Source organism: Actinopolyspora alba, assembly GCF_900112765.1.
Taxonomy (GTDB): Bacteria; Actinomycetota; Actinomycetes; order Mycobacteriales; family Pseudonocardiaceae; genus Actinopolyspora; species Actinopolyspora alba.
Window position 1 is genome coordinate 57672 of record NZ_FOMZ01000001.1, and the last position, 57671, is coordinate 115342.

The 57671-nt window shown below is 68.4% G+C and carries 52 protein-coding genes (1 of these 52 only partly in view); 15 read left to right on the forward strand and 37 right to left on the reverse strand.

Annotated elements, in window-relative coordinates; all coding sequences use genetic code 11:
• The 3 genes from BM150_RS00240 to BM150_RS00250 all read right to left on the reverse strand — a co-directional run.
• A protein-coding gene (locus tag BM150_RS00240; protein WP_092922029.1) for a M16 family metallopeptidase crosses the window boundary here: on the reverse strand, positions 1-439 show its beginning. Its footprint begins 929 nt before the window's first position; only the first 439 of its 1368 coding nucleotides appear in the window; its start codon is at positions 437-439; its stop codon lies off the left edge, out of view.
• On the reverse strand, positions 436-1758 hold the full coding sequence (locus tag BM150_RS00245; protein WP_092922032.1) for a M16 family metallopeptidase: 1323 nt from the start codon (positions 1756-1758) through the stop codon (positions 436-438). Before BM150_RS00245 ends, BM150_RS00240 begins: the two co-directional genes overlap by 4 nt.
• Before the next feature lie 241 nt (positions 1759-1999).
• A complete protein-coding gene (locus BM150_RS00250; protein ID WP_139219406.1) occupies positions 2000-2452 on the reverse strand; it encodes a hypothetical protein in 453 nt (150 codons plus the stop codon).
• A gap of 271 nt (positions 2453-2723) precedes the next feature.
• Between BM150_RS00250 and BM150_RS00255 the strand changes: the two genes are divergently transcribed.
• Entirely contained in the window at positions 2724-3836 is a 1113-nt protein-coding gene (locus tag BM150_RS00255) for a neutral zinc metallopeptidase (RefSeq protein WP_217641275.1), read from the forward strand.
• A 14-nt stretch (positions 3837-3850) separates the two neighbouring features.
• Here BM150_RS00255 and BM150_RS00260 read toward each other — a convergent pair whose 3' ends face one another.
• The 3 genes from BM150_RS00260 to BM150_RS00270 all read right to left on the reverse strand — a co-directional run bounded on the left by BM150_RS00260 (position 3851) and on the right by BM150_RS00270 (position 5584).
• Entirely contained in the window at positions 3851-4084 is a 234-nt protein-coding gene (locus BM150_RS00260) for a hypothetical protein (protein WP_092922039.1), read from the reverse strand.
• Positions 4085-4089: 5 nt separating this feature from the next.
• On the reverse strand, positions 4090-4344 hold the full coding sequence (locus BM150_RS00265) for a hypothetical protein (RefSeq protein ID WP_092923116.1): 255 nt from the start codon (positions 4342-4344) through the stop codon (positions 4090-4092).
• A 253-nt stretch (positions 4345-4597) separates the two neighbouring features.
• Positions 4598-5584, reverse strand: a complete 987-nt coding sequence (locus BM150_RS00270) for a potassium channel family protein (RefSeq protein ID WP_342752516.1) — start codon at positions 5582-5584, stop codon at positions 4598-4600.
• 458 nt (positions 5585-6042) lie between these two features.
• Here BM150_RS00270 and BM150_RS00275 point away from each other — a divergent pair, with 458 nt between their 5' ends.
• The 3 genes from BM150_RS00275 (at position 6043) to BM150_RS00285 (ending at position 8417) form a co-directional block, all read left to right on the forward strand.
• Positions 6043-7206, forward strand: a complete 1164-nt coding sequence (locus BM150_RS00275) for a glycoside hydrolase family 43 protein (protein WP_245755169.1) — start codon at positions 6043-6045, stop codon at positions 7204-7206.
• A gap of 208 nt (positions 7207-7414) precedes the next feature.
• Complete coding sequence (locus tag BM150_RS00280) at positions 7415-7786, forward strand: DoxX family protein (protein WP_092922042.1); 372 nt, start codon at positions 7415-7417, stop codon at positions 7784-7786.
• Between the two features lie 64 nt (positions 7787-7850).
• Positions 7851-8417: a hypothetical protein gene (locus tag BM150_RS00285; RefSeq protein WP_092922045.1), complete on the forward strand. Its 567-nt coding sequence runs from the start codon at positions 7851-7853 to the stop codon at positions 8415-8417.
• A 16-nt stretch (positions 8418-8433) separates the two neighbouring features.
• Here BM150_RS00285 and BM150_RS00290 read toward each other — a convergent pair whose 3' ends face one another.
• The 3 genes from BM150_RS00290 to BM150_RS00300 all read right to left on the reverse strand — a co-directional run bounded on the left by BM150_RS00290 (position 8434) and on the right by BM150_RS00300 (position 15929).
• Entirely contained in the window at positions 8434-9048 is a 615-nt protein-coding gene (locus BM150_RS00290; protein WP_092922048.1) for a hypothetical protein, read from the reverse strand.
• Between the two features lie 150 nt (positions 9049-9198).
• On the reverse strand, positions 9199-12708 hold the full coding sequence (locus BM150_RS00295; RefSeq protein ID WP_092923125.1) for an ATP-dependent helicase: 3510 nt from the start codon (positions 12706-12708) through the stop codon (positions 9199-9201).
• Positions 12705-15929 (reverse strand): ATP-dependent helicase, encoded by a 3225-nt coding sequence (locus BM150_RS00300; protein ID WP_092922051.1) that lies wholly within the window; start codon positions 15927-15929, stop codon positions 12705-12707. Before BM150_RS00300 ends, BM150_RS00295 begins: the two co-directional genes overlap by 4 nt.
• Before the next feature lie 91 nt (positions 15930-16020).
• On the opposite strand from BM150_RS00300, the gene BM150_RS00305 reads away from it, so the two are divergent.
• Positions 16021-16320 (forward strand): MGMT family protein, encoded by a 300-nt coding sequence (locus BM150_RS00305; RefSeq protein ID WP_092922054.1) that lies wholly within the window; start codon positions 16021-16023, stop codon positions 16318-16320.
• Between the two features lie 59 nt (positions 16321-16379).
• On the opposite strand, the gene BM150_RS00310 is transcribed toward BM150_RS00305, so the two are convergent.
• From BM150_RS00310 to BM150_RS00325, 4 genes are all read right to left on the reverse strand, one after another.
• Positions 16380-17207 carry a uroporphyrinogen-III synthase gene (locus BM150_RS00310; RefSeq protein ID WP_092923128.1) on the reverse strand — a complete coding sequence of 276 codons (828 nt, stop codon included), beginning with the start codon at positions 17205-17207 and terminating at the stop codon, positions 16380-16382.
• A 44-nt stretch (positions 17208-17251) separates the two neighbouring features.
• Complete coding sequence (locus BM150_RS00315; RefSeq protein ID WP_092922057.1) at positions 17252-18058, reverse strand: TIGR02569 family protein; 807 nt, start codon at positions 18056-18058, stop codon at positions 17252-17254.
• 460 nt (positions 18059-18518) lie between these two features.
• The gene (moeZ, locus tag BM150_RS00320; protein ID WP_092922060.1) at positions 18519-19721 is read right to left on the reverse strand and encodes an adenylyltransferase/sulfurtransferase MoeZ; all 1203 of its coding nucleotides are present in this window, start codon (positions 19719-19721) and stop codon (positions 18519-18521) included.
• A 301-nt stretch (positions 19722-20022) separates the two neighbouring features.
• Positions 20023-21003 carry a DUF3152 domain-containing protein gene (locus BM150_RS00325; RefSeq protein WP_092922063.1) on the reverse strand — a complete coding sequence of 327 codons (981 nt, stop codon included), beginning with the start codon at positions 21001-21003 and terminating at the stop codon, positions 20023-20025.
• Positions 21004-21455: 452 nt separating this feature from the next.
• Here BM150_RS00325 and BM150_RS00330 point away from each other — a divergent pair, with 452 nt between their 5' ends.
• Positions 21456-22091: a TetR/AcrR family transcriptional regulator gene (locus BM150_RS00330; RefSeq protein ID WP_092922066.1), complete on the forward strand. Its 636-nt coding sequence runs from the start codon at positions 21456-21458 to the stop codon at positions 22089-22091.
• A gap of 84 nt (positions 22092-22175) precedes the next feature.
• On the opposite strand, the gene BM150_RS00335 is transcribed toward BM150_RS00330, so the two are convergent.
• From BM150_RS00335 to BM150_RS00345, 3 genes are all read right to left on the reverse strand, one after another.
• Entirely contained in the window at positions 22176-22535 is a 360-nt protein-coding gene (locus tag BM150_RS00335; protein ID WP_092922069.1) for a hypothetical protein, read from the reverse strand.
• A 216-nt stretch (positions 22536-22751) separates the two neighbouring features.
• Positions 22752-23663, reverse strand: coding sequence for an alpha/beta fold hydrolase (locus BM150_RS00340; protein ID WP_092922072.1), 912 nt, complete (start codon positions 23661-23663; stop codon positions 22752-22754).
• Positions 23660-24559: an AurF N-oxygenase family protein gene (locus BM150_RS00345; protein ID WP_092922075.1), complete on the reverse strand. Its 900-nt coding sequence runs from the start codon at positions 24557-24559 to the stop codon at positions 23660-23662. The genes BM150_RS00340 and BM150_RS00345 overlap by 4 nt, the downstream gene beginning before the upstream one ends.
• A gap of 76 nt (positions 24560-24635) precedes the next feature.
• On the opposite strand from BM150_RS00345, the gene BM150_RS00350 reads away from it, so the two are divergent.
• Entirely contained in the window at positions 24636-25367 is a 732-nt protein-coding gene (locus tag BM150_RS00350) for a TetR/AcrR family transcriptional regulator (protein ID WP_092922078.1), read from the forward strand.
• Positions 25368-25577: 210 nt separating this feature from the next.
• Entirely contained in the window at positions 25578-25931 is a 354-nt protein-coding gene (locus BM150_RS00355) for a DUF4873 domain-containing protein (protein WP_092922081.1), read from the forward strand.
• Between the two features lie 148 nt (positions 25932-26079).
• On the opposite strand, the gene BM150_RS00360 is transcribed toward BM150_RS00355, so the two are convergent.
• A complete protein-coding gene (locus BM150_RS00360) occupies positions 26080-26304 on the reverse strand; it encodes a DUF3107 domain-containing protein (RefSeq protein ID WP_092922084.1) in 225 nt (74 codons plus the stop codon).
• A gap of 229 nt (positions 26305-26533) precedes the next feature.
• Complete coding sequence (locus tag BM150_RS00365; protein WP_092922087.1) at positions 26534-27253, reverse strand: ferritin-like fold-containing protein; 720 nt, start codon at positions 27251-27253, stop codon at positions 26534-26536.
• A gap of 745 nt (positions 27254-27998) precedes the next feature.
• On the opposite strand from BM150_RS00365, the gene BM150_RS00370 reads away from it, so the two are divergent.
• Together BM150_RS00370 and BM150_RS00375 are read left to right on the forward strand one after the other, a co-directional pair.
• Positions 27999-29624, forward strand: a complete 1626-nt coding sequence (locus tag BM150_RS00370; RefSeq protein WP_245755170.1) for a DEAD/DEAH box helicase — start codon at positions 27999-28001, stop codon at positions 29622-29624.
• 182 nt (positions 29625-29806) lie between these two features.
• Complete coding sequence (locus tag BM150_RS00375) at positions 29807-31015, forward strand: Rv3212 family protein (protein ID WP_092922090.1); 1209 nt, start codon at positions 29807-29809, stop codon at positions 31013-31015.
• Between the two features lie 532 nt (positions 31016-31547).
• Here BM150_RS00375 and BM150_RS00380 read toward each other — a convergent pair.
• From BM150_RS00380 to BM150_RS23965, 5 genes are all read right to left on the reverse strand, one after another.
• Positions 31548-31985, reverse strand: coding sequence for a hypothetical protein (locus BM150_RS00380; protein ID WP_245755171.1), 438 nt, complete (start codon positions 31983-31985; stop codon positions 31548-31550).
• Positions 31986-31988: 3 nt separating this feature from the next.
• Complete coding sequence (locus BM150_RS00385) at positions 31989-32822, reverse strand: RecB family exonuclease (RefSeq protein WP_092923137.1); 834 nt, start codon at positions 32820-32822, stop codon at positions 31989-31991.
• A gap of 83 nt (positions 32823-32905) precedes the next feature.
• Complete coding sequence (locus tag BM150_RS00390; protein WP_092922093.1) at positions 32906-33784, reverse strand: PHP domain-containing protein; 879 nt, start codon at positions 33782-33784, stop codon at positions 32906-32908.
• Between the two features lie 129 nt (positions 33785-33913).
• Positions 33914-34486 carry a PH domain-containing protein gene (locus BM150_RS00395; RefSeq protein ID WP_092922096.1) on the reverse strand — a complete coding sequence of 191 codons (573 nt, stop codon included), beginning with the start codon at positions 34484-34486 and terminating at the stop codon, positions 33914-33916.
• Between the two features lie 156 nt (positions 34487-34642).
• Positions 34643-34810 carry a hypothetical protein gene (locus BM150_RS23965; protein WP_165400567.1) on the reverse strand — a complete coding sequence of 56 codons (168 nt, stop codon included), beginning with the start codon at positions 34808-34810 and terminating at the stop codon, positions 34643-34645.
• Positions 34811-34949: 139 nt separating this feature from the next.
• Here BM150_RS23965 and BM150_RS00400 point away from each other — a divergent pair, with 139 nt between their 5' ends.
• The 3 genes from BM150_RS00400 to BM150_RS24615 all read left to right on the forward strand — a co-directional run bounded on the left by BM150_RS00400 (position 34950) and on the right by BM150_RS24615 (position 38823).
• The gene (locus tag BM150_RS00400; RefSeq protein ID WP_175496608.1) at positions 34950-35378 is read left to right on the forward strand and encodes an NUDIX domain-containing protein; all 429 of its coding nucleotides are present in this window, start codon (positions 34950-34952) and stop codon (positions 35376-35378) included.
• Positions 35379-35948: 570 nt separating this feature from the next.
• Complete coding sequence (gene corA, locus BM150_RS00405) at positions 35949-37034, forward strand: magnesium/cobalt transporter CorA (RefSeq protein WP_092923143.1); 1086 nt, start codon at positions 35949-35951, stop codon at positions 37032-37034.
• Between the two features lie 952 nt (positions 37035-37986).
• The gene (locus BM150_RS24615; RefSeq protein ID WP_245755173.1) at positions 37987-38823 is read left to right on the forward strand and encodes a CAP domain-containing protein; all 837 of its coding nucleotides are present in this window, start codon (positions 37987-37989) and stop codon (positions 38821-38823) included.
• 325 nt (positions 38824-39148) lie between these two features.
• Here the strand turns inward: BM150_RS24615 and BM150_RS00420 are convergent, their stop codons facing one another.
• The 3 genes from BM150_RS00420 to BM150_RS00430 all read right to left on the reverse strand — a co-directional run bounded on the left by BM150_RS00420 (position 39149) and on the right by BM150_RS00430 (position 44677).
• Positions 39149-39673 carry a YflT domain-containing protein gene (locus BM150_RS00420; RefSeq protein ID WP_092922102.1) on the reverse strand — a complete coding sequence of 175 codons (525 nt, stop codon included), beginning with the start codon at positions 39671-39673 and terminating at the stop codon, positions 39149-39151.
• 324 nt (positions 39674-39997) lie between these two features.
• The gene (locus BM150_RS00425) at positions 39998-41038 is read right to left on the reverse strand and encodes a CPBP family intramembrane glutamic endopeptidase (RefSeq protein ID WP_245755174.1); all 1041 of its coding nucleotides are present in this window, start codon (positions 41036-41038) and stop codon (positions 39998-40000) included.
• A 78-nt stretch (positions 41039-41116) separates the two neighbouring features.
• Entirely contained in the window at positions 41117-44677 is a 3561-nt protein-coding gene (locus tag BM150_RS00430) for a patatin-like protein (protein ID WP_092922109.1), read from the reverse strand.
• Positions 44678-44935: 258 nt separating this feature from the next.
• On the opposite strand from BM150_RS00430, the gene BM150_RS00435 reads away from it, so the two are divergent.
• The gene (locus BM150_RS00435; protein ID WP_092922112.1) at positions 44936-45598 is read left to right on the forward strand and encodes a pentapeptide repeat-containing protein; all 663 of its coding nucleotides are present in this window, start codon (positions 44936-44938) and stop codon (positions 45596-45598) included.
• 210 nt (positions 45599-45808) lie between these two features.
• On the opposite strand, the gene BM150_RS00440 is transcribed toward BM150_RS00435, so the two are convergent.
• From BM150_RS00440 to BM150_RS00465, 6 genes are all read right to left on the reverse strand, one after another.
• On the reverse strand, positions 45809-46021 hold the full coding sequence (locus BM150_RS00440) for a ferredoxin (protein WP_092922115.1): 213 nt from the start codon (positions 46019-46021) through the stop codon (positions 45809-45811).
• Positions 46022-46199: 178 nt separating this feature from the next.
• Complete coding sequence (locus BM150_RS00445) at positions 46200-47441, reverse strand: cytochrome P450 (RefSeq protein WP_092923149.1); 1242 nt, start codon at positions 47439-47441, stop codon at positions 46200-46202.
• Between the two features lie 96 nt (positions 47442-47537).
• A complete protein-coding gene (locus BM150_RS00450) occupies positions 47538-48725 on the reverse strand; it encodes an NAD(P)/FAD-dependent oxidoreductase (RefSeq protein WP_092922118.1) in 1188 nt (395 codons plus the stop codon).
• A complete protein-coding gene (locus tag BM150_RS00455; protein ID WP_092922121.1) occupies positions 48722-48922 on the reverse strand; it encodes a ferredoxin in 201 nt (66 codons plus the stop codon). The genes BM150_RS00450 and BM150_RS00455 overlap by 4 nt, the downstream gene beginning before the upstream one ends.
• Positions 48923-48985: 63 nt before the next feature.
• Positions 48986-49633, reverse strand: coding sequence for a TetR/AcrR family transcriptional regulator (locus BM150_RS00460; protein WP_092922124.1), 648 nt, complete (start codon positions 49631-49633; stop codon positions 48986-48988).
• 5 nt (positions 49634-49638) lie between these two features.
• Positions 49639-50859, reverse strand: a complete 1221-nt coding sequence (locus BM150_RS00465) for a cytochrome P450 (protein ID WP_092922127.1) — start codon at positions 50857-50859, stop codon at positions 49639-49641.
• 125 nt (positions 50860-50984) lie between these two features.
• On the opposite strand from BM150_RS00465, the gene BM150_RS00470 reads away from it, so the two are divergent.
• Complete coding sequence (locus tag BM150_RS00470) at positions 50985-52460, forward strand: MFS transporter (RefSeq protein ID WP_245755175.1); 1476 nt, start codon at positions 50985-50987, stop codon at positions 52458-52460.
• A gap of 112 nt (positions 52461-52572) precedes the next feature.
• Here the strand turns inward: BM150_RS00470 and pstB are convergent, their stop codons facing one another.
• From pstB to BM150_RS00495, 5 genes are all read right to left on the reverse strand, one after another.
• On the reverse strand, positions 52573-53352 hold the full coding sequence (gene pstB, locus BM150_RS00475) for a phosphate ABC transporter ATP-binding protein PstB (protein WP_092922130.1): 780 nt from the start codon (positions 53350-53352) through the stop codon (positions 52573-52575).
• 90 nt (positions 53353-53442) lie between these two features.
• Complete coding sequence (pstA, locus tag BM150_RS00480) at positions 53443-54531, reverse strand: phosphate ABC transporter permease PstA (protein WP_092922133.1); 1089 nt, start codon at positions 54529-54531, stop codon at positions 53443-53445.
• Entirely contained in the window at positions 54531-55478 is a 948-nt protein-coding gene (pstC, locus tag BM150_RS00485) for a phosphate ABC transporter permease subunit PstC (RefSeq protein WP_092922136.1), read from the reverse strand. The genes pstA and pstC overlap by 1 nt, the downstream gene beginning before the upstream one ends.
• Before the next feature lie 115 nt (positions 55479-55593).
• Positions 55594-56688, reverse strand: coding sequence for a phosphate ABC transporter substrate-binding protein PstS (locus BM150_RS00490; RefSeq protein WP_092922139.1), 1095 nt, complete (start codon positions 56686-56688; stop codon positions 55594-55596).
• 425 nt (positions 56689-57113) lie between these two features.
• Positions 57114-57593 (reverse strand): HAD family hydrolase, encoded by a 480-nt coding sequence (locus BM150_RS00495; RefSeq protein WP_092922141.1) that lies wholly within the window; start codon positions 57591-57593, stop codon positions 57114-57116.
• Positions 57594-57671: the final 78 nt, after the last annotated feature.

Here is a 57671-nt window from a genome sequence, read left to right on the forward strand (position 1 = left end):
CGTGCTCCGGGTAGGAAGCCTCGGTCAGCGCGTCGGTGAGCACGTCGAGCAGGGTTTCCATCCCGCTGGCGAGCGCGTCCCCGGTGATGCTGAGCCGCTCGGGATCGACCACGGCCTGCAACGTGCCGCCGACCGCGGCGAGGTCGGTGTCCATGCGCACCCGGTCCCGACGTTCGGTCCCGGTGAGCAGGGTCTCGGCGAGCACTTCGGCCCTGGCCGGGTGAGCGGCGTCCTCACCGGCGAAGGGAATCCGCAGCCGCAGCTCGACCATCGGCACCGCGCCGTGGCGCGCCGCGATGACCCGCAGCCCGTTCTCGAGCACGGTGTCCACCGTCTCGGGCTGCCTGCCCGCACGCGGCTCGGCCAGCGGCGGCAGCGGCCGCGGTCCCTGCTCGGTGTGTCCGATCCGCTCGGCACTGCGATGGGTCGCGCTGGTCATGCGGCACCTCCGTCGGCGTCGCCGGTGGGTTCGATTTCCAGGACGGCGCGGGCTTCCGGCCGGAGCGCCTTGGCCGCGGCGGCCACTTCCTCGGCGGTGACGGCGCCGACCCTGGTGGGAAGTTCCCCGACGAGTTCGGCGCGCCCGTGCAGCAGTTCGGTGCTGCCGAGGTCCAGGGTGCGCGAAACCAGCCGGTCGTGATCACGGTGCAGCCCGGCTGACCACCGCGCGGTCACTCTGGAGAGTTCCTCGGCCGTGGGGCCTTCGGTGGCCAACCGCTCCAGCTCGGAGTCGACGGCGTCGACGACGCGGTCGGTGGTCACCTCCGGGCTGTGGATGGCTGTGATGGTGAAGGTGTCCGGGTCGCGTGCGTCGAGGGGAGCTCCCATCAACCCCGCGCCCGCGTGCACGTCCACCACCAGCGAGTCGCGGTAGACGAGCCGCTGCTGCAGCCGGGAGGCGTCACCGTCGCTGAGCACGGCGGCGAGCACGACGTTGGCGAGGTACTCGTCCAGCTCGCCGACCGGATCGGGCAGGCGGTAGCCCAGCGCCACCGCGGGGAGCGGGGCGTGCGGGTCCTGGTGCCGGTCCCGCAGCTCGCCCGAGGGGGCGGGTTCCGCGAAGGAGGGGCGTTCCGGCACCGAACGGGCGGGCACGTCCCCGAAGTGCTTGTGCACCAGGTCGGTGGCGTGGTCGACGTCGATGTCGCCGGTGATGGTCAGTACCGCGTTCCCGGGGGCGTAGTAGGTGTCGAAGAACGCGGCGCAGTCGTCGACGGTGGCTCGTTCGAGATCGGTGAAGTCGCCGTATCCGTTGTGGGCGTTGGCGAACGTGGAGTAGAGCACGGGCGGCAGCAGGATCCACGGGAACCCGCCGTAGGGACGGTTGAGGACGTTGAGCCGGATCTCCTCCTTGACCACGTCCACCTGGTTGCGGAGGTTCTCCTCGGTGAGCCGGGGAGCACGCATCCGGTCGGCTTCCAGGAACAGCGCGCGCTCCAGCGCGTTGGAGGGCAGCACCTGGAAGTAGTCCGTGTAGTCCTGATGCGTCGAACCGTTGAAGATTCCGCCGGACCCCTGCACGTGACGGAAGTGGGCGAGTTTCTCGAGACTCTCGCTGCCCTGGAACATCAGGTGTTCGAACAGGTGAGCGAAGCCGGTTCGGCCTTCCGGCTCGGAACGGAAGCCCACGTCGTAGTGCACGCTGACTCCGACCACCGGAGGCCCGCCGGGTGCGGTGGAGCCCGGTTCGGCATCCGGTGCGAGCACCACGCGCAGCCCGTTGGGCAGGGTGACGCGATGCGGTTGCGGTTCGACCATGCCCTCAGCCTACGTGCGCGGGAAGCCCTAGCGGTGAGCACCCTGGTGAACACTCGGCGTGTCCGAGATCGGACGAATCGTCCACCCGGACGCGCGATCGACGGGCGGAATTCCGTGGGGATTCCACCGAAGGGTGGACGGTGGAATACGGCGTCGGGAGCAACACGGCCGGAGCAGTGGTGCCCTGTGAGCGCGGTGAGCCGTGTCGGGCAACGGAGGGGCGAGAACGGTCGAGTGACCCCTAACCCGGCTCCCCGGGGCGGGCGGAACGCAGCAGCAGTACGTACCCGGCACCGGAGAGGGCCGCGAGCACCAGCAGTACCCAACCGAGCCGCCCGCTCAGTCCGGTGCCGCCGGTTCCGTGCTCGGCGTCGACCGGACGCGCGAGCGCGTCGTCCCCCAGCGGTTCGGGCACCCGGACCCGTAATCGCGTCCCCTCGGAATGACCGCAGCCGTCGAACGGGACGCGGGTCGCGTCTCCGTCCGCCGTGAGCTCCACGAGGTCGTGCGCGTCGCGTTCCGCGCAGGAGGCGGACTGGACCACCGTCGCGGTGGTGCGGCGCGTCCGCACCGTGGTGTCACCGCCGAACGCGTCGGTCAGCGGCCACCACGCGATCACCACCGCGCCGATCCCGGTCGATAACAGCACCACCAGGATCAGCAACACCGATGCGGAACCACTCCCTCGCGCCACGACGCGATCCTCGCAGAGGAACCGCGCTCCCCGACTCGCAACTCGGTCGCGACGGCGCGCGGCGCGGGACGTGTTCTCTCGGGACGGCCCTGTGCCGCGTCGGAGGTCCAACGATCCCGGTCACTGCTGATTCGGCGGCAGGACACCGAACGACACCGATCGGGAGTTAGGCTCGTCGGAAGCACAGCAGCGGACCGGAACACGAACGACGAATCAGTCCACAGCTCAATCCACAGCGGACAGTGCCGGAGCAGGCCGACAACACGCTTCCATGACTCCACCACAGCGCCCACAGTCGCCGCACGACCCCGATGTTCCGGTGAACGACTCCGGAACCGACTCGCACTGCTCGGGGGCGTATCACACTTCTCGGGCGAGTGACGGAATCGGCGCCGTCGCCGTCATCGTGGCGGTCCTGAGTGGCGTGATTCTGCTGTTCCTCTCGTCGGCGGGGCTGCTTCCGCACTTCGGAGCGGGGGCGAGCGAGCACAGCTACGAGCGGCACGGCGACGACGGGATCGCGATCTCCCCGGTCGATCCCTCACCACTTCCCACCACGGACCCGACGACCGACAGTCATCCGGCCCCCGAGCACGCGCTGGAGGAGGACCAGCAGCAACGCGGTCCGGCGATGACCGGACGGTCCGAACGCACTCCCACCGGGATGCGTCCCCGTCCGGTTACCTCACTCGGTGCGCACCCGTTCAACATCCCGGGGAACGGAGCGGTCGACACCGAGTGCGACCTTCCCGCCTTCGACACGGACACGGCCGCACAACGGGCTTTCCTACGGTCGCTGGCACCGTGCCTGATGGAAATGTGGACCCCGGCACTGCGGGAGGCGAATCTTCCGGTGCGGACTCCGGACGTGGTCGTGACGAACGGAGACGTGCACAGTCCCTGCGGCGATCGGGGTTGGGAGCGGACCGCCATGTACTGCGGCGGCGACCACACGATCTACTGGACAGCCAGGCACTACTCGCGCATCGAGGGCCGTGAGACCGCCGGCCCCTACCTGGGGCAGTTCGCGCACGAGTTCGGCCACGCCCTCCAGGGAATGACCGGGATCAGCGAGGCGTACGGCAGAGCGGTGCACGAGGCGGGCGGCGCCGAGACCTCCGAAGGACTCGAACTGTCGCGCAGGCACGAGCTGCAGGCAACCTGCTACGGCGGGCAGGCACTGGCCGCGTTGCAGCACGGCGGAGTGAACAACGACCACATCCTGTCCGCGCTGCGCGACGCGAGCAATCGGGGTGACCAAGCGGGTGAGGCCCGCAGCCACGGCAGCACGGAACACAACAGGCTGTGGGCGCACCGGGGATTCCGCACGAACCGGATCACCGAGTGCGACACCTGGTCGGCCGAGGACTCCGAAGTGTCCTGATCCCGGCTCGCCCCTCATTCGAGGGTCGCATCGGCCTGCTCCTGCTCCTCGATCAGGATGTTCGTGCAGTCCCAGCACGTCGGCGCCTGGAACCAGTCGAGCTCACTGGGCTCGGCCATGGCGCACTGCACGCCGCAGACCGAGGTGTCCGAGGCTCTGCCCTGCCAACGCTTACCCCGGAAGGCGTGACGGACCAGGCGCGTGGAGCTACGACTGCTCACGGGCAACCAGTAGTGGTGTGTGTCCATCGGGATCAGTGCTTCCAAGTGGGCCGGGCGGTGGGCAACTTCAGATAGGCGGTGAAACACTCCTCGCAGAACGGCCGGTTGTGGGCCATCTGGTACTGCCGGGGATCGGCGGCGGGCGGAGCATCGACCGAGGCGTGCCGGCCGAGGGGCTCCACCGGACCACCCCGACTCGGAGGTATGTCCATTGTGGCGTGCTGATTCGGCTCGCCCTCCGGTTTCACCCAGTAGACGCTGGGACGTTCCGTCGAGTGCTCGGTCACCGCTTCACCTCCCGACACGTTCCGCCACGGCGCACGCGGAACGGACCTGGGGATGTCTCCCTGTTCCACATATCACCATGAGTATCGGCACATTAACGAAGCGTGACTAGATCACGACAGTGGGCATCTTGTTAGCCGTCGGTTCGAATCATCGCTTCGCGCCGGAACAGCCGACCAGACCGGCCCGCCGCGCGAACGCACTCCGAACATCCGAGCGGGCCGCCCACTCGCTGACTCCACGACGGATGCCCGTTCAGGCGGTGGTGACCTTCTTGACGTAGAGCAGCCGGTCGCCCGCCTCGATCGCGTCGGCCTCCGGAGCGTCCACCCGGTAGAGCTGCCCCTCGCGGACCAACCCGAGCACGATGTCGGAGAGATGGCGCGGCGATCCTCCCACTTCGGTGCGCTCGACCTCGCGCTCCGCGATGGCCAGCCCGAGGTCCGGACTGAGCAGGTCCTCGAACATCTCCACGACCGAGGGCGTGGAAGTGGCTATCCCCAGCAGCCTGCCCGAGGTCTCACTGGAGATGACCACGGAATCGGCACCCGACTGCCGCAGCAGGTGGACGTTCTCCGCCTCGCGCACCGCGGCCACGATCTGCGCCTTGGGAGCCAGTTCCCTGGCGGTGAGCGTCACCAGCACCGCGGTGTCGTCCCGCGGCGGGGCCACCACCACGGCACGCGCCCGCGGGATTCCGGCGACCCGCAGCACGTCCGATCTGGTGCCGGAGCCGTTGACGGTCACCAGGCCCAGTGAGGACGCGGCCTCCAACGCGGTGGGTTCGGTGTCCACCACGACGATGTTGCCCGCTTCGGCACCCTCTCCGAGCAGGGCCGTCACGGCGGACCTGCCCTTGGTGCCATAACCGATCACGACGACGTGGTCGCGCACCCTGGACCTCCAGTGTTGGATCTTGAACGCTTGGCGGGAACGTTCGGTGAGCACTTCCAGTGTGGTTCCGACCAGCACGATCAGGAACAGCACCCGCAGCGGCGTGATGACCAGCACGTTGACCAGGCGGGCCGAGGGGCTCACCGGGGCGATGTCCCCGTAGCCGGTGGTGGAGAGCGAGACCGTCGCGTAGTACAACGCGTCCAGCACGCTCAACGGGGTCCCGTCGGTGTCGCTGTAACCGCCCCGATCGAGATACACCAGCAGCACGGTGACGGCGAGCGCCAGACTGGCGCCGATCACCCTGCGCACGATCGATTTGACCGGACCGATGGCGGTGGCGGGCATTCGAACCACCCCGACCAGCGCGTGGTCCGGACGGTCCGTCAGGCGGTCGGTCAGCGCTGCCTCGGAGCGACGTCCGGACAGCGAACGACGTCCGAGTCGCGCGGGTCGGCCCTTGTGCTTGTCCACGGGCGGAAACGGTAACGCCCCGGCGAGAAGGGAATACTCGCGCTCCCGCCCGGGAGCGTTTTCGCCGGTGCCGAATCCTTCCTCCCGAGCAGAACACGCGCTGGCGTGGACCTCACGGACTTGATCGATATCGACACGCTCCGCCGTTGACTCGTACGCGGTCCGCGCATTAAGTTTTCGAACATCGTTCGGAATGCCGAACAATATCTCCCGGTCGGAGCACAGGAATCCGTCCCGGAGAAGACCCCGATCGTCACGGCTTTTCGGACAGCGCATCACACCGCACGACAGAAGCACCCGTGGAACCGGCTCAGGTTGGGGAAATTTCGCGCATGCCAGGAAATTCGTTTCGCACCGGAATTCGAGCGGCGTCCGCGTACACCGCTCTGACGTTGTCGCTGCTGCTCGGTGGAGTGTCACTCGCTCCGCTCGGAACCGGCGTGGCCGAGGGGACGACCTCGACGGCGCACGGGCCGACCGCGAACGAGCCCGACGAGGAACGCGAGAAAGCTCCGCCGCCGGAGCGGAGACCGAAGAAGGGCTACCTGTTCACCTACTTCACCGGATCGGGCAGCGCCGACGGCGAACAGGTGCATTTCGCCGTCAGCCGGGGCAACGACGCGCTGCGTTGGGACGAGCTCAACAACGGTGACCCCGTGCTGACTTCCACCAAGGGCGAGAACGGAGTCCGGGATCCGTTCATCATTCGCTCGCCCGAGGGTGACAAGTTCTACCTCATCGCCACCGACCTGCGGATGCACGGCGACGGGAACTGGGACGAGGCACAGCGGCACGGCAGCAAGCACATCGAGGTCTGGGAATCGACCGACCTGATCCACTGGTCCGAACAGCGCCACGTCCGGGTCGCACCCGACAACGCGGGCAACACCTGGGCGCCGGAGGCCTACTACGACGAGTCGATCGACGCGTACGTGGTGTTCTGGGCGTCCAAGCTGTACGACGCGGACGACCCGAACCACACCGGCGACAGCTACAACCGCATGATGTACGCGACCACCCGCGACTTCCACACCTTCAGCGAACCGAGGGTGTGGCAGGATCCCGGCCACTCGGTGATCGATTCCACCGTGGTCTCGAAGGACGGCACCTACTACCGGTTCACCAAGGACGAGCGAACCAACTCCGGCTCGGCCCCGTGCGGCAAGTACATCACCGCGGAGAGATCACCGAACCTGCGCAGCACCGACTACGAGCTCATCGCGGACTGCGTCGGCAAGCCATCGGGGTCCGAGCCGGGAATCAGCCGCGGTGAGGGGCCGACCGTTTTCGAGTCCAACACCGAGGACAAGTGGTACATGTTCATCGACGAATTCGGTGGTCGTGGCTACGTTCCGTTCGAGACCACCGACCTGGACTCCGGCGAGTGGACCATCTCGGAGAACTACGACCTGCCGGACAGCCCGCGACACGGCACCGTGCTCCCGATCACCGCCGACGAGTTGCAACGGCTGCGCACCGAGTACGGGAATCGGTAGCACCTGTTGCCGCGGTTTCCGTGGTGGCGGCGCACGGAGGAACCTCCCGCCGACGTCCACGCTGAGATCCAGTTCGAACAAGCGGCCACCTCGTCTCCGGTCACGCGCGATCGGAGACGAGGTGGCCGCACGGATTCGCGGCACCCGGAACCGGATCACCGCGCCTCGTTGATTGCCGACGACGCGATTCCGTGCCACGGTAGCCGTTATGAAACGCCCAAGTTCTGCAACTGTGCTGGCGGGCTCGCTCACGCTCACCGGGGCGCTGCACTTCCTGCTACCACGCCCGTTCGACTCGATCGTGCCGCGCCGCCTGCCCGGCTCGCCACGCGGCTGGACCTACCTCTCCGGAGCCGCCGAACTGGGGTGCGCCGCCGCCGTGGCGCATCCCCGGACCCGGCGGGCGGGCGCCTCGGCCACCACCGCCCTGTTCGCGGCCGTTTTCCCGGCCAACGTGAAGATGGCACTGGACTACCGTAATCGGAGCATTCCGCTACGCTTCGTGGCCTACGCCAGACTCCCCCTGCAGCTGCCCCTGATCCAGTGGGCGCTACGCGTACGCAGGAACACCGGTCGGTAACACTTTCGTAATCTCATACGTGCGGAGTTGTTGAATGCTGAGCCTTCCTGCTTACCATTCATAGGTGCAGCAGTTCGAGCACGCGGCCCGCGTACTGGGCTGGCACGGTCATCTCGTGTCGAATGTGGAGGTCCTCGGCTCCCGTTTCACAGCCGTCACGCGGCTTCGCCCCGACGTGCACCAGTGGCGCACCGCGCACGACTGGCCACCACAGGCGGAGCCCTCCGGTGTGCACGCCTGGGCCGAACCCGACGGTCCCGAGCAGGTCCCGGTGCCCGCCGTCGACCTGATCGGTGTGATGGTGCGCGTCTCGAAGGCTCGGCGAGCCACCAGAGCGTGCGGAACACTGCTCACGATCGCCCCGTGCGCGGCGGTGCTTCCCGGGGACCACCCCTACCGCCCCTGGGCGCTCACCGAGCTGGACTACTACGGCATCGGCGCGGTCACCACCTACCGGGAAGGCCCGGCCAGACTCGTGCTGTCCCCGGAGGACCGAAGAGCCGAGTTCGGCACCTCGCTGTTCGAGAGGTGGCTGTTGGAACTGCTGTACCAGCGCGTGCTGCGACAGGAGTCGCACAGCACCGAGAGCACCTCCAACACCGCGGAGGGCGGGGGCGCCGATTTCCCGTGAAATCGACGCCGGGCGATCAGACCGCCTCGTACTCGTGCCAGTTGAGGCTCTCCGCGTTCCACCGCAGCAGATAGCCGGAGCGCACCGAGCACAGCGCACGCATGGTGTGGGGCCAGCGGCGAATCACGTTGGCCATCGCCACCGAGGCCAGTTGATCACTGGTGCGATGCTGCTCGCCGGGACCGAGCATCGCGATCCTGCCCGAGGTGTAGAGGATGTTGGTGAGCACCTCCTGCCCCGAGAGCGCCGTCTCCTCCACGCTGACGAGATCCTCGGGATCCAGCTCCCCGGGCCAGGTACGGCGATCCAGATCCGTGGCCACCGGCTGCTCGCACTCGCCGCAGGTGCACTCGAACTCGCTCGTCCAGCCGTGGCTGTCCCAGGACCACACCGCGGCGGACCCCGGTTCCAACTCGGCCAGGGCCGAGACGTGCGGCCATGCGTTGACCACGGCACCGAGCACGGTTCGCACCGTGGGCCGAGGGGACTCGCCCGGCCCCTCGAAGATCCACTCACCCTGATCGTTCCGCCGCACCAGCACCAGCGGTGCGCGCAACGCGAGGACGTCCTCGTCCACGGACACCTCTTGCTGCATGGAGGCGTCCAGCCTGTTCTCCGTGTTCTGCGCCATCGCGGGCATATTCCTGCGTGATCGACACCCGAGACAAGCTGAGCCACTCGAAAGTGTGGTTTTCGAATCGTTGACCGGGGCTTCCACCTCAGTCTGGGCTTCCGGTCCGCCCGGGGCACGCCTCCCTTCGGGCACCCGGGCGAACCCCGGTCAGCTCTCGGGCGGGACCGTCAGGATGAGCTTCCGAAGTCCTTCCGCGTCGTGCGGGTCGGCGGGATGCAACGTGCGGTCGTGGCGCACGTAGTGCATGGCCGCGCGGACCCGCTCCAGCGGAACACCGGCCATCTCCGACCAGGCCAGTCGGTAGGCTGCCAGCTGCACCGCCGCGGCGGGCATCCGATGCTCGTCCGGCACCGCACCGGTCTTCCAGTCGACCACGGTCCAGCCGCCGTCCTCGTCGGCGAACACGGCGTCCATCCGCCCGCGTACGACCACCCCGGCGATGCGCGTCTCGAACGGGACCTCGATCCGGTGGGGAGTACGCTCGGCCCACTCGCTGGCCAGGAAAGCCGCGCGCAGCCGTTCCAGGTCCTCATCCCGCGGCGCCGAGTCGTCCCCCGCGCCGGGCAGCTCGTCCACCTCGAGCAACGCGTCGGAAGTGAACCGTCGCTCCAGCCACGTGTGAAAGGCGGTGCCGCGCCGCGTGACCGGATTGGGACGGGTGGGCAACGGGCGACGCAGTCTCCGCGCGAACGCCTCCGGGGAATCGGCGAGCTCCACCAACTGACTCACCGAGAGCTGCTCCGGCAGCCGCACCCGTTCGCCCCGCACGGCGCGGTCGCGTTCCGCGAGCAGCACGTCGACGTCGCGCCGCCACCGCGCCGTCTCCTCGTCATCGACCGGCTGCCCATCCATCGGCGACTCGTCCACCGGCCGCTCATCCACCGAGGAGTCGTCCACCGGAACCTCGCCGTCCGGTTCGGCCTCGGTGAGTCGCCCCGCTTCCCCGGCCGCGGCCCCCGAGGCAGCGCTTTCCGCCGCTGTTTCCGCCATCGCACGACGAACCAGGTCAGCTCCTTCGACGACCTCATCCCGGCGGGTACCCAGCGGGTCGACCGGCCAGCGCACACTGCGCTCGATCTCGGCGAGCGGGTTCTCCGCCGTCTCGTCCGGCTCGGGCTCCCAGTGCTCCAACTCGCCGTACTCCAGCCCGCGGTCCGCGAGCTCCGCCGGGGAACCGTCCAGCTGCCGTGCCGCCTCGGTGAGGAAGGTGGACGGCCCCTTCGGTTCGCGTCCGCTCTCGGCCCACCAGTGCCCGGACAGCAACAGCGTCCGCTCCGAACGGGTCAGCGCCACGTAGAACAACCGGCGCTCCTCGGTCAGGCGCCGCTGCTCGAACTCCTCGTCGTGCCCGCGCAGCTCCTGTTGCAGTTCCTTGCGGGTCATACCGGCGAGCCGCTGCGCGTCCAGCGCGGGCAGGTCGGCCCCGTCCCCGCGCAGTTCGGGGGGAAGTTCGGGGACCGAGCGCAACCAGCAGGAGGACTTGCGTTTGCCGGGAAACACGCCGGCCACCAGGTGCGGCAGGGCCACCAACTGCCACTCCAGCCCCTTGGCCGAATGGACGGTCAGCAGCTGGACACGGCCTTCAGCCACCTCGACCTCGCCCGGTTCCAGGCCGTCCTCGGCGTGCTCTGCCGTGGTGAGATAGTCCAGCAGTGCCGGAAGCGTCGCCGTGGGAGTGGCGGTGGCGAACTCGGTCACCACCCGCGAGAAGGCGTCCAGGTGCGCCCTGCCGACCCCGTCGGTCCGGGACATGCTCTCGATGTCGAGCAGCAGGGTGCGCTCCACATCGGCCACCAACTCCGGCAGGGGCTGCTCCAGCCGCTGCCGCAGCGAGGCGAGCTCGCCGCCCAGTCTGGCGATACGGCGATACCCCTCGGCCGAGTAACGCGTGTGCTCACCCGGATCGTCGATCGCGTCCACCAGACCGGCCTGTTCGGACTGTTCACCGGGGAGGGCGGCGGCGAGCGCCCCGTCGACGTCACCGCCCTCCTCCCCCGGAGCAGTACGCGCCCCGAGCTCGCTCGCACGCGCCGACAGCGCGGCCAGGTCCGCGGCACCGATGCGCCACCGGGAACCGGTCAGCAACCGCACGGCCGCGGTTCCGGCCAGCGGGTCCACCAGCGCCCGCAGCGCGCTGACCAGATCCCGCACCTCCGGCTCGTCCAGCAGACCGCCGAGCCCGACCACCTCGACCGGCAGCCCCTCGGCGCGCAACGCGTCGGCCATGTCGGCCATGTCGGCTCGGCGCCGCACCAGCACGGCGGCGGTCGGTGGCTCGCCGTCCCGCGCCACCGTCTCGTGCCAACGCAGCGCCAGTCGTTCCGCCACCCAGCGACGCTCCGCCCGCACGTCACCGAGCAGTGCGGCACGGACATCGGCGGGTGGCGCGTCGTCCCTGGCACGCAGTGGTTCGACGTCCAACCCCGACTCGCGCAACGGTTCGGCGACGACGTTGGCCAACCGCAGGATCCCGGCCGGATTGCGGAAGCTCGTCAGCAGGCCGTAACGCGCTGCGGGAGTCGGCCGGGGCGGTGCAGCACCCGAGTCGGCGGAGTCCTGCCGGTCCCACTCCCGGTCGCCGCTGTGGTCCCCGTCGTGGTCGCCACCGTGCTCCCCGTCGTACTCCTGCTCGTTACCCCCGTCGGGGAAATCGGTGGTGAATCTGGGCAGGTTGGCCGCGCTGGCGCCGCGCCAACCGTAGATGGCCTGCGCGGGGTCCCCCACCGCGGTGACCGGCAGTGACGACGTGCTCGCGGAGTCGCCGAACAGCGAGCGCAGCATCACACGTTGCGAGTGCCCGGTGTCCTGGTACTCGTCCAGCAGCACGGCCGCGAACCGCTCGCGCTCGCCGAGCGCCACTTCCGGGTGGCGCCGCGCCAACAGGGCCGCCAGCGACATCTGGTCGGAGAAATCCATGGCGCCGTCGGCGCGTTTTCGCCTGGTGTAAGCCGCTACCAGCGGCAGCAGCGCGGCGCGCAGCCGCTGGGCGGAGCGGATCTGTCGCAGTTCCTGCGGCGGGTCGGCCCGCTGGCCCTTCTCGCGGGGCGCGTTGTCCAGTATTCCGGTGAGCAGCTCCGCGTGGTCGCTCACCCGCTCCGGTTCGACCAGATGCTCGGCCAGCTCCCCGGCGAGCGAGAGCACGTTCGCGGTCACGGTGGACGGAACCCGGTCGGTGTCGAGGTCCTCGGTCCAGTTCGAGACGACACTGTGCGCCAGCTGCCAGGAGGCCGTGCCGGGAAGCAGCCTGGCGCCCGGCTCCACGGGAACACGCAGCCCGTGCTCGGAGACGATCCTGCCCGCGTAGGAGTGGTAGGTGAGCACCGTGGGCTCCTCGGCCAGCACCACCGAACGCAGCGTTCCCGAGGGGTCCACCTCCTCCAGCAGCCCGGATCCCGCAAGCCGCCGCAGCCTGGCCCGCACCCGGTCGGAGAGCTGTCGTGCCGCCTTGCGGGTGAACGTCAATCCCAGCACCCGCTCGGGAGTCACGATCCGGTTGGCGACGAGCCAGAGCACCCTGGCGGCCATCGTCTCGGTCTTGCCCGCCCCCGCCCCGGCCACGACCAGCGCGGGCCGGGCGGGCGCTCCGACCACTGCCGCCTGTTCCTCGGTGGGTGTGGGCATCCCGAGCGCCTGGGCGATGCGCTGCGGCGTGATCACTGTCCGACCTGCCTTCCCTCGGAACGAACCGGACAGCTGGTGCGCACCGGGCACCGGGCGCAGTCGGAGTTCTCCACCGCGAGGAAACCGGGGCCGGTACTGGCGGCCGCGGCGTCGTGGACCACGTCCAGCCAGACCCGGATGCCCTCCTCACCGAGTCCGCTCTGGCCGCGCTCGGTGGCCGCACCGTCACGGGAGTCGGGTTTGGCCACGTACAACAACCGCGCCCCGCCCGGTTGCGTCTCCCCGTCCGAGCCGAAGGCGCCCAGCGCCGCCGCCAGCTGGTACACCGCGAGCTGGGTGTGCTGTTCGGCGCTGTCCTTGCTGACCGGGGTCTTGGACGTCTTGACGTCGACGACGACGGGTCTGCCCCGCTCGTCGGCCTCGAGCCGGTCGACCCTGCCGCGCAGGCGCAGCCACGGACCGTCCTCCCTGGCGGGGATCTTCAGGTCCAGATCGTGTTCCACCCCGAGCTGTGTGAGTTCGGCGCGGGACTGCCGCAGCCAGTTCAGAAAGGAGTCCAGCATGGACCTGACCCGTTCGCGCTCGCGGCGGGAGTACCAGGGGGCACCCGCGTCGACCGATTCCCACGCCCGGTCCAGTGCCTGTTCCAGGTGCTCGCGATCCGCTCCCTCCGCGGCTGCCTGCACCAGGGCGTGCACCACGGTGCCCGCCACCGAGGCCAGCTCGGCGGCGTCCCTGCCGCCGTGGCGCTCGATCATCCAGCGTAGCGGGCAGGTGGCGAGCACGTCGACCGTGGACGGTGTCACCCGAACCGGTTCGGCGCCGTCGACCAGTGGGGCCGTACTGGAGGGCTCGGGCAGGCCGTACCAGGTGTCGGGGTCGGCACCGGGCACACCGGCCCGCGCGAGTCTGGCGAGCTGGCCGGCGGCCCGCTCGCGTCGCGCGGGCTCCGTCCCGCCGTCGGTGACCACCCTGCGCAGTTCACCCACCAACTCGGGCAGGCTCAGTCCGCGTTCCGGAGTGGACACCGGGCGCTCGACCGCTTCCGGCTCGTCGGCGAGGCCGTCCAGCTCGTCCAGGAACCGGGAAGGCTGCTCGTCCTCGCCACGTACCGCGCTGACCAGCAGACTCCCGCGGGCGCGGCTGGCTGCCACGAGCAGCAGCCGCCGCTCCTCGGCCAGCAGCGGCGCGGAGGCGGAAACCACCTCGTCGGAGTCCAGTCCGGACAGCACGTCGACGAGCCGTTCCGTCCCCAGCAGCGAGCCACGCAGCCGCAGGTCCGGCCAAATGCCCTCCTGCACGTCGGGAACGGCGACCACTTCCCACTCCCTGCCGACCGAGGCGTGCGCGGTCAGCACCGCCACACCGTCCCCGGTCGGTGCGCGCGGCGCCAGCGAGTCGCCGGAGATGCGCTGGCCGGCCAGGTGATCCGCGAAGGCCGCGGCGTCCGCACCGGGCAGCCTGTCGACGTAGCGGGCGGCCTCCTCGAACAGCGCGACCACGGCGTCGAGATCGCGATCGGCCCGCGCGCCGTGCACCCCGCCGCGCTCGGAACGGGACAACAGGGTCCGTTCCACTCCGCTCTCGCGCCACACCTCCCAGAGTGTTTCCTCGACGCTGCGTCGTTCCTGGCAGGAGCGGGTCGCCGATGCCAGCAGCGCTGCCACTCTTCGGGCGGGCTCGGCGGCGACGTCCCGCAGCGCGGTGAGCGCGTCCCGTTGCCACAGCGCCTCGACCAGCAACTCCCCGCTGGGACGGTCGTTGCCCGCGGCCTGGTCCAACCTGCGCAGACCCCGGCGCAGCCGACGCAGCGCGAGCGAATCGGCCCCGCCCAGTATCGACCCCAGCAGGTACTCCGCGGTCTCCGAGTCCAGAGCGGACGGACGCGCGGCACAGCGCAGCAGGGTGAGCAACGGCCGCACGGTGGGACGCTGGGCGAGCGGCAGCTCCTCGTCGTCGAGCACCAGCGGCACTCCCGCGGCGAGCAGCGCTCTGCGCAGCACCGGCAGCGACAGTCCGGTGGACTTGACGATGACGGCCATGTCCGACCAGGCGACTCCCCGCAGCAGGTGGGCACGGCGAAGCTGGTCCGCCACCCACGCGGCCTGCTGCGCCTGGGACGCCAGCAGTCGTACCCGCACCGAACCGCCGGAGTCGGACTCGGCACCGTCCGGTTCCGCGCCGTCGGTGGTATCGGCGGACTCCGGCCCCGTCAGCCCGCGCTGCTCACCCGCACCCGGCAACCTCGCCAACAGCCTTCGGACGGCGGTGCGGATACGTCGCGACATGCGGTGACCGGTGGTGAGCACGCTGGTCCGGTCCCCGTCGGGGTCGGCTTCGGACAGACAGCGCGGATCGGCGCCGCGGAAGGAGAACACCGCCTGATCCGGATCACCGACCAGCAGGAACTCCGCGGCGGTGTCACCGACACGGCGGCAGAGCCGGTACTGCTGGGGGTCCAGGTTCTGCGCGTCGTCGACCAGCAGGTGCCGCACCCTGGCCCGTTCGGTACGCAGCAGGTCGGGGTCGTTGTCGAGCGCGAGCAACGCGGTGGAAACCAGTTCCGCGGCGTCCAGCGGAGCGGCGGTCTCGCCGGAAGCACCGGCGAGTTGCCGCACACGTTCGTACTGCGCACCGAAAACACCGGCGGCCACCCACTCGGGACGTTCGTGGTGCCTGCCGAGCCGAACCAGCCGATCCGGCCCGACACCGCGTTCGGCGGCACGTAGCAGCAGATCCCTGAGCTCGCCGACGAAGCCCTCGGTACCCAGCGCGGCACGTAACGAATCCGGCCAGTAGTCGACCTGGTCCTCGATGTCACCGGCGAGGAGTTCACGAATCCACAGGTCCTGCTCGGGGCCGTTGAGCAGCTTCGGCTGCGGCTTCCCGTCGCGGGCCGCCAGCAACCGCAGCACACCGTACGCATAGGAGTGCACGGTGCGTACCAACTGTCCCCCGCCGGTGCTGATGTCGACTCCGGCGGACAGCAACCTGCTGTTGATGGCACTGCGCAGCAACGCCGCGTTGGTGCGGTTCGATGCCAGCACGAGGGTGTTGTCGGAGTCGGCCCGGCCGCTCGACAACCGATCGACGACCACTTCGGCCAGTAGGGTCGTCTTCCCCGTCCCGGGACCGCCGAGAACACGCAGGAAACCGTCCTCGTGCCGCAACGCACGACGTCCCGCCTCGGACCAGTCACACTGCTCGACCGTCGGGCCGGTCGAGCGTACGAGAGTCGGTGCGGAGAATGTCGCCACTCTTCGATGTAACCATGTGGGAGCTACCGCCCAGCGAACCTGGTCACGAGCGTGTCGCGGACATCACCGGTTGCCGTGCGAGACTGGCCGGATGGACGAGCGTACGTGGGAGCGGGTGCGGGAGGTGGTCGCCGGGATCCCCGCCGGGAGAGTACTGGGCTACGGTGACGTGGCCCGACACGCCGGAATACGTTCGGCGCGGCTGGTGGGGCGAATCCTGGCCGAGGACGGTGCCGACCTTCCCTGGCACCGCGTACTGCGCTCGAACGGAACGGTGGCCGAGCAGTTGCGGCACCGACAGCTCGCGGAGCTGCGGACCGAGGGCGTTCTCGCCGACAACGGCAGGGTCGACATGCGCCGCTACCGCTGGGAGCCCGAGTCGGGGCAGTAGACCGCTCGTGAGCGCCCCACCCATCACGAGCGAAGGAACCGCCACATCCGAGGAAACGCTCAGGAACCGCTGGACAGGCGTTCGGCAAGCAGCCTCACCAACGAACTCGTCCTGGAGCGTTCCGGCGTCACGTAGGGCAATCCGGCCCTGTCCACCGGGGCGGCCGTGACGGGGCCGACACATCCCAGCAGCACACCGTCGAGCACAGCGGTTCGCAGCGATTCGAAGCGGCCGTCACGCTCGGCTCTGGTCAGCAGATTGGCGGCGGCCGGAGCGCTGGTGAACGTCAGGGCGTGCACTTCACCGGCCACGGTGCGGTCGATCAGGTCGTCGAGCTTGTGCGGTTCCAGCGGGTCGGTCCAGCGGTAGACCATCACCGGAATCACCTCGGCACCCGCTTCGGTGAGGCGTTGCCGGAACGAGAGCATGGGATCACCGTGCACCTGCACCACCACGCGTCTGCCGCTGAGCTCGTGGTCCAGCAGGTACCGCAGCACCTCGGCGGACTCCTCCGAGGGAGCGCTCCACTCGGTCCGCAGCCCGGCACCGTGGATGGCTCCGGTCGCCTTCGAGCCCCGTGCCAGCAGCGTCGCGGTGCCGAGATGACGACGCAGCGCCTCCCCGCTGCCCGTCTCGTCCGCGGCCTCCATCCAACCCCGGAACCCCATGCCGGTGGAGGCGACCACGAAATCCACGTCGCCTGCCAACACTTCGCGGGTGGAAGCGGCCAGCTCGCCGTCCTGCGGCAGCGGCACGGTGTGCATCGCGGGAGCGTGCACCACTCGCGCACCCCGCCTGGTCAGCAACGACGCCAGTTCGTCAGCCTTGCGTTCCGCGGTTATGCCCACGGTAAAGCCGCGCAACGGCTCCGGTGCGGTCGAGTCCACACCCACATCCTCGCACGTCACTGCCGGTGGCCTCCGGCGCTCTCCTAGAGCACTTCCAGCACGGTCTGCGAGGCGGTTTCCAGCCCCCCCAGGGAAGTCGTCGTCGCCCGCGGATGCAGCGCGTGCAGCGCCAGCCGGAACAGCAACGCCCGCAGCAGCATCTGCGGCCACTCGGACAGATGGGACCAGCGCTCCACTATGGCCGGATCGGAGCCTCCCCAGGCCATCGCGTCGATCACCACCACGGCGGCGGCCCACTCCGGGGGACGCCAGTAGGGCACGAAGTCGATCAGCCCCGGGGGCGCGTTGCCGGAGAACAACACGTTTCCGAAGAGGTCGCCGTGCACCACCTGCGGCCGCAGCGAAACGCTCCGGCGGGAGGCCGCCAGCACGTCGAACAGCCGTCCGCCCTTCTCCGGCGACAACGACACGTAGGTCTCGCCCCAGGCCATCCGGTCGGCGATGGCGTAGATGTCCTGCCTGGAGTCCACCAGCCTGGGTCTGTCGAGCACACTGCTCGCGTTGTGCAGCCGCAGCGACATGGCGATGACCTCGTCGTGTCGCGGCTCCGGGCGTCCCGCCATGTCACGGCGCGCCGACCAGCCGGAAACGACCCACCTGCCGTCGGTGGACCGCAGTGGCCGCGCGACCCGCGTCTCCTCCGGATCGAGCGTGTCCAGTGCCTGCGCCACCCAGGCCGCCTCGGCGGTGTCCGTGGCGGGCTTGATCAGCACATCCCCGTCGGCGCCGCAACGCCAGGCGAGACCACCCTCGAGCAGTTCGACGTCCTCCCCCGGCGCGCCGAAGGCGGCACGCACGTGCGTGGGAGGTGGCTCGGCCGTAGCACTCACGCGCCAAACGCTACCCGTACTCGAATTCGCACGGTCGCAGACGCTCCGATCAACCGCGCGATTCGACACGATCAAACCGACGCGCCGGGGTGCCGCGGCCTCACGCGGAGCCGCGGTCCCGATGTGGCAGCCCGGTCCCGTCCCCACTACCGGAACGGCCCCGCGCGGCGTCGATTTCTCGCGAAATCGCCGGGCCGCTGGGGCTGTGCGGCCTCAAGGGGCGTCAATTTCTCGCGAAATCGCCGGGCGGTGGGACGGCACGGGGCCGCACTCCCACCACTCCCGCGAGCCGCACTCCCACCACGCACACAGCCCAAGCACCCGCGGGTTCTCCCGTGCGGCTCTCGCGAGGACGGCCCCGACGTTGTGTAGTACCTACCCGATGTCGGGGCACCCGCGGCGAGAGCCGTGCGAGAGGTTCCGCCACGGAAGCACCCCGGCAAGCCGTACCGCGTGCTCCTTAATACGTCGGGAGGCTCTGGTCGACCTGATTGGCCCACCCGAGCACCCCGCCGCCGACATGCACGGCGTCGGAGAAGCCCGCCTTGTGCAGCGCCGACAGCGCCTCGGCCGAACGTCCACCGGACTTGCAGTGCAACACGATCTGGCGATCCTGCGGCAGCTCGGCCAGTGCCTCACCGGAGAGGATCCGGTCCTTCGGGATCAGCTTGGACCCCTCGATGTGCACGATGTCGTACTCGTGCGGCTCCCGGACGTCGATCAACTCGAACTTCTGCTCGGAGTCGAACTTGTCCTTGAGCTCCTGGGGCGTGATCGTGCTGTCCGCGGCAGCCTGCTGCGCGTCGTCGGAAACCACTCCGCAGAAGGTCTCGTAGTCGATCAGCTCGGTGACCTTGTCCGCGTTCGGGTCCTTGCGGATCTTGACCGTGCGGTAGCTCATCTCCAGCGCGTCGTAGATCATCAACCTGCCGAGCAGGGTCTCACCGATACCGGTGATGAGCTTGATGGCCTCGTTGACCATGATCGAGCCGATGGAGGCGCACAGCACGCCCAGCACACCGCCCTCGGCGCAGGAGGGCACCATCCCGGGCGGCGGCGGCTCGGGGTAGAGGTCACGGTAGTTCGGGCCGTAGGCCTCCCAGAACACGCTGGCCTGGCCCTCGAAGCGGAAGATCGAGCCCCAGACGTAGGGCTTGCCCTGCAGCACCGCCGCGTCGTTGACCAGGTAACGCGTCGCGAAGTTGTCGGTGCCGTCCAGGATCAGATCGTAGTCGTCGAAGATCTCGAGCGCGTTGTCGGAGGTCAGGTTGGTCTGGTGCAGGTTGACCCGCACGAACGGGTTGACCTCGGCGATGGAGTCGCGCGCCGACTCGGCCTTGGAACGCCCGAGATCGGACTGGCCGTGGATGATCTGGCGGTGCAGGTTCGACTCGTCGACCTCGTCGAACTCCACGACGCCCAGCGTGCCCACCCCGGCGGCGGCGAGATACAGCAGGGCGGGGCTGCCGAGACCGCCCGCTCCGATAACCAGCACCTTGGCGTTCTTGAGCCGCTTCTGCCCCACCATCCCGACGTCCGGGATGATCAGATGACGACTGTAGCGCGCCACCTCGTCCTTCGTCAGTTCCGCGGCGGGCTCCACCAACGGCGGGAGCGTCGTCCCGCCGCCGTCGGAGCCCTGTGGGGATGTGTTGCCGGTCATCTCCCAGCTCCTCCTCCGTTGCCTGGATGTACGGCGCTGTACGGCCGTGTCCGTTCGGCGGTTGTCTCGTCCCGGAAGCTCCCGGCCGGTACCAACCGCGCCACCGCTCCGTGTAACGCAAGCCTGGCCGATGGTCTTCCCACCCCCAAACCGTTCCCAGGTAATGGGACGCCACCGGGCGTCGGCGGGCGGTACCGGACCGACGGCTCGGCCCCGCCCCGGGATTCACGGCGGGATTCACGCACCTCGGTGAACCGGGGCCACCCACGACCGAGCTCTCGTCCGGGGTGGCAACGCGGACTCAATTCGAATTGTTCCCCAGCGGGAAGGGCCAAGCGTTCGGCTTGCACACGACCCCGTTGGCGGGAATCTCGGTACCCTGCGAGACCCGTTCGTTGAGCCGGTGCAGCACGTCGTTGGAGAGGCTGAAGGTCTGCTGCATCATCACCGGGGCGAGTTCGCCCTGCGCGCCGCAGGGGACGTGATCGTTGCCGAAGAAGTGACCGACCTCGTGGTTGATGACGTAACGCCGGTAACTGCCGATGTCCCCGTCGAACGCGATCGCGCCCCGGACCCAGCGTGCGGCGCTGATGTAGGCCCGGCCCTGGATGTGGCAGGAGGAGTCGTAGGGCAACCCGTTCCCGTAGCCACACACCTCGCGCGCGGTGTTCCGGCTGACCAGGGTCACGCGGAAATCGGGTTCGGGACCGTCCGGTCCGACCCGCTGCACCGAGATGTCGCCACCACGAGGATTGATCCAGCCACGCGGATCGGACAGGGTCTGCTGCACCAGTCGCCCGAAGGAGTCGTTGCCCTCGGTGAGCCGGACTCCCTGCTCGATCTCGACGGCGTAGCGGTACAACTCGCCCGAACCGGCCGGACCGGTGCTGCCCGGCACGACCCGGAACGTTCCACTTCCCTGTTTCGGCACCGGCGCTCCCGGTGGCAACTTCGCGGAGTGGATGTCGTCGGGATACTCCCGGCTCTTGTTCCCCTCGGTGACGACGGCGGCCTCGTCATCGGAGGAAGAGCTCCCCGCCGACTCCGCTCGCCGGTCCTGATCCGAATCGTCTCCGGGAACCCGCAGCACCGCGAAAACGGTCAGTACCAGCAGTACGGGAATCGCGTAGACCCCCCAGCCGTAGCGCGACCATCCGCGACGAGCGCGGCGGCTGCCTCCCCTGCGACGGGACCCATCGCCCGCGGTGTCCCCTTCCGGCCGCGGTTGCCAGGACGCCGCCAGGGGGTCCCCCCTGTGCCGCCCACCTTTCCCGGATCTCAATGAACTCCTAGTAGAACTTCGTTACCTCGTGCGTCGAGGTGATCACTCGGTGATCCCTTCGGCCCTCGCCGCGGGAGCGGGTGTCGAACAGCCACGATCACCCGTTCCGACGTGGCCGGACCACCACCGGCGCCGGACTCGTACTTACCCCGTTCAGGTTGCCACACTATGCGAGTTGACCTGCGAAGCCGGGACATTCGGCGTGCCTCGGCGTGTTCCGGGGCCGGACAGTGACGAACCGGTGGCACGGCGACGCGGTTGCCGGACGAGGTTGCCCGCGGTGATTCACTACTCAACAGCGGGAACCGACGCTTCCCCTCGTGGATTCGAGGGGCGGGTAGCACGGGTAAGCCGATCAGGTAACCGGCACAACCGCTCTACCGACAAGTAAAGTTGGGGAGCCCGACACGCACACGACCGCCGGGTCGACATTTTTCGGTGGAGGCTTTCAAATGACCGAGACCGCGCAGCAGAGCACCGATCAGCCCGCTCGGGGGGTGCGGCTTCCGCGCGACGCGCGGCGGGCCCAGCTGCTCTCCGCGGCTCAGGAAGTGTTCGTCAACAACGGCTACCACGCGGCGGCGATGGACGACATCGCCGAACGCGCGGGCGTGAGCAAACCGGTGTTGTACCAGCACTTCCCCGGCAAGCTGGAGCTCTACCTCGCGCTGCTGGAGACCCACGGCGCCGAGCTGGTCAACCGGGTCAGGGAAGCCATCGAGTCCAACTCCGAGAACAAGCAGCGGGTGCGCGCCTCGGTAGCGGCTCTCTACGAGTTCGTCGACCGGGACGATCAGGCTTTCAGACTGGTCTTCGAATCGGACCTGCGCGGTGAACCCGCGGTGGAACGGGCGGTCGAGAAGGCCTCCTCCGGGTGCATAGACGCGGTGGCCGAAGCAGTCACCGCAGACGCGGGACTGGACAACGAACGGGCGCGGCTGCTGGCCGTCGGGCTGGTGGGCCTCAGCCAGGTGACGGCCCGCGACTGGCTGGACTCGAACAGCTCCATCTCCAGGGAAGAGGCCGTGCACCTGATGTCCACCCTGGCGTGGAAGGGGCTGGCGGGTTTCCCGCTGCAACAGGGTTGACCGAGCTACGCCGCCGGGATCGTGTGGTGGGGTACCGGGGCAGCGGAACAGCGCCCGGTGGTTCCCCACACACCACGGTCGTTGTCACCGACTGCGCTTCTTGCCTCCGACCGGCACCAACGGGGTGGACGCGCAACGACAGTCCGCCTCGGGAACGGACACGGCGCTGATGGTGGGGCCGCGCAGCAGACCGGTGGTGATGGTCTCGCCCGAATGGGCGTATTTGACCCACTGGTCCCACTCGTCCTTGAACGCGACCTCGTCCTCGGACTTACCCATCGCGGCGCGCAGCGTGCTGGCCAACCACTGCGCCACCTCGTCCGGAGTGTGCAGGATTTCCACGGCGTCGAGCCGGGACAACCGCTCGTGGGCGGACATCGCCTGGTTCAACGGCGCGTCCTCGACGTAGCCGTGATGATGAGTGCCGCTGGTGTGCTGTCCCACGGAAGTCCTTTCAGCCGGTTGGTTCCGTCCGAACGGTGGGGCGCCCCGCTGCTCGAACCGAGCGACGGGTCGCCCCACCGACGGGTACCGCCGTTGGCCACCGTACCGAACGTCGGGCCGGAATCACCCGATCACGACCGCGGCGGGGCGGTGAACCGCCCGGCCTCCCGGTGCTCTCGGGCGGCGCGGGAAACCGTGGGAACCGTCCGGTGCGGATCAGCCCGGCACGGATCGCGTGACGTCGGCGATGCGGTCGGTGACCTCGTCGGCCCGCTCCATCGGGAGCATGTGCCCGGCACCGCCGTAGAGGTAGAACCCCGCTTCGGGGAGTCGCTCCGACATGCGACGAGCGTGCGGCAGCGGACACAGCCTGTCGGACAGACCGGCCAGAATCACGGTCGGCACCGCGGGCAGGCTCGCCAGCGCGGCTCCCCGTTCGTGTTCGGCCAGGGACTGCCGGAAACCGGCGAAGCTGGCCGGATGACAACCGGCCACCCAGTCCGCGCTCTCGGCGACATCGGCCGCGGCGGGACCGCTGCCGAACAGCAGCCAGCGCAGCCCGGGGCGCATCCACCCCGAGCGGGGGCTGACCCGGCGCGCGGACGAACGGGCCAGCACGGTTCGCAACTTTCGCTCCCCCGCGTTGAACACCCTGGCGAGCGGGTCCGGCAGCCGCAGCCCGGGGGCCGAGAGCCCACCGCTGGAAGTGGCCACCAGCGCCACACCGGTGACACGCTCCGCCAACAGCCGCGGATGCCGCTCCGCGAGCGCCATGATGGTCATGCCTCCCATGGAGTGACCGGCCAGCACGATCGGTCCCTCCGGCACCCGATCCGCTATCACCTCGGCGAGGTCGTCGGCGCACTGCGCGATGGTCGCCGTCCCCTCGGGCGAGGGATCCGAGTCACCGTGCCCACGGTGGTCGAACCGCACGATCCGGACCGGTCCGCCGAGAGCCGCGGGCAACCGGTCGGTCACCCGGTCCCAGGTGTGCCGGGTGAGTGTCCAGCCGTGTATCAGCACAACCGTGACCGGCGCGTCCGGGCTGCCGCTCTCGTCGACCGCGAGGCGCGTACCGTCGGAAGTGCGCAGCAGCCGTGTTCCCTGTTCGAGTTGTTGTGCTGTCAACGGATCAGTCCAGCCTTCCGCCACAGGGCCATCCCGGGTTTGCCGATCAGGCCGACCTCGTCCAGAAACGACATGATCCTCTCACCGCTCCAGCGCACGGTCTCCCACCAGTTCGGGTTGGCCATGGCCGCCGCGTAGGCGTCCCTGGGGCGCAGCCCGACCGACTTGTAGATCCTGGGATTGATCAGTGCCTTGACGATGCAGAACCCGACCAGCGCCGTCATGAACTGGTGGTAGGCGCGCTGGGCGGCGTTGCACTCCCGCATCCGGCGGGTGACCTCCTCGCGGGCGAAGGTGACGTGCCGCGCCTCCTCCATCACGTGGATGCGGTTGACCATCCGCACCAGCGGCTGCACCCGCTCGTCGTACATCTGGTCGCGCTGGAACCGGTCCAGGAGTTCCTCCGCGACCAGGATGGAGGCATAGGCCGAAGGGCCCTTCAGGATGGCGGGCAGCACCCGCCCCCCGGCGTGCAGGATCCGGACCGGCCCGTACGCGGGGGCACCGATGCGGTCGCAGGCCTTGGCGAACATGGTGGAGTGCCTGCACTCGTCGGCCACCTCGGTCAACGCGTACTGGGCGTGATTGGTGCGCGGGTCCCGGTTGTAGAAGTCCTTGAGCAGCATCTGCATCAGCAGCACCTCGAACCAGAGGCCGTTCGAGGCGATGCTGGCGAACTCGTGCTTGGTCAGTTCGACGCGCTGCCGCTCGGTGAGCCGATCCCAGAACCGAGTGCCGTAGAGCGTACTGCGGTGGAAGGGGATGTAGGGCTGATCCTGCGCCAGTGGCGCGTCCCAGTCGATGTCGACCTCGGGGTCGTAGCTGTTCTTGGCCGATGACTTGAGTAATCGGGAAGCCGTTTTTTCCCTGTCGTTGACCTGGAGAGCCTTGGTCATGATCGCTGGTCACCTTTCGGAGGGAAACCCTGCGGACAATTGCGTGTTACGGCAAGTAACAGCTACCTTGGGTAGCGTGAGCCAGATCTCCCGGCCTGTCAAGGCCAAGCAGTCAACGGGACACGGCGACGCCCGCAGGGAACGCTGGCGCGGACACCGGCAGGCCAGGCGAGCCGAGTTCGTCGAGGCCGCCGTTCGGGCCATCGGCAGCTGCGGAGCCGAAGTCGGTATGGACGACATCGCCGCTGAGGCGGGGGTGAGCAAGCCCGTGCTGTACCGACACTTCAGCGACAAGAGCGATCTGTACCTCGCCGTCGGCGAGTGGGGAACGAATCTGCTCATGGAGCGGATCAGCCCGACCCTGCGGCAGGAGGGCAGCGCCCGCGAACGGATCCGCCGAATCATCGGCACCTATCTGGGGGTCATCGAGGAGTACCCGGAGCTGTACCGCTTCGTCGTGCGACGCAACTTCGCCGACCGGCCGGTACAGACCGACCCCGTCACCACCGAGAAGACGGTGATAGCCAACTCGCTCTCCCGGCTACTGGGCGAGTACATGCGCAGCCTGGAACTGGATTCGGGCGGCGTGGAGGCCTGGAGCCACGGTCTCGTCGGAATGGTGCAGGCCAGCGGTGACTGGTGGCTGGACCGGCACTCGATGAGCAGGGACGACCTGACCGAGTACCTGACGAAGATCATCTGGTTCGCCATCGACGGGGTGCTGCGCGCGGGGGGCATCGTCATCGACCCGGACGAACCACTGGAGATCGTCCCGCACCTGCGGGTCGTCGAGGACGACGTGGACTGACCGAGATCTCCCGCGCACTCGACGAGTGCTCACCGAGCGGAAATCACCGGGCGGAACTCCACGGGCGAAAGCTCCCACCGACAGCCGCCGTGGCGACCGCGGGATCGAGCGACCACCGCACGGTGGACGGCGCGAGCGTCATCGGAGGGCAACACGGGAACCGGACAGGTCCAGTCACCGGTTCCAGCCAAGGGAACGAAGGGCGATCAGATGTCACAGCGGGTCGAGGAACCACCGCGGGACGACGAGCACGGTGACGACGACTACCACGGCTCCGCCGTGGTCTTCACCGCCGAACGAGAGGCCAACGTGGAGGTGGTGCTGCGGGGCAACTTCCAGCCCATCGACGGAAGGTTCCACTGGTACGGCCGCGCGACGGCGGGCAGCGAGCTGGACGAGCTCGTGGACGGGCGCAGGGCAGAGGTCGTGCTGCGCACCCCGCACGGCGATGCCGTGGCCACCCTTTCCGACCCGGACCCGTGGAACCGCTATCGCATCACCGGACTGGGGCGCCCCCCGTTCCCGATCGACTCGGAGCTGGTCGAGCTCGGCGAGACGGACTGAACGGCGCCGCTTCCCGACGGCGCCCCGCCGGGAAGCGGCCCGGCCGGACGGCACGGCTCGTCGGGAAACCGGGAAAGCATTCGAGCACGCCGGTGCCTCGCGGACGCGACGCACCGGCGTGTCGACGTTCACACCGGCACTGGCCGGATCAACCCACTCCGAAACCGACGCGATGGGTCTCCGAAGCACCGATCTCGACGTAGGTGATCTTGGCGCTGGGCACGATGTAGCGCGTGCCCTTCTCGTCGTCGATCCGCAGGTTCCCCTCGGTGCTGCCCAGCGCCTCGGAAACCAGCTTCTCGACTTCCTCCTGGGACTGACCACTGTTCAGCGTGAGCTCGCGCGAGCCCTCGACGCCGACCTTGACCTCCACGTCACTGCCTCCTGTCGTAGCTGTGCACTCATAGCTGTCTACCGCGTTGACCACAGACTATCTGCTCGACCGGGCACGACGCGGAACGATCCCCGGCGCGGATCACCTCGGACGCGCGACGGAGCCGCACGGTATGCCGGTACCGGCACCGCCCGAGGGCTCCGAACGAACACGGCACGGTGTCCCGCCGACGGAGATCGGCTCCGCGCCCCCGCGACCGGTTCGACGATCAGCCCAACCCGAGCCGGGACATCCGCTTGTTGTGGTTGTTCTGCAACCTGCGGAACAACGAGCCGATCCCCGCGAGATCCCCGGACCCCCTGATGATCAGTTCGGCGAGCGCGTCCCGTTCGGCCACGACCCACTGCGCGTTCGTCACCGCTTCCCCCAGCAGCCTGCGGCCCCAGAGGGTCAGCTTGTCCCGCAGCGTCTCGTCCTCGGCGCAGGCGGCCGAGACCTCGCGCTCCGCGAAGGCCGAGTGCCCGGTGTCCGACAACACCGTCAGCACCAGATCACGGGTCTCCTCGTCGAGCCAGTTGGCGACCTCGCGGTAGAAATCGGCTGCCAGCCCGTCCCCGACATAGGCCTTCACCAACGACTCCAACCAGGAGTGCGGTGCGGTCGAGGCGTTGAACGCGTCGAAGGAACTCGCGAACGGACGCATCGCGTCCTCGACCGCGACGCCCCGGCTCGCGAGCCGTTCCTCCAGCAACCGGAAGTGCCCCATCTCGGCGGCGGCCATGCTCGCCAGTGCCGCTCGACCCGTCAGGGTGGGTGCCTCCCTGGAGTCCTCGGCCAGCCTGTCGAACGCGGAGAGCTCACCGTAGGCCAACGCGCCGAGCAGATCCTTCACCCCTTCGTTGTACTCGGCATGCGGCTCTTCGGACTCCGCCGCATCCTCGGAGCCCGCCACTCCGGAAGCCACAACGCTGTGCTCAGCCTCGCTCATGCCGCGAGCGTACCGCTCCCGCCCGGCACGCGGGATTACGGAACGGTTTCCGCCGTGTCGGGAGCAGCGCCGATCCCGCCCCCCTCCCGACCTGGGACAACGAGACAACTCCGAGGTCCATTAACGCATCCACGCCGATTACGCAAGAGGTGGCGTTCGCCATCCGGAGCCCGCAGGGTATGGGAAAACGGGTAGGCTCCCGGGAAGGGAGGTTTATTGGCGTCAGGCGGAGACCGTGACGTCGGCAGCCGATCCCGCGAGCGGCCGAGGACGGCGCTCGTCGGTGGACCACCCCGGTTGGCAGTACGCCGGTGGCAGGGGTCCGAGGTTATCGGCCCGACCGACGGAACACTTCGCGCACGGACACCACCACCTCGCTACAGGACCGAAGTGGGCAGCCACCGCCCGATGTGCCGGTGGGACACCGGGCACACGGCCCGATCACGACTCGGCGAACGCGGCCACGTGAGAGCGAACGGACATCGCTCGCACTCCGTGACACGCGCGGCGCGTACGGGTCAACGGGCCGAGGCGGACCGGGCGCCGACACAGTTCGCCACCTCGGCAGGGCAGGAGCCGGGAATCGTGCGGCCGAAAACGGCCCTCGTCCCGACCCCCGAGCCCGAGTGTGGTCACAAACCGATATCGCCACCCGTCGGTAAGCCGAGGCATCGGAACGACAGCCTGCGGAAACACGGTGTGAGCGAGAACGAGAGAGGCGATTATTCTGACGAACAGCGACGAGGTGACCGAGCCCGATCACTCCGGTGCGGAAGCCACTGCTGAGCAGCAGGGGTCAACCGAACAGCGGGAAGCGACGCAACCGGAAGCGGCGGTCAACGCGAACAGCCCCACTTTCGCCGAGTTGGGGGCGAACGAGGAGATCACGCGTGCGCTGCGCGAAGCGGGCATCGAACGCACCTTCACGATCCAGGAGATGACCCTACCGCTGGCGCTGCGTGGAGCGGACCTGATCGGGCAGGCCCGAACGGGTATGGGCAAGACTCTCGGGTTCGGCGTTCCCCTGCTGCAACGGATGCGGCTGCCCGGCGACGGAACACCGCAGGCACTGGTCGTGGTTCCCACCCGGGAACTGTGCATGCAGGTCACACGTGACCTGGAAGCGGCAGCGAGCTACCTGGGGGTGCGCAGTCTCGCGGTCTACGGCGGCAGGCCCTACGAACCGCAGATCGAAGGGCTGCGAGCGGGCGTGGACGTGGTCATCGGCACCCCGGGCAGACTGCTGGACCTGGCCGAGCAGAAACATCTCGTTCTCGGCAAGGTCGAGACCCTGGTGCTCGACGAGGCAGACGAGATGCTCGACCTGGGCTTTCTGCCCGACATCGAACGGATTCTGGGCATGGTCCCCGAGCAGCGTCAGACGATGCTGTTCTCCGCGACGATGCCCGACGCGATCATCAAACTCGCTCGCGACTTCCTGCACCAGCCGACCCAGATCCGGGCCGAGCAGGCCGACGAGAGCGCGGTGCACGAACGGACCCACCAGTTCGTCTACCGAGCGCACGCGATGGACAAACCGGAGCTGCTGGCTCGGACGTTGCAGGCCCGCGACCGCGGACTGACGATGATCTTCAGCCGCACCAAGCGCTCGGCCCAGAAACTGGCGGACGAACTCGTCGAACGAGGTTTCGCCGCGGGTTCGGTACACGGTGATCTCGGGCAGACCGCCAGGGAGAAGGCACTGCGTGCGTTCCGGAGCGGAAAGATCGACATCCTGGTGGCGACCGACGTCGCCGCGCGGGGGATCGACGTCGCGGGCGTGACCCACGTGATCAACCTGCAGTGCCCCGAGGACGAGAAGACCTACGTGCACCGGATCGGGCGAACCGGCCGTGCCGGACGCACCGGGGTGGCCGTAACGCTGGTGGACTGGGACGAGGAGAGCCGCTGGCAGCTGATCAACACTGAGCTCGGGTTGAACATGCCCCAGCCCGTGGAGACCTACTCCACCTCGGCTCACCTGTTCGAGGACCTCGACATTCCCTCCGACGCGGGCGGCAGGCTACCGCTGTCGATGCGCACCAGGACCGGTCTGGGCTCCGAGGAGGAGGAAAACGACGGCGGCAAGGGCAACCGGGGCAGGAGCAGGAAGCGCTCGGCACGCTCCGAGAAGCAGGCGGGCCGCACCGAGAACAACGAGGATGCCGGGAACCGGCCAGCACGGCGGAAGCGGCGTCGTACGCGGGGAGGCAAGCCGGTCGACGAGACGGTGAACCAGTCCGAGTCCACCTCCGACGCGGACGGTGGGCAGCAGAACTCGCAGCGACCGGCGCGCAGGCGCAACCGGACGCGACGCGGTTCCCCGGCGAAGAGCCGCACCGAGGAGGTGGCGGGTTCCTCAGGGCACTGAGCCCGCTACGCACCACGAACCCGCCGCGGGGATCCCGGGTCCCACGACCGCGGGAACCAACTCGGCGGCGGGTGCCCACTGGCGGTCTCGCGGGCGGTCGTGCACCGCGAGAACCGGGCCTGCGACGTCCTACTAGTCTCGAGGGGACGGAACTGTCGTAGCAGCGAGCAACCGGGAGCGACGTGGTACGGCCCGAACGGCGCACGAAGAGCGACATCGCCGTGACGCTGTTGCTCACCGTCGCGGTACTGAGCGGCGCCGGAACGCTCTGGTGGTTCAGCTCGGCCCGCGCGACCGAGCTGCACACCGCCGACCGACCGATCGAGCCGGCGCCGAGCGCGAGAACCGTGCCGGAGGATCTGAACCCGGTATGGCGGTCGCCGAGCTCGGCGACCCCTCACCCCGTGGTCGCGGGACCGGCCGTGGTGACGGGGAACGACGGTGCGGTGGTTGGCCGTGACCCCACCACCGGTGAGATCCGGTGGCGTTACAGCCGGGAGCGGGAACTGTGCACGGTGGGGTCCGAATGGGGTAACGCGATCGCGGTTTACCGCACGGCGCACAACTGCAGTGCCGTTACCACACTGCACGGTTCCGACGGTGAACGCGGTCCGCAACGCAACTCCGACGTGGGCTTCGGAACCCGGCTGCTGTCCGACGGGAGCTACGTGACCGCCACCGGAAGGCAGCTGTTCGAGACGTGGCGCTCGGACATGGTCCGTACACAGCAGTACGGCATCCCCACCGACATCAAGAACCCTGACAACAACCTGACCCGCCCGAACTGCGATTACTCGGCGACAGCGGTCGGTGATCGCAGGGTCGCGGTCATCGCCGAGTGCGCGGGTTCGGCCAGGGACCGGTTGACCGTGCTCAGGGCCAACCCCGAGGACGGCGAACAGCCCGAGGAAGTGATGACCACCCTGCTCGGCGGCGAGCGGGCAGGCGTGGTGGCGGTGAACCGGGAGCGGGTCGCCGTGGTGCTGCGGGACAGCGCGACGCTGGTGATCTACGACATGTCGGGAAAGCGCCGCGCGAGTTACGACGTCCGTCTCGGCGCCACCCCGGATCGGGGGTCGGCCGTGCGGGTGGAAGCGACCTCGGGCTCGGCGGGAACCTACTGGTACACCGGTCGGGATACGATAGCGCTCGACGAGAGCACGCTGCGCCCGCGCTGGACCGTGCGCGACACCTTGGGGACTCCCGCCGCGATGGCCGACGATCGGCTGGTTCCGGTGGCGGGCGGCCTGGCGGTGCACGACTCCGCTACGGGGGAGAAGCTCGGCGAGATCCCGATCGACCGGAAGAGCACGAGGGCACCTGTCCGAGTCGCGACCGTGGGAGACGTGGTGATGGAACAGCGCGGGGACACCGTCTTCGCCTACCGATGACGCCGTGCTCTTCGGCGCGGCGACGCCGCCGTCAATTTCTCGCGAAATCGCGGGCCGATGGGCAGGTGCGGCCCCGGCCGGCGTCAATTTCTCGCGAAATCGCCGCGCCGCTGTGACGCGGAGCCGAACCCCCACCACCCCCGCAGGGCGAGCTACCACCACTCCCGCAGGGCGAACTCCAGCCACTCACGCAAACCGCACTCCTACCACCCTGGCAACCGGCACCGCCGCGGGTTCTCCCGTGCGGCTCTCGCGAGGACGCCGGAGACGTTGTGTAGTACCTCCCCGATGTCGCCGGACCCGCAGCGAGAGCCGTGCGAGAGGTTCCGCCAAGCGACCAGTTACGTGAACCAAGCCGCAGACCCCCATCATGCCGCGTAAGCAGCGCGGGTGTCCCCGGTGCGTGAGTCGGATGCATCGCGAGGCCGGGCCGCTCGCCGCGTAGGTCGCTACTCAAGAGCCGGCCCAACGAAGCAAGGCGCCGACTCACGTGCCGGTTACGCAACCACCCCGGCAAGCCGTACCGCGGGTTCTAGAGCCACCACCAGTAGGTGAGGGTTCCGAGCACTACCAGCATGGCCGCGAGGGAGCACCACAAGGCCACCGGCCGCCTCCCCCTGTCGGCCGCGAGCTGCAGCAGCAACGCGGCGACGGAGGCCAGGCCGTGCCCCAACAGCATCCGCCATCCGGGGCCGACCCCTCCCAGAGCACTCCCCCAGAGCTGCACCCCGACGAGAGTGACCGCGAGCACCAGCAGCCCGGCGGTCAGCGCTCCCGTCAAACCGCGGAACGCCCTGCCGACAGCTCCTGGTCGGCGGGCTCCGTCGACGATGTGGAAGGCGTCCGTCGCTCGGTCCGCGTTCTCCCGGTGGTGTCCGGCGGCGATTCGCGGGCGTGTGGTCACTTCGTCGGCACCTCGGTCAGCGGATGCCCGCATCGCCCCGTCCTCGTCGGCTCCGGTCGGTCGCACGATTCACTCCCCCAGCAGGGCCCAGGGCTCTGTTTCGGGAACGGCACGCGTTCCCTCCGGACAATGCCGCCGGAACTCACACCCCGCGCACTGCGCACCTGGCCGTGCCGGGAAGACCCGGTCCGGATCGGCCCCTTCCGCGACCGACGTGGCCGCGTCACGGGATTCGCGGGCCAGCCGTTCGGCTCGTTGCCGGTGCTCGGCCAGCGAGTCGGCGGTGTGTCGCCATGTCACGATCTCCGAGGTTCGGAGGTGGTGCAACTCGACCTGCGGACAGGGGGTGTGCAACATGCGCCGGGTCGCCAGGGCGTACAGCGCGAGCGGTAACGAGTTCCGCGCGGCGTCGACGTCGGGGGGCTTCCTGCCCGCCTTGTAGTCGACGATCACCAGTTCACCGTCGCGCTCGTCGATGCGATCCACTCGCCCCTGCACGATGATCGTACCGACCGTAGCGCTGACCCACTTCTCGACTCCCACGGGCTCCCGCCGGACGCGGTCCCGCTCGACGTAGTCGCTCAGCCAGTCCAGGGCTCGTGCCAGGTAGTCCGCCGACTGTTCCGCACCGGCGAATCCGTCGGATTTCCAGTACCGGTTGACCAGCTCGCGCAGGCGGGCGGCCGTGCGTTGTTCGGAGGACAGTTCGTAGTAGGCGCGCAGCGCGTTGTGCAGCACCGCTCCCAGCGTGGTGTGCGCCATCGCGGGCCCCCGCGGCGGTTGGGGACGATCCACGTAGGCGAACCGGTATCGCCGGGGGCAGGACGACCAAGTGGTCAGCTTGGCCGGTGTGACCCGCACGAGCCGTTCCGGAATCCCGTCGAAAGCGAGTTGCCCCTGCACGGGCTCCACACTACGCAGCCGCTCCGTCGTCACGACCCGGGCGGGTCGCGTGCCGTCGGGGAAAGTGGATCGACGAAGCGCTACTAGCCGATGATCTTGCTTCCGGTGCAGTCGCCGAGCAATCGGTCCAGCGAGTCGGGCGGGGTGTTCTCGCTGCCTATCCGGATGTTCTTGTTCGTGCCGTGATAGTCGCTGCCCCCGGTGGGGACCAGACCGAGTTCGGCGACGAGCTCGCGCAGCCGGTGCCTAGCCGGTTCGTCGTGGTCGGGGTGCTCGACCTCCACACCGCGCAGACCGTGGCCCGCGAGTTCGGTGATCACTTCGGCGGTGACCGTCTGTCCCCTGCTGACCGCGAAGGGGTGTGCCAGCACGGTGGTGCCGCCCGCATCGGCGATCATGCGGATGGCGCGTTCGACCGGTGTGTCGGTGCGTGGCATGTAGTAGGGCGCGTGGGTACCCAGGTACCTGTCGAAGGCCTCGCTGACCGTGCTTACGGTGCCCCCCTCGACGAGCGCCCGCGCCAGATGGGGGCGTCCCCCCGGTGAGTCCGGCGGCAGCCCCGCCATCAGCGCCTCGGGATCGACCGGGAACCCGTCGTCGGCCATGCGCCGGGCCATCTGCTCGAGGCGTCCGCGACGCTCCGCCCGCAACCGCAGCTGCTCGTCCCGCAACGCGGGAGAATCGGGGTCGAACAGATATGCCAGCAGATGAACGGTGACGGTACCGCCCCGCCCGTCGGAGCTTTCGCAGGAGAGTTCCGCTCCGGGCACCAGTCGTAGCGCCGGTGGGGCGGACTCGCGCACCGCCTGCTCGGCTTCCGCCCAACCCGCCGAGGTGTCGTGATCGGTCAGGGCAACGACGTCCAGCCCCGCCGCCACCGCCGTTCGCACGACACCGGCGGGCGTGTCGGTGCCGTCGGATTCACTGGAGTGGACGTGCATGTCGATTCGCACGTCCACCAGTGTGACCGATACGGGCTCCGTTCGACACGGTCCGTCCGATCACTTTCCCGGTCCGAAAGTGTGAGCGGGAACGTCGTCCCCGGAAACCGGCTCAGCGGAAGTCCCGAAGGGACCACCCCGCGTTCCGCGCTACTCGGTCTTGACCTTGGTCCTTCCCCTGCCGACGGCGGCACGCCGGGCCTTGAGCATCGAGAAACGATCCTGCTGCGCCTTCTTCTCGCCGAACACGAGCGAGGAGATCGCGTCGAACACCTCTTCCGGGTTGGGCAGGTACTCGATGCGGTTGAGGGCCTGAATCTGTCCGGCGGACTCCACGATCAGCGTGCCGTACCCGAACACCCGGCCGGGAACGCTACGGGAATAGGTCAGATCGGTGACCTTGGTCACGGGCATCATCTGCACCGAGGTCATCAGGATGCCTTCGGTGATCATGAATCGTTTGTCCGTTACCACGATGCGTTCCACGTACCAGTCCAGCACCTGGTAGATGAATCGCAGCAGCACGAAGAGACCCGCGTACCACAGGATGTTCTGCAGCAGCCAGTTCTCTCCGGGGAACAGGTAGGAGATCATCATGAAGCCCGCGAGCAAGCCGGCGGCCTCGAAGATGTCCCACACGAGACAGGCCCAGTGCCTGCGCACTCTGATAACCCGTCGCTCGGTCTCCAGCAGGTACTCGTCCGGATCCCGTGGTGCGAACATAGCCACCACCCTCGCGTGGTTCGACTTTCCCGACCGGGACCGATCACGGTGTTCACAGTGCCAGTCACGGCCCCGAGCCGGGCTGTGCGCTCGTACGGCTCTTCACCGGTCGCGTGGCCGTTCGGCCGATGCCCCGCCCGGAGAAGAACCTCTCACTCAGCGGAACAGATTGCGCATGAACGTGATCACCGCCTCCGCGGACTGACGCAGGCTGTCGAGGATGCCGTCGACGACATCACTGGCCTCGTTCGGCGCGGAGATGAGGAAAAACAGCAGGAACGCGATCCCGGCCCAGGTGAGGATCTTCTTGATGTTCACTGTCACGCACCCCGTCTGATCTGACCTGTATTAGTGCTGGCACCTGCTGATCCGTTGTACCGCACTCATCGCCTGTACGGCAGGTTTTTAGCGCACTTGGGTCAGTGGGCGGGAACCGGCATCGAATTCACTACCCTGTGTGTCCATGACGGACTTCGGGAACGTGGTGATCCGCTGCGTGGGGGCGGTGGTACACGATCGGCACGGCCGGTTGTTGTTGATCAAACGAGCCAACGATCCTGGTCAGGGGAAGTGGTCGCTTCCAGGCGGCAAGGTCGAGGAGAACGAGGACGACGAGGCGGCCCTGCGGCGTGAGCTCGCGGAGGAGACGGGGCTGTCGGTAGCGATCGGCCCGGCGGTGGGGCGGCTGACGCGAGCGGGATCACACTACACGTACGACATAGTCGACTACTCCTGTCGTGTGACAGACACGAACATCATCCCAGGTGACGACGCTAGCGATGCGATGTGGACGGATCATGCGACATTCGCCACACTGCACCGGTCCGATGCGCTCACCGAGGGGCTGGCGGAGCTGCTGGAGCAGTGGAACTGCCTGCCCCGCGAAGCCTGAACCGAATCCCGAGAAACCCCTTATCGGGGGACGTTGCGGTCCTGGCGCACACATGTTGTCGACCACGCCCCAACAACGGGGGTAACCACATTGATCGACACTCGTCCCTGAAACCTCCAAATCTCACTCGAAAAGACGCGTTGCCGCACTATGCAATCCGGGACGGGCACCGGGAGAGCCACCGCCGAGTCGTCGCCCCGCCCGAAGCGGTTGTGCGTCCGGCGATCAAGTGAACACGCGGAGCACACCGGTTCGGACACCCCGCCGACCGGCGAGTAGGATGCACGGGTGGTCGGCCACCGACCCAGGACTCGTAGTCGAGCCGAACGGAGGTGAGGATACGTGCCAGACGCTGCCGGCGGCTCAAGCAGTGCGGACAGCGCACTGCCGTGCAGTATCGGCCGCATCCCCGCCGAACGATTCGGTCGGCACGGCTCGGGGCGTGCCGCGGTTCGCGGGTGATCCACCGGGCCGACTCCGGTGATCCACCGGAACGGGCGGGGATGCGCAGACGTGACACCGGATCCGGGTGTCACGGAACAGCCACGAAATCCCGCCCGGAGGTCCACCGTGCCAAGTCTGCCCAATCTGGGGTTGCGTAACCGCATCAGCCGCGGTGAACGCGGTTCCCGAAACGTCTCGGCCGTCACGGCTCGCCCCGCCTCTGTCGTGGACTGCGCCGTTTACGTCGAGGGCAAGCGATTGCCCGGTGAATGGTCCTACGAGGACGCGATGGCCGAGGTCCGCAGCAGGAGGAACGGTTTCGTCTGGATCGGACTGCACGAGCCGGAGCAGGATCGCATCAACGGAGTCGCGGACACCTTCGGGCTGCACGAGCTCGCCGTGGAGGACGCGGTGCACGCGCACCAGCGCCCCAAGCTGGAACGCTACGACGAGACGCTGTTCATGGTGCTCAAAACGGTGCGGTACGTACCGGACCGGGCCAGGGCCACCAACAGCGAGATCGTCAAGAGCGGCGAGCTCATGATCTTCCTCGGCCGGGACTTCGTGATCACCGTGCGGCACGGCAGCCAGGCCGCGCTCACCCGGGTGCGGACGGAACTCGAAGAGTCACCCGAGCAGTTGGCCCTGGGACCGTCGGCCGTGGTGCACGGTATCGCGGACCACGTGGTGGACAGCTACCTCGAGGTCACCGAGTCGATCCAGGACGACATCGATTCGATCGAGACGGAGGTCTTCGCCCCGCGCACCAGCATCGACGCGGAACAGATCTATCTGATGAAGCGCGAGGTCATGCAGCTGCGTCGTGCGGTCATGCCGCTTTCGCAACCGCTGCAACGGCTCGCGGGCGGGTACACCCCGCACGTCGCCGATCAGGTTCGGTCCTACTTCCGCGACGTCGAGGACCACCTCGCCACCGTCTCGGAACGGGTGGCCTCGTTCGACGAGCTGCTGACGACACTGGTCGACGCGACGCTCGCCAAGATCACGCTGCAGCAGAACACCGACATGCGCAAGATCTCCGCGTGGGTGGCGATCATCTCCACCCCCACCATGATCGCCGGCGTATACGGGATGAACTTCGACAGAATGCCGGAGACGAATTGGGCGTTCGGCTATCCCGTGACACTGCTGGTGATGATGGTGTGCTGCGTGGTGCTGTTCAAGATATTCCGCAAGAACAACTGGCTGTGACCGGTGCGGTAACGAATCGCGAATCGACGACGACACACCGGGCGGGGCCAGCCCCGGAGGGCGGGGCCGATCCGACCCGGCCGACGAAAACAGCAAGCCACGACGAACGACCGCGGGTGGGTACTTCACCGGTGGGTGCTCCACTGAAAGACCACGGACGGCTCGTATCGAACAAGTGGTGGTGCCACCGGCTCCGGGCGGACGGCACCGCGTGCGGCGGGTCGAGGGGATCGCTGCTGAACAGGGGAAACCGTTCCGTGAAGTTCCACGGACTCGAAGATCGTGGTTGGGAGGGAATCGTGCGACACATTCGGTGTGGACGGACCTCGGAACCGACACGGGAGGCGACGGCGCGGGCAGCGACGTCGTCCGGGCCACGAGAGCGGCGAAACGTCCGGCACGAACGAAAACCCGGCGCGATGTGGCACGTGACTCCCACACCCGCGCGCGGGGAATCCGTGACGTACTAGATTCATCCGGGAGACACCACGGGCCACATCGTGCGGCGAATCCCGTTCGCCCGGCGGTTCATACCGGGCGCGGAAATCGTTTCGATCTGCACAATGGGAGTACCGTCATGCCCCGTCTGGTCACCAATAAACTCGCCCTGTTGTTCACGCTGATCAACGGCTGGATTCTCACGCTGTTCGTGATCATCGCGAGTCAACTCTGAAACTTCCTCGGGGACGCGTTCCGGCGTGAACCACGGCTACACCGCCGAAGAATTCAGCGGCAACGTGTCCCTGCGAAGGAGTCGCCGCTCCGCCGGTCGGGGCACTCGCCGAGCTGTGCGAACACGCCTCGCGAGTATGCCGGCCGGGGAAGGCAACCATTCCCCTTACGGGTGAAAATACGGCGCCGGTTATCCCCCGGCGGAGCCGATTCGGCACGTGTGTGCGCCGGATGAGGTACAAATTCCGTTGTCAGCACAGGTGAACGACGGAAGTTGTATATGGTCAGGACACCGCCACGGTTGTTGCTCGCCGCCGCACCACTGACACTGCTGCTCGGTGCGTGGCAGTTGGCCCCGGCCGAGCAACACGACGCCGAAACGACCAAACAGACCAAGGGAATCGCCTACACCGCGGAGCCCCCCAAGCCGGAGCGGATCGACAGGACCGACAGCGACGAGGAGCTCTACGATCCGCACGAGATCGACCAGCTCGAACGGCCGGACGGTACCGGTGAGTCCGCCGTTCCCGGAACAACCGAGAGCACGAGCGGGAACGAGCCGCCGGAAGAGACCGGGAGCACCCACGAACCGAGTGAGATCGACAGGCCCGGCGGGCAGGGTTCGTCCGGCGAGGCCGACTCTTCCGGCGAGGCAGAGCGGCCCGGGAACGCTGCCAAGCCCGACGATACTGCCGAGTCCGGTGCGGCGGACGGCCGCGGCAAGGCCGAACGGATGCTCCGGTTGACCAACGAGGCGCGCGGCCTGGCCGGCTGTCCGGACCTGCGGTTGAACGAGACGCTGAACGACGCCGCGCAGCGGCACAGCGCGCAGATGGCCCGGCAGGACTATCTCGGTCACCGGAGCGCCGACGGTGCCGATCACATCAATCGCGCCAAACGAGCGGGCTATCCCTCGGTCTACGTGGGGGAGAACGTGGCGGCGGGCAACGCCGACGTGGCGAAGACGTTCCGGCAGTGGATGAACAGCCCGCAACACCGGGAGAACATCCTGAACTGCTCGTTCACCGAACTCGGTGTGGGATACGCCAGCGATCGGGACAGCCGGTGGACCCACTACTGGACCCAGATGTTCGGTAAAACCGACTCAGCGAAATGACGTCGGACCGGAATGACCATCGGTCCGGTGTCCCAGAACTCCGGTATCCCAGCGCTCCAGGGCCACGGTGGGACGCGGCCCGGCACGATCACGGACCGGCGTGCGGGAACCGGAACGTGGTGGACAGCCGAGTGCCGCCCCGGCGGGAGGAGCAACGGATGTGTCGGCACTGCCGCGCCGACACATCCGCGGGCTCCCCGGCGGCTGCGTGAAACTCACGGACAGCCGGTAGTAGTACTTCGTCGACCCGGTGCTCGTGGTCGTTTCCGTGGCAGAACCTCTCGCGGGCTCTCGCTCCGGAGAGGCCCGGCATCGAGTAGGTGGGTCACTGCTGCGAAGCCTGGCCGCCCATGGCGAGTCGAGCCAGCATGTCCCGGGCCTGTTCGGCGTGGCTGGGTTGGCTCAGTACGTCGTACCGTCCGGCCACGACCTGACTGGACGAGGAGAAGTCACGGCGGCCGCGCATGGAGGCGTACGTGATCGCGGCCGAGACCATGCCGAAAACGATCCCCGCCGCCAGCACCACCAGCACCGGCCCGAACCAGGGGTCCTGCACCGTCAGGATACTGATCACCAGTCCGATGAACAGTCCGAACCAACCACCGGAGAGCGCTCCGCTGCCGAGCACCCTTGCCCAGTTCAACCGTCCCGTGACGCGTTCGACCAGCATGAGGTCGACCCCGACGATCGTTACCTCCTGCACCGGAAAATTGTTGTCGGCGAGGTGATCGACGGCACGCTGCGCCTCCTCGTACGTGCCGTAGGAACCGATCGGCCAACCAGTCGGCGGCGTGGGCAAGCTGGGAAGCCCCGGAGCCGACCGGGCGGAGCCGGGAAACAGGCTGCTCACCGTAGACACCTCCGTAGAGACCGACGTCCCGCGCAGGAGCGTCGTCAGTGTTGTTCACCGGGGAACAACCGGTTGCTCCGGTGACCGGACCACGTTGATCCCGGCTCGTACGACCCGGGTTCGCACCGCGGCACGGCCCGAAACCTGCCGAATGTCCCTTCACCACCAGTCTACCTCGCCCGCCGCGGCGGGCAGCGTCCGTGATGATCTCCCTCCCGTTCGGGGCTGGCCGTTCGGGGCTGGCCGTTCGGGGACGGTCGGTAGCGGACCGGCCGGCTCCCGATACGAGCGGGACGGTGCGGGACCGCGAGAGCCCCGAGCGGATCAGTGACGCGGCGCGAGGGTGACCGGATCGATCCGGACCCGGCCGCCGACCACGGTCCCGACTCCACGACGTGCCGCTCGGCGATCGACCACCCAGGCGAAGAGCAGCACCGCGACGATCATCGGAATCACCTGGATCACCGGGTAGTCCCCCGACTGCTCGGTACTGGGAACCCCGCTCAGTCCGGCGACGAGCAGACTCAGCGCGTTGTTGGCGGTGTGCATGGCCACCGCCGCCTCCAGACCTCCGGTGCGGATGCTCAGCCAGCACATGATCGTGGCCATCAGGAAGAGCTCGACCCACACGAGCGGGTCGGTGTAGCCGTGGCCCAGCAGAAACACCAGCGAGGACAGCAGAATCCCCGGCCAGGGGGTGCGGAACCAGGCCGTCAGCGTCTGCAGCAGCAGACCGCGGAAGAACAGTTCCTCCGCGGCACTCTGCGCCGGCACCACGAGCACGGCCAGCAACGCCACCGCCAGATAGCGTCGCCAACCTGGGAAAGCGGGCATCGGCGCCCCGGACATCAGCTGCAGTGTGAGAATCGCGGCGAACAGCACGCCGAACACCAGCAGCGCCCAGAGCATCGTCTCGCCGAACCAACGAACCCGGGGCGTTCCGAGGACGCCGACCACGCTGCCGAAGCCACGTCGCTGCACCCATCGTGCCGTCAGCGCCACCGGAGGGATGAGCGCGATCAGCACGGCGAAGCTCAGGAACAGCACCGGCAACGGTGACGAGAGCACTTCCACGAGATGCCCGGGGGGCAGCACGATGCTCAGCGCCCCCAACGGCCCGGCGAAAACGATCATCCCGACCAACAGCACGGCGGCCAGCACCGACGCCGACAGGCTCAGGCCGAGCAACACCAGCAGCGCCACGGCGGGACGCCACCAGCGATGGGCCGAGTTGCGCGCGAGCAGGTGGAAGGGCGTTCCCTCCGGCACCAGGGCCGGGAAGTCGGGCTTCGGCGGAGGGCGCCGTGGGGACACCGCTCGGGCGTCACCACTGTTGTGGGAGGGGTAAGCAGCGGGGTCGGACACAACAGCATCCTAGGAGAGCTCGGTTCACCGTCCCATCACGACGCGCACGGGCGGCACTGGCAGCCAAGCCGCCCCCGTTCAGGTGCGCGAGGGTGTGTCCAGCGAACCACGCGGTCGCGGTTCGAGCACATCGGCGATGCTCAGCAACATCGTCTGTCCCCAGGCCGTGAGGAGCAGCGCCGCCAGGAGCCAGGACGAAACCGACCAGTCATGCAGCACCGCGGGAAGCAACAGCAGGCCGGGTATCACCGCACTGAGCACAGTGGCACCAACTCTGCCGGTCGTGCGCAGGGCGAAGGTGGCGTACCAGGTGATCGCGGCCCCGACCAGCGTCAGTCCCAACGGCCCCAGCCGCACTCCGAGACCGAACAGCCAGCAGCCGACGGCGACCAGCAGACCGGCTGCCGCCAGCCCGACCAGCGCTCGGGTGAGGGCGGCCGCACCGGAGGTCTTCAACCATCCCCAGCGCAACGCGGCGATCACCGCGAGCAGCGCGGCTACCCACCCCACCGCCCCCGGCCAGGAGTCGGACATCTCGATCACGTGCAGCCAGCGCCAGGTTTCGAGTTCCTCGACACGTCGCGCCTCGCGCATCGTGATGAACGCGAGCTCGTTCGTGCCCGGCGAGGAGGAGTCGCCATCGGACAGGGAGTCGATCACCGGGGAACGCATGAATTCGGTCAACGCGACGGCCGTGCCGCTCAGCGCCGTGCCCAGCGAGGCGCGACGGGGAGCTGCGAGTGCGAAGGCGAGCAGCATCGAGAGCGGTTTGAGCACGATCATGCTCGCGGTGGCGAGGGAACGGCGGAACCCCCGCCAGCCGGGCAGCAACGCCCGGTGGGCGAGCAGCGCGCAACGGGTGGCCAGCGAAGCCATTCGCCGTTCTTCCAGATCACTCGGACGTTGTTTGCCCACGTCGTAGGCACGTACCTGCTGGTCCAGCAAGCCGGGATCCCGCACCGCCCGGGCGTCGCCCGCGTTGGGGTCGGCCCCGGAGCCGACGGCGGCCACGAACGGGATCTCCTCGGCGGCAACCGTCCACTGCAACCGCTCCACCACGGCACGGCGGGTCACGGTCAGCGGGTGCTCGTCGGTGGGGTTGGCGAACAGGGCCTCGAGCTCGCTCCGCACCGCGCCGGAGTGCTCCGCCCAGCGCCCGGCGAGGAACTCGTGCCACTTTCTCGCGCTGGTCTCGTCGATTTCTCCCAGTTCCGCCTCGGTCGGCCGGCTGAGGATTCGCTGCAGCGCGTCTCCCAGACCGTCGGCTCCCAACTGTCCGTTGTGCCGGACCAACCGGTCCGGTTCGATCAGCATGGGGACCAGACCGGCCACCGCGTCCAGCCTGCCCCACATCCAGTCGTTGGCGCGCCACTTGGCGGACAGGAAGGCACCGAAGTTGCCCAGACCGGAGCCGCGCACCTTGTCCGCCAACGGGATCTCGCCCGCCGAGTCACGTAACGCGGTGAACGGCAACGGGCTCGAGTTGTCACCCGCCAGGCGGTGCAGCAGGATGTGCGAATCCGCGCCGGTGTCGACCTGCATGGGCGTGGTGAGTACGACCAGCTCGCGGAGCAGCCGCATCGGGTCGACGTCGGCGGCGAGTTCGAGCAGCGAGCGCGTCACTCCGTCGATCTCGACGAGGTCGCCCGGGGAGAGGGCCGCCATCAGGTCCCTCACCAGGCGCTCCAGGGTGGCCCAGCTCTCGGCGACCGCGTCCACGCCGAGGTCGTTCTCGGCGGCTTCCACACCCGAGGAGTTCACTATGGCGGACAGTTCGGCGTTGAACTCCGCCAGTCGCTGCCGAAACAACGATCCGAGCTCGGCCCCACTGTCGAGTGAGGCGGTGTCGAGGTTCCCCTCGCCGTGCTCCCCGAGCTCGGCACGCCCGCCATCGGGGTTCCGCTCGTCGAGCCCCCTCTCGTCGAGGACGCTGTCCAGCAGCGGCGCGAGCAGCGCCCCCACCGGGGAGGGCAACGCGTGCTGCAACCTGTGGTGCCGGTCGAGCACGCACTCGATCCAGCCGTCCAGCTCGGCCCGCACGAAAACGGGTTCGGTGCCGGCCGCGTGGATCCAGCAACGGTCGGTGTGCCCGCACACGGTCTCGGCGACGGTGCGCAGTCGGTACAGCGAAGCCTTCACGGCGGCGATCCGAGGGGACCGCCGGTGCGCCTCCAGTTCGCGGACCCAGCGCAGACATTCGTCCACTGCGGACAGCAGTGTGCGCACGTCGTCGAAGACCTCGCCGGGACGCCGCAGGGCGCGCGAGCGGTACTGCTCGGTCAGTCGATCGCGCAGCCCCGTGCACGCGGTCGCGGGCCACTCCAGCAGCGGCTGTTTCGGGATCGGGTCCAGCAACGGGGTGCCGGTGGTGTCCTCGGGAGCGGTGAGCAGCTCGTGCACCCGGAAAGCCCGGGTCTCGGCGAGCCGGGAGGCGTACTCGCCGGAAACCGCCCGTACCCGGTCGCCGAGCAGGCGAGCGCGGCGGGATCGCGGTGTCACGGCGAGTTCGGTGAGCACGGCGTCCCTGCGGCCGACGGCCCGGCGTACCGAGTCGTTGTGCCTGCCGATGCTGTCGATGTCGGTCAGCAGACTCTCCTGGCCGAGCTTCGCCCGCAGCGCCGTCGCGGTGACGGCTCGGGCGAACCGTTCGCCACGGGTCTCGGCACCGGGCGAGTCCGGCTCCGGATTGAGGTAGAGCAACCAGCGTTCGGTCGGGGCATCGGCCTCGAGCCGCCGGATGGCGTCGACCGCCGCGGTGACGGGGATGTTGTCCAGCACTCCACCGTCGATCACCCGGAAACGCTGCTCCTCGGAGGCGGCGATCTCGGAGAACCGGCCGTACAGGTTGGGCACCGAACCGTCCCGGGAGTCACCGTTCCGGTGGACCGGCGTGTCGCCGGAATCATCGGCGCGGAACACGGCGGGCTCGAAGGCCATCGGGAACGAGGAGGTGGCTCTGGCGGCCTGTGCGAGCAGGCGCGCGGTGGTTCGGGCCCGCTCGGCCGGACCGAAGTCGCTGAGCGGTTCGCCCGGTCTCCCGCGGTGCCGGAACCGGAACATCGCTCGCCTGCGTGCTTTGCCGAACTCACTGCCCACCGCGTCGAAATGCCGCTCGGCCACGGGATCCAGCAGTGTCGCGGTCAGCAGGAGTTCGACGCGTTCGACCGGTTCGGTCCGCCGTTCGCGGCCGATCTGCTCGGTGAGCAGTTCGGTCAGCTCCGCGCGGAAGTACTCGTCGCCCTCCAGCAGCGATTCCGGTTTGGGCTGCCAGGGCCGGGGAACCGTGCGGGCCATCGCCTCCAGGTCGGCCAGGCGGATCCAGGCGCGGCGCGTGGTCGTGAACGGCATGCCGTAGACCAACGATGCCGAGAGCAGTGTCGCGTTGAGACCTCCAGCCGAAGTACCGGCGAGCACGTCCACCTCGACGGACTCGTAACCGGCCAGCTCGGCCAGCTCGGCCCAGGGGTGGCGCTTCTCCGCCCGCTCCGCTCCGGCGCTTTCCACCGGGGCCCAGCGGCGCAACCGATCGATCTCGGCTACCGCTCCCCCGATCCAGACAGCCATGCTGGCGCCACCACGCAACGCGAGCGCGAGTCGCAACTGCCGCGAGGAATGCGAGTTGGGTTCACCACTGGACACTTCGGACTCGCCTCTCGATCGACCGGCCGATTGATTGGCACCTCCCGAAATCTACCCCCGGAAGGCGCCACCGGGAACTGCCGATCCGAGCATGGCGTGTTCCGACGTTTCCACCAACCACGGTGACTTCGCGAGGACGGTCCGACGACGTGTGCGGCGCTGCCCGAGTTCGGGGACGACCACGGCGAGAGCCATGAGCGACCCCGCCGAGCGAGCGCCGGGGAAACCGGGCGGAGGAAGTCCTAATAGCATCCTGCCGTGGAGTTTCGCGAGCTGTCGGACGAGCAACGGATGCGACGTCCCGAATTCGACGTCGAACAGCTCGAACCGAGGGAAGTGACGTTCCGGGGTGAGTTCGAGGAGGAGGAGATCAGGGTTTCCTCCGGCGAGTGCGCCGGTGCCGAGGGGAGCGGACAGCTGGCGCGTGCGCTGGTCCGCGACACCGACCTCTCCGGATCCCGGTTCGCACGGCTGGTGCTTTCCGACGTCCGGTTCGGCAACACGGATCTGTCCAACGCCTCGTGGCAGGCGGTTCACGCGAGACGGGTCGAGTTCGAACGCAGTCGGGCCATCGGACTGCGGATATCGTTGGAATCGGCGCTGGACGTTTACGCCGCGGAGTGTCGGTTCGACTACGCGATGATCCACGTGAACAAGGTCAAGGGGCTGCTCGTGTTCGACGAGTGCGACTTGCGCGAGACCGTGTTCACCGGCGATCTGTCGAACGTGGTTTTCCGGGGTTGCGCATTGGACGACGCCGAGTTCGATCCCAGCGGGGCGAACGACTGCGACCTGCGCGGATCGACGCTGGACGACACTCGTGGGCTGTCCAGGATGCGCGGGGCGCGGATCTCGGTGGACCAGGCAGCCTCGGCGGCGGTGCTGCTGGCCACCGAGGTCGGGCTGCGGATCCGGGACTGAAACGCGGGGAGCCGGGTGCCCGCTCGGTTCGCCGGGAGGTGCTGGTGGCGGTGCCGACCGCGTGAGTGGCGGGAATTCGGCACCGCGTCGTAGCGGCGCGGCGATTTCGCGAGAAATCGACACCGCACCGAGGTCAGGGTCGGGATCTCTCGCGGGCCTCGCCGCGGCGAGGCCCCACATCGGCAGGCGACTGTCGGGCACCGCCGCGAGTCAGCGCACGAAACCGCTCTGCCCCTCGACCCGAATGGCACGGGCAGGGCACAGCGCGGCGGCCTGCCGCACGTCCTCGGCCCGATCCTCGGTGGGCTGATCCTCGAGGAGCTCCACGATACCGTCCTCGTCGCGCTGGTCGAACACGTCGGCGGCGGTCATTACACACTGGCCGGAGGCCACGCAGCTCTCCTGATCGACGGTAACCTTCACGGTTCTCCCCTCTCCGTGTCCGCTTGTTCCCGTTCGTCGTGGGTGCTCGGTTCGTCGTGGGCGCTCGCCGCGCGGGGGTGTCGATTTCGCGAGAAATCGACACCCCCGGCAAGGTGACCCGCCCCGGCCGGAACGACGACAGGCCGAGGCCCGCCCCAGGGGCGGCGATCGGAGTCGGTCACCAGGTGACCGGCAGCTCGTATACCCCGTAGACCGAACCGTCGTGTTTGAACGAGATGTTCTCCCGGTCGGTGGCCAACCGCAGGGTGGGGATGCGCCGGTAGAGCGTGCTGTAGACGACCCGCAGCTCCATCCGGGCCAGTGGCTGCCCCAGACACTGGTGAACCCCGAACCCGAAAGCCATGTGGTGCCGGGCGTCGCGCCGGATGTCGAGCCGGTCGGGCTCGGCGAAGGCGTCCGGATCGCGGTTGCCGATGTCGTTGGGCACGATCACCCCTTCGCCCGCTCGGATGACCTCATCGGCGATCTCGACGTCCTCCAACGCCACTCGGCGCCGACCGTTGTGGGTGATGTGCAGGTAGCGCAGCAACTCCTCCACCGTCGAGGCGACCAGTTCGGAGTCGTCGCCGGCCTCACGCAGCTCCGCCAGCTGCCGGGGGTGCTCCAACAGGGCCAACGTACCGAGCGCGATCATGTTCGCGGTGGTCTCGTGTCCGGCGATCAGCAGCAGCACCCCCATCCGGGAGGCTTCCCGCCTGGGCAGCTCGCCGGACTCCACGCGCGCCGCCAGGTCGGAGAGCAGGTCCTCCCCAGGATCGGTGAGTTTCCGCCCCACCAACCCGTCCAGGTACTCGGCCAGCGCACCGAGGGCGGCATTACGCTGTTCGGTGGTCGAGTCCCGGTGGACGATGACCTTGCTGTTGCGCTGGAAGAAGTCGTGATCGGCGTAGGGAACCCCGAGCAACTGGCAGATCACCAGTGACGGGACCGGCAGCGCGAAGGCCTCCACCAGGTCCACCGGCCCGTCGGCGGTCAGCATCTCGTCGATCCGCTCATCGACGATCCGCTGCACGAACGGACGCATCGCCTCCACCCGTTTGATGGTGAAGGGAGCCGTGACCATGCGGCGCAGCCGCGCGTGCTCGGGATCGTCCATCAGGATGAAGCTGACGGGGGAACCCTCGCTGTGCTCGTCACTGACCGGAGCCGGAGCCGGATAACCGGGGTTGGTCGGGTCGGAACTGATCCTGGAATCGGCCAGCAGCGCCCGCTGCTCGTCGTAACGGGTCACCAACCAGGGTGTGCTGCCGTCCCACAACCGGACCCGGCGCAGCGGAGCCTCTCGCTGCATGGTCCGCAACTGGGGCGGTGGATCGAACGGGCACCCCTCGGCCCTGCTCATGGGGTATTCGGGAACCTCGGCCGCGTTCGCGTCGGCCGAACCCAATGTGCTGGTCATCAACTCCTCCAATGAGATCCGTGACACGGATTCCCGGCGGCGGGGCGGCACGGAGCGCCACCCCGGTCCCGGCTTACGCAACCGGGGTGAGAATGGTCAGCTCGGTTCGAGGGCGGGCACGCTGAAGGTCTCGACGACCTCCTGGCGACGCGCGCGGACCTGTTTGGGCCTGTTCCAGCCGAGTACGGCGACCGGTGCCCCCCGCCTGGCGTAGCGCGCGACGAAACGGCGCTCGGCCGGATCGCCCTCCACGACGGTCACTTCGGATTCGGGGTGCGGCACACCGTGCACCTGGATCTTGGCGTCGAACTGGTCGGTCCAGAAGTGCGGAACCGGCGCGTAGGGACGATCGGCGCCGAGCAGATTGGCGGCCACTGCCCGGGCCTGTTCGGTGGCGTTGGTCCGGTTCTCCAACCGCATCGACTGGTCGAGCCCTTCGTGGTGCCAGCGCGCCACGTCACCGACCGCGTAGACTCCCGCCGCCGCTCGGCAGCGCGAGTCGCACACCACCCCGTCGTCGAGTCGGAGTCCGCTGTCGGCGAGCCAGTCCGTGGCGGGGGCGGCGCCGATCGCCACCACCACGGCGTCGGCGGGCAACGTCTCGCCGGTTTCGAGCCGCACCCCCGTCACCCGGCCGTGGTCCGCCTGCAACGCCTCGACACCGGCACGGGATCGGAGCCGGACGCCCCGTTCGGCGTGCAGCTCGCCCAGCATCCCGGCGACACGCGGACCGAGCTGGTCGGCCATGGGGGCGGCCTGCGGCCCCACCAGGGTGACGTCCGATTCCATGTCGCGGGCGGTGGCGGCGATCTCCGATCCGAGCACACCGTCGCCGACGACCACGACATTTCGCGCCCGCGACAGCTCTGCCCGCAGCCGCAACGAATCGTCGAGGGTGCGCAGCACGTGAACCCCCGCCGCGTCCCGACCGGGCAGCCGCTTCGGCCGAAGTCCCGTGGCGAGTACGACCGCCTCGGCGCGCAGCGTGCGACCGGATGCGGTGTGGACGGTGCGGTCGGCCGGGTCCAGCCGGACCGCCGGGTCGGCGAGGACGAACTCGGCGCCGGTTTCGACCAGTGCGGATTCCGTTCGCAACCTGCTGCGATCGGACTCCCAGTTACCGGAGAGGACCTGTTTGGACAGCGGCGGCCGGTCATAGGGTGCGTGTTCCTCCTCGCCCACCACCGTGACCGTCCCCCGGTACCCGCCGCGTCGCAGGGACTCCACCGTCGCGAGCCCGGCTGCCGAGGCACCGACCACCAGCACGCTGCTCGGCTCGCTCATGCGCCCTCGCTCACTTCGATGGCGGCGGCCGGGCAGGCATCCGCGGCCTCCCGGACCGGCCCGTGCAGGTTCTCGGAGGGCTGTTCGTCCAGCAGGATCACCACCCCGTCCTCGTCGCGCTGGTCGAACACCTCCGGAGCGAGCAGCACGCACTGCCCGGCACCGCAGCACTTCTCCTCGTCGACAGCGACCTTCACTGGTACTCCCCTTCTCGTCGTATCGGTATCGCCCACAGCGGCCCCCTGGAGCCCGGTGGGTGATCAGGACTCGGTGACGTGTGCCAACCACAGTCCGGTGATGGCGTCGATCAGTCCGGTGGCCGCCTCCTGCCAGCTGGCCCGTGGGGTGGGTGTTCCCTCCGCGAGGGCACGTTCCCGCTCGGCGTAGGTGTGCACGATCAGTTGCCTGGCCATGTCGGCGCGCTCGGCCCGCACCTCGTCCGGCAGTTCGGGAAGACACCGGTGCAGCCCGTCGAGGATGCGGTGCATGGCCGGAGAGCTCAGCGACTCCTCGACGGCGATGTCCCGCAGCGAGGGCTCGGTCATCACCTGCGCGCTGAACCTGGCGAACCAGGTGGGACTGTCCAGCTCCGCCAGGTTGTCGGCGCTGGGGCGCACCAGGCAGGTGACCCAGTCCCGGACCCGCGGACTGTCGCCGATCTCCTTCAGCCACTCGATGCGCAGCCCCTCGACCGGCTCGTTGCGCTTGCGCACGATGGCCCGGACCAGATCCGCCTTGGTCCCGAAGTGGTAGCTGACCGCGGTGTTGTTGCCCTGTTCGGCGGCCTCGCTGATCTGCCGGTTGGACACGGCCAGTACGCCGTGCTCGGCGAACAGCCGTTCCGCCGCGAGCAGGATCGCCTGCCGCGTGGCGTTGATGCGTTCTTCCCGTACGGTTCTGCCAGTCATGGCTCTCACCATCGCACCGGCACTTCACGCAGCCCGCCGACGACCAGCCCTTCGACCTGCCGCAGTTCCTCGGCGGGAACGGCGAGCTCGAGCGAGGGAAGCCTGCGAAGCAGCACCTCCAGCACTCCTTGCAGCTCGGTGCGGGCCAGCGACTGCCCCAGGCAGGAGTGCGCTCCCGCGCCGAAGGCCAAGTGCGGGTTGGGGCCGCGGTCCAGCACCATGTCGTCGGCGCTCTCGAAGACGGACTCGTCGCGATTGGCCGAGGCCATGCTGCACACCACGGTCGTCCCCCTGGGCAGGGAGGTGTCGCCGATCTCGGATTCCTCGGTGATGTAGCGGGGCATCCCGAACCCCGGGTTGGCGTCGAACCGCAGCGCCTCCTCGACGGTGCCGCGTACGAGCGATCGGTCCGCCAGCAGGCGTTCCCAGCGCCGCCGGTCGGACAGCAGCATGGACACCATCTTGCCGATCATGTTGGCCGTGGTCTCGTGCCCGGCGACCAACAGTCCCTGACCGGTTGCGACCAACTCCTCGTTCGACATTCCCCGGCCCTCGGAATCCGTCTCGGCGAGCAGCGAGCTGATCAGGTCGTCACCGGGTTCGGCGCGCTTGTTCTCGACGTGGGCCGCCATGTACTCGACGAACTCGCGCTGCGCCGCGGCGATCTCCTCCTTGCCGTAGCGGGTCATGTTCAGCAGCGTGTCCGACCAGTAGGAGAACCTGTCGCGGTCGGCGGCGGGCACGCCCAGCAGATCGCAGATCACGTAGACCGGCAGCGGGAAGCCGAGGCTCGCCTTGAGATCGGCGGGCTGCCCCTGCTCGACCATGTCGTCGATCAGCCGCTCGGCCATTTCCTCGATGCCCGGCCGCAACGCCATCATGCGCTTGGCGGTGAACCACTTGCCGACCATCCGCCGCCAGCGCAGGTGCCCCTCACCGGTCTGCGGCAGCGCGGAGGACATCGAGGTGTTGAAAACGCCGCCGGATTCGTTGTCGGCGACCCGCGCCGCGTCGTCGGCGTCGAGCTGGCGGGTGAACCGGGGATCGGACAGCACCTGCTTGACGTCCTCGTAGCGGGTCACCAGCTTGGCCTCGTCCCCGCTGGGCAGCCGCACGCCCGCCACCGGGCATCCGCCGCGTAGCCGCTCCCACTCCTCCGGCGGATCCAGCGGCGCCGGATTCGGGATCGGGTAGTTCAGCGTTCGCTCGCCCTCGCTGTGGACCATCGCGCTCCCTCCACGTGATTCGTGTCTCTGTTGCCGACCAGTCAACCGCAGATGCTAACTTAAGTCAATCGATTGATTTAGAGTTTCTCGTAGTCCCCATTCGCGACAAACCGAAAGGACGAACCGTGTCGCATGCCGACGCCGCCCCCGCACGGGGCGCTGCCGCACCACCGACGAACCTCGTCGTGGTGGTGCTGGCGTTCGGCGGGATCGTGGTCTCGCTGATGCAGACCCTGGTGATCCCGCTGGTTCCCGAACTCCCCCGGCTGCTGGACGCCCCGGCCACGGGAACCGCCTGGGTGGTCACCGTCACGCTGCTCGGCTCCGCCGTGGCCACCCCGTCCGCCGGACGCCTGGGCGACATGTACGGCAAGCGGCGAGTACTACTGGTCAGCCTGGTGCTGCTGACCTTCGGTTCCGTGATCGCCGCGCTGAGCGACTCGCTGGCACCGATGATCGTCGGGCGCGCGCTGCAGGGTCTGTCCGCGGGCGTCATTCCGCTGGGCATCAGCATCATGCGCGACGAGCTGCCGTCCGAACGGCTCGGCTCGGCGATCGCCCTGATGAGCGCCTCGCTCGGAATCGGCGGCGCGCTCGGACTGCCGGCAGCGGCGTTCCTGGCCGAGTACACCGACTGGCACGTGCTGTTCTGGACCTCCGGCGTGCTCGGTGCCGTGGCCGCCCTCGTGGTACTCGCGGTGGTGCCCGAGTCCTCGGTCCGCACCGGCGGTCGATTCGACCTGCTGGGCGCACTGGGGCTCTCGATCGGGTTGATCTGCCTGCTGCTGCCGATCTCCAAGGGAGGTGACTGGGGCTGGGGCAGCGGACCTGTCATCGGCCTGTTCGTCGCCGCGGTGATCGTGCTGCTGCTGTGGGGCCTGTGGGAGACCCGCTCCACGCGACCGCTGGTGGACCTGCGCGTGAGCGCGCGTCGCCAGGTGCTGCTGACCAACCTGGCTTCCACGGTGTTCGGCTTCGCCATGTTCGCGATGTCGCTGGTGATCCCGCAGCTGTTGCAGCTGCCGGAGGCCGCCGATTACGGCATGGGCCGGGGAATGGTGGTCGTGGGCCTGGTCATGGCGCCGTCCGGCCTGGTGATGATGGCCATGGCGCCGGTTTCCGCACGGATCTCGAAGTTGTACGGCCCGAAGGTCACCCTGATGGTCGGTGCGGTCGTGGTCGCGATCGGATACGCACTCAACATCGCGCTCATGTCGGCCATCTGGCACCTGGTGCTGATCTCCAGCGTGATCGGCGTCGGCGTGGGACTCGCCTACGGCGCCATGCCCGCACTGATCATGGCCGCGGTACCGGTATCCGAGACCGGAGCCGCGAACAGCCTGAACACGCTGATGCGATCGATCGGCACCTCGAGCGCCAGCGCGATAGCGGGCGTGATCCTCGCCCAGATGACCGTCTCGTTCGGCCCGGTGAGCTTCCCGTCGCAGGACGGGTTCCGGCTGGTGATGGGAATCGGCGCGGGCTCGGCCATCGGTGCCCTGCTCATCGCGGCCTTCCTGCCGAAACAACGATCGGTCTCGGAAGGTTCGGAGACGCGAGCGACCGAGGAGAAGGCATCCGTCGGCGAGGCCACGACCTGAGCGGAGTTCGCCGAACGGGATTCGCCGCGCTGGGTGATGGCCGACCGGCGGATGGTTCTTCGGGGCCGTGAGCGCCGAAGAACCATCCGCCGAGGTGATCGGCACGGTTCGATCAACCGAACCGGCCGGAGATGTACTCCTCGGTCGCCGTGTGCGTCGGGGTCGAGAAGATGGTGGGGGTCTCGTCGATCTCCACCAGCTCGCCGGGCTGACCGGTCCCGGCGATGTTGAAGAAACCGGTGTAGTTGCTGACCCGGGCGGCCTGCTGCATGTTGTGCGTGACGATGACGATCGTGTAGTTCTCCTTGAGCTGGGCCATCAGATCCTCCACGGCGTGCGTGGAGATGGGGTCCAGCGCGGAGCAGGGCTCGTCCATCAGCAGCACGTCCGGCCGCACGGCGATGGCACGCGCGATGCACAACCGTTGCTGCTGCCCACCGGACAGGCCGGACCCGGGCTTGCGCAGCCGGTCCTTGACCTCCTCCCAGAGGTTGGCACCGCGCAACGACTCCTCGACCACGTCGTCCGTTTCGGACTTGCGCAGCCGCTTGTTGTTCAGCCGCAGACCCGCCGCGACGTTGTCGTAGATCGACATGGTGGGAAACGGGTTGGGACGCTGGAACACCATGCCGACGTGCTTGCGCACGTCCACGGGATCCATCCCCGGTGCGTAGAGATCCTGATCGTCCATGACGACCTTTCCCTCCACCCGGGCCGACGGGATCAACTCGTGCATCCGGTTCAGCGCCCGCAGGTAGGTCGACTTGCCACAACCGGAAGGACCGATCAGGGCGGTCACGGCGCGCGGTTGGATCGTCATGGACACGCTGCGCACCGCGCGGAAGGAGCCATAGTAGATGTCCAGATCCTTGACGTCGATGCGTTTTGCCATAGCCCCTCGGCTCCTATCAGTAACACGGCGGGTAAGCGTCGGTGCGGCTGTTCGCCGCGGCGCAGGCCCTCGCGGCGCGGCGGTGGCGACTCAGCGCCCCGCTTTCGGTGCGAACAACAGCGATATCGATCGGGCCACCAGATTGAGCACCATCACGATGAGCATGAGCGTCAGCGCGGCCGTCCACGCGCGGTCCAGCGACGGATCGATCGGGACCCCGGGGCTGGCGTACTCGTAGTAGGAGAACACCGAAAGGGTCGCCATCTGCCCCGAGAACGGGTTGAGATTGGTACTGCCGGTGGCACCCGTCGCGATGAGCAACGGCGCGGTCTCCCCCACCACACGTGCGATGGCCAGGGTGACTCCGGTGCTGATACCGGCCACGGCGGTCGGTAGCACGACACGCAGGACCACCTTCCACTTCGGAGTCCCCAGTGCGAAGGCGGCCTCCCGCAGATCGTCCGGAACGATCTTGAGCATTTCCTCGCTGGAGCGCACCACGATCGGGATCATCAGCACGCTCAGCGCGACGGCACCGGCGAACCCGTTGACGGTGCCCGGTCCGAAAACCAGCGCGAACAGCGCGTAGGCGAACAACCCGGCGACGATGGAGGGAATACCGGTCATCACGTCGACGAAGAAGGTGATCGCACGGGCGAGCCTGCCGTGGCCGTACTCCACCAGGTAGATCGCGGTGGCCAACCCGATCGGCACCGACATCAGCGTGGCGAGACCACTGGTGATCAGCGTTCCCATGATCGCGTGGTACGCGCCGCCGCCATCGCCCACCACGCCACGCATCGAATAGGTGAAGAACCGCCCGTCGAAGCGGTCCAGCCCCTTCGAGATGACGGTGACCACCACCGAGACCAGCGGAGTGAGCGCCAGCAGGAACGCCGAGGTGACAACGGCGGTGAACGCACGGTCGGTTGCTTTCCTGCCGCCTTCGATCCAACGCGACCAGCCGGAGATCCCGACCGCGTAGAGCACCGCGGTCAACAGCACGAACGGGGCGACACCGAAACCCAGCAGTCGGGCGATCAGGGCCGCGAGCACGGCCGCCGCGCCGAGAACGCCCCAGGAGGCCCATCTCGGTAAGGTGCCCCGAACCAGCGACTTCGTCCCGTTCGGCGGTTCGACGCTTTCCGTTGGGGTGGGCGGAGAAGTGGTGGTGCTCATCAACTGGCTCCGGAGAAGTCGGTGCGGCGGTTGATGACCGCGCGGGCGATCATGTTCACGACCAGCGTGATGGCGAACAGCACCAGGCCGGACGCGATGAGGGTGTCGATGGCGACACCGGAGGACTCGGGAAACTCCAGGGCGATGTTGGCGGCGATCGTGGCCGGGTTACCGGAGCTGATCAGGTTGAACGTGACCCCGCCGGAGGCGGAGAGCACGATCGCCACCGCCATCGTCTCCCCCAGCGCGCGCCCGAGTCCGAGCATGGAGCCACTGATGATGCTGGAGCTGCCGAACGGCAGCACCGCCATGCGGATCATCTCCAGCCTGGTGGCTCCCAGCGCCAGCGAGGCCTCCTCGTGCAGTTTGGGGGTCTGCAGGAACGCCTCGCGGATCACGGCCGTGACGATGGGAAGGATCATCACCGCGAGCACCAGTGCCGTGGTGAGCATGGTTCTGCCGGTGGTCGAGGGTGGACCGGCGAACAGGGGGATGAATCCGAGGTACTCGTGCAGCCATTCGGCGGGTCCCCGGGTGGCGGGCGCCAGCACGGTGAATCCCCACAGGCCGTAGATGATGCTCGGTACCGCGGCGAGCAGATCCACGACGTAGCCGAGGAACTGCGCGAGCTTGCGCGGCGCGTAGTGCGTGATGAACAGGGCGATGAGCACCGCCAAGGGGGCGGCTATCACCAGCGCCAGCACGGAGGCCAGCAGCGTGCCGAACACCAGCGGCCAGATGTAGAGGACGAGTCCCCCTTCACCCGGAATCTCCTCGGCGGGCGCCACGAAGGAAGGCCAGGCCTCGATCAGCAGGAACGCCGCGACTCCGGCCAGCACCACCAGGATCAACACACCGGCACCGGTGGTTATCCCACGAAACGCCTGGTCGGCGGGCCGCTTACGTACTCGACGGGCGGTCGCGGCACCTTGCCCGGTATTGCTCACGAGCGATCCCTTCGGGGTTGACCTGTGGTGGGGCGGGCGAAAATTCCTCGATCGCCGACGACCAAGATTCCGGGGTCACCCTCGCGGTGATCCCCGGAACCGTGGCTGGCGTGGTTCAGCTGCTCGCGCCGATCGCCTCGACCGCGGGCTGCAGCTTCTCGCGCAGTCCGGCCGAGATCGGGGCCGAGCCGGCGGCGTCGGCCGCGGCCTGCTGCCCTTCCTCGCTGATGAGGTACTCGAAGTAGGAGCGGACGAGCTCTCCGGTGTTCGCGTCGTCGTAGCTGCCGCAGGCCATGCCGTAGGAAACCAGCACGATCGGGTAAGTACCGGATTCGGTGGTGTCCCGCGCCAGGTCGTAGGCGTAGACGTGCTCGCCCTGCCCGGTCTTGCGCTCCGAGACCTCCAGCACCTTGGCGGCGGCCTCGGGCGAGTAGGAGACGAACTCGCCACCGACACCGACCGCGACCGTGCCGAGGTCGCCTGCCTGGCTGGCGTCGAGGTAACCGATGGTGCCCTGCCCGGCGTCGATGGCGCTCTTCACACCGGAGGTTCCCTTCGCCGCCTCGCCACCGGAAACCGGCCAGTTACCGCTGACCTCGTGCGGCCAGGCGTTCGGGGCGGCGGTGGACAGGTAGTCCACGAAGTTCTCCGTCGTGCCCGACTCGTCGGAACGGTTCACCGGCGTGATGGGCAGATCGGGGAGATCGGCGTTCGGGTTGGTTTTCTTGATCGCCTCGGCGTTCCACTTGGTGATCTTCTGGTTGAAGATCTTGGCGATCGTTTCGGGGGTCAGTTTCAGTTCGTCGATGCCGTCGAGATTGAACGCGACGGCGACCGGCGAAACGTAGACCGGCATCTCGACGAGGGTGCCGCAACGCTGTTTGGCGCCCTTGAGTTCCTCGCCCTCCAGCGCGGCGTCGGTGCCACCGAAATCGCTCGCCCCGTTGACGAAACGCTCCCGGCCACCGCCGGAACCGATCGGCGAGTAGTTGACCGTCACATCGGGATTCTGCTCGGAAAAGGCCGCGCGCCAGGCCTGCTGTGCGGCCTCCTGGGAGCTGGCTCCCGCCCCGTCGAGCGTTCCGGAGAGTCCCGACCCCTGGTCCGAGTTGCCCGAGGACTCGTTGGCGGCGCCGCACGCTCCGAGAACCACGGTCAGCGCTGCTGCCGCCGCACCGGCGGCAGTACGTCTGACAATACTGCGCTGCACAGGTAGCCCCTTTTCACGCTGCTGCGGCCGATGGGCACCGGCCGTCTTCTGCACTGGCGAGAGTGACACTAGAGCGAAAAGGTGACGTGCCGAATCAACTCAGATGAACAGCAGTGGAATAGCGAACCACAGAAATCACTCATCACGGATGAATCACGAAACAACCACGAACCGAAAACTGTGGTAACGCCGCACCTCGTGGTTTTCCGCGAGCCCGCCCCGAACAGCGCGGCGATCCCTTTTCGGGACACGCTGTTTTCAGCGCGACACAAAGCGTAACCGAAAATCGGAAAACGCGCATCCCCCGGAAGATCCGGCAGGACTCGCACTCCGGGGGACGACAACCGACACATCGGCTCACGGAAGGAGGAACGGCACCCGCGCGACGGTTCGTGCGGCGGACCGCGACTCAGCCGCGACGACGGCTACCCGACATCTCCCGAAGCGGTGAACAACCGCTGCTCGGTGACCCGCAGCGCCAACGATCGATCCATTTTGGACAAAACAGATTCCGCGCCGGCCGCGCGCAGCAGTCTGCCCGCGCAACCCCCGCCGGAGAACCCGAACGCGAGCACACCCGCACGGCGGGCAGCGACGATCTCCTCCTCGGTACTTCCCACGAAAGCCAGCCGAGGGTACTCCACGCGCAGCCTCGCCAGTTCGGTCACCCTGTCGCGACTACCCGGGATCACAATGGACAACCGGTCGGCGACGCGTAGCCTGCGTGCCTGGGCCGCGACTTCTCGCAACGGCTGTTCGGTGAGCACGATCACCGGGATCGAGGCGAGGCGCGCCCCCAACAACGCGTCATCGGCGCCGGGAACCAGCCGGGCGCGGCCACGGTGGTACTGAACGAGGGTGCCGCTCCAACCCAGCACCACGGCACGATTCGGATCGTCGTACACGGCAAAGGGCTCCCGGTCCCGATGAGCAGATGCGCACACCCTGCTTCACCGGCGGGAACGAGAGCCACCCACACCGGA

Excerpts from the sequence above, each read along its gene's own strand:
- pstB (WP_092922130.1), bottom strand. The coding sequence starts at position 53,352 with ATGGCAAAACGCATCGACGTCAAGGATCTGGACATCTACTATGGCTCC.
- BM150_RS00345 (WP_092922075.1), bottom strand. The coding sequence starts at position 24,559 with ATGACCAAGGCTCTCCAGGTCAACGACAGGGAAAAAACGGCTTCCCGA.
- moeZ (WP_092922060.1), bottom strand. The coding sequence starts at position 19,721 with ATGACCGGCAACACATCCCCACAGGGCTCCGACGGCGGCGGGACGACG.
- BM150_RS00245 (WP_092922032.1), bottom strand. The coding sequence starts at position 1,758 with ATGGTCGAACCGCAACCGCATCGCGTCACCCTGCCCAACGGGCTGCGC.
- BM150_RS00465 (WP_092922127.1), bottom strand. The coding sequence starts at position 50,859 with ATGGTCCACAGCGAGGGCGAGCGAACGCTGAACTACCCGATCCCGAAT.
- BM150_RS00460 (WP_092922124.1), bottom strand. The coding sequence starts at position 49,633 with ATGACTGGCAGAACCGTACGGGAAGAACGCATCAACGCCACGCGGCAG.
- BM150_RS00450 (WP_092922118.1), bottom strand. The coding sequence starts at position 48,725 with ATGAGCGAGCCGAGCAGCGTGCTGGTGGTCGGTGCCTCGGCAGCCGGG.
- BM150_RS00445 (WP_092923149.1), bottom strand. The coding sequence starts at position 47,441 with ATGACCAGCACATTGGGTTCGGCCGACGCGAACGCGGCCGAGGTTCCC.
- pstA (WP_092922133.1), bottom strand. The coding sequence starts at position 54,531 with ATGAGCACCACCACTTCTCCGCCCACCCCAACGGAAAGCGTCGAACCG.
- BM150_RS00395 (WP_092922096.1), bottom strand. The coding sequence starts at position 34,486 with ATGTTCGCACCACGGGATCCGGACGAGTACCTGCTGGAGACCGAGCGA.
- BM150_RS00355 (WP_092922081.1), top strand. The coding sequence starts at position 25,578 with ATGTCACAGCGGGTCGAGGAACCACCGCGGGACGACGAGCACGGTGAC.
- BM150_RS00400 (WP_175496608.1), top strand. The coding sequence starts at position 34,950 with ATGACGGACTTCGGGAACGTGGTGATCCGCTGCGTGGGGGCGGTGGTA.
- BM150_RS00330 (WP_092922066.1), top strand. The coding sequence starts at position 21,456 with ATGACCGAGACCGCGCAGCAGAGCACCGATCAGCCCGCTCGGGGGGTG.
- BM150_RS00365 (WP_092922087.1), bottom strand. The coding sequence starts at position 27,253 with ATGAGCGAGGCTGAGCACAGCGTTGTGGCTTCCGGAGTGGCGGGCTCC.
- BM150_RS00280 (WP_092922042.1), top strand. The coding sequence starts at position 7,415 with ATGAAACGCCCAAGTTCTGCAACTGTGCTGGCGGGCTCGCTCACGCTC.
- BM150_RS00275 (WP_245755169.1), top strand. The coding sequence starts at position 6,043 with ATGCCAGGAAATTCGTTTCGCACCGGAATTCGAGCGGCGTCCGCGTAC.
- BM150_RS24615 (WP_245755173.1), top strand. The coding sequence starts at position 37,987 with ATGGTCAGGACACCGCCACGGTTGTTGCTCGCCGCCGCACCACTGACA.
- BM150_RS00255 (WP_217641275.1), top strand. The coding sequence starts at position 2,724 with ATGACTCCACCACAGCGCCCACAGTCGCCGCACGACCCCGATGTTCCG.
- BM150_RS00305 (WP_092922054.1), top strand. The coding sequence starts at position 16,021 with ATGGACGAGCGTACGTGGGAGCGGGTGCGGGAGGTGGTCGCCGGGATC.
- BM150_RS00260 (WP_092922039.1), bottom strand. The coding sequence starts at position 4,084 with ATGGACACACACCACTACTGGTTGCCCGTGAGCAGTCGTAGCTCCACG.
- BM150_RS00290 (WP_092922048.1), bottom strand. The coding sequence starts at position 9,048 with ATGGCGCAGAACACGGAGAACAGGCTGGACGCCTCCATGCAGCAAGAG.
- BM150_RS00270 (WP_342752516.1), bottom strand. The coding sequence starts at position 5,584 with ATGCCCGCCACCGCCATCGGTCCGGTCAAATCGATCGTGCGCAGGGTG.